The 57,671-nt window shown below is 44.2% G+C and carries 58 protein-coding genes and 1 riboswitch (1 of these 59 running past the window's edge); of the genes, 25 read left to right on the forward strand and 33 right to left on the reverse strand.

Annotated features, from left to right (window positions below; translation table 11 throughout):
* From JJQ94_RS21475 to JJQ94_RS21490, 4 genes are all read left to right on the forward strand, one after another.
* A protein-coding gene (locus JJQ94_RS21475; protein WP_099030394.1) for a LysM peptidoglycan-binding domain-containing protein crosses the window boundary here: on the forward strand, nt 1–216 show its final stretch. The gene continues 1,200 nt to the left of window position 1, outside the view; 216 of the gene's 1,416 nt are visible here — the last part of the coding sequence; the start codon falls outside the window, past its left edge; it ends in the stop codon at nt 214–216.
* 101 nt (nt 217–317) lie between these two features.
* On the forward strand, nt 318–806 hold the full coding sequence (locus JJQ94_RS21480; RefSeq protein ID WP_099030395.1) for an FKBP-type peptidyl-prolyl cis-trans isomerase: 489 nt from the start codon (nt 318–320) through the stop codon (nt 804–806).
* Nucleotides 807–808: 2 nt separating this feature from the next.
* Nucleotides 809–1,537, forward strand: a complete 729-nt coding sequence (locus tag JJQ94_RS21485) for an SDR family NAD(P)-dependent oxidoreductase (RefSeq protein WP_099030436.1) — start codon at nt 809–811, stop codon at nt 1,535–1,537.
* Between the two features lie 13 nt (nt 1,538–1,550).
* Entirely contained in the window at nt 1,551–2,384 is an 834-nt protein-coding gene (locus JJQ94_RS21490) for an amidohydrolase family protein (protein WP_099030396.1), read from the forward strand.
* Here the strand turns inward: JJQ94_RS21490 and JJQ94_RS21495 are convergent.
* From JJQ94_RS21495 to JJQ94_RS21515, 5 genes are all read right to left on the reverse strand, one after another.
* A complete protein-coding gene (locus tag JJQ94_RS21495; RefSeq protein ID WP_099030397.1) occupies nt 2,379–3,149 on the reverse strand; it encodes a YggN family protein in 771 nt (256 codons plus the stop codon). The two genes, JJQ94_RS21490 and JJQ94_RS21495, sit on opposite strands and share 6 nt — an antisense overlap.
* 177 nt (nt 3,150–3,326) lie before the next feature.
* Nucleotides 3,327–3,830 (reverse strand): Lcl C-terminal domain-containing protein, encoded by a 504-nt coding sequence (locus JJQ94_RS21500; protein ID WP_099030398.1) that lies wholly within the window; start codon nt 3,828–3,830, stop codon nt 3,327–3,329.
* 10 nt (nt 3,831–3,840) lie between these two features.
* Nucleotides 3,841–5,526 carry an Lcl C-terminal domain-containing protein gene (locus JJQ94_RS21505; protein WP_099030399.1) on the reverse strand — a complete coding sequence of 562 codons (1,686 nt, stop codon included), beginning with the start codon at nt 5,524–5,526 and terminating at the stop codon, nt 3,841–3,843.
* Nucleotides 5,527–5,541: 15 nt separating this feature from the next.
* Nucleotides 5,542–5,874 (reverse strand): hypothetical protein, encoded by a 333-nt coding sequence (locus JJQ94_RS21510; protein ID WP_095728041.1) that lies wholly within the window; start codon nt 5,872–5,874, stop codon nt 5,542–5,544.
* 22 nt (nt 5,875–5,896) lie between these two features.
* Nucleotides 5,897–6,616, reverse strand: coding sequence for a DUF2982 domain-containing protein (locus JJQ94_RS21515; RefSeq protein ID WP_442960332.1), 720 nt, complete (start codon nt 6,614–6,616; stop codon nt 5,897–5,899).
* Nucleotides 6,617–6,829: 213 nt separating this feature from the next.
* Between JJQ94_RS21515 and JJQ94_RS21520 the strand changes: the two genes are divergently transcribed.
* Genes JJQ94_RS21520 through msrA form a run of 3 tightly spaced genes read left to right on the forward strand, consistent with a single transcriptional unit; the run spans nt 6,830 to nt 11,520 of the window.
* Complete coding sequence (locus tag JJQ94_RS21520; RefSeq protein WP_099030401.1) at nt 6,830–7,882, forward strand: efflux RND transporter periplasmic adaptor subunit; 1,053 nt, start codon at nt 6,830–6,832, stop codon at nt 7,880–7,882.
* Nucleotides 7,883–7,888: 6 nt separating this feature from the next.
* The gene (locus tag JJQ94_RS21525) at nt 7,889–10,987 is read left to right on the forward strand and encodes an efflux RND transporter permease subunit (protein ID WP_099030402.1); all 3,099 of its coding nucleotides are present in this window, start codon (nt 7,889–7,891) and stop codon (nt 10,985–10,987) included.
* Entirely contained in the window at nt 10,987–11,520 is a 534-nt protein-coding gene (gene msrA / locus JJQ94_RS21530) for a peptide-methionine (S)-S-oxide reductase MsrA (RefSeq protein WP_099030403.1), read from the forward strand. Before JJQ94_RS21525 ends, msrA begins: the two co-directional genes overlap by 1 nt.
* 41 nt (nt 11,521–11,561) lie before the next feature.
* Here msrA and JJQ94_RS21535 read toward each other — a convergent pair whose 3' ends face one another.
* The 3 genes from JJQ94_RS21535 to JJQ94_RS21545 all read right to left on the reverse strand — a co-directional run bounded on the left by JJQ94_RS21535 (nt 11,562) and on the right by JJQ94_RS21545 (nt 15,415).
* Nucleotides 11,562–12,539 carry a hypothetical protein gene (locus JJQ94_RS21535; RefSeq protein WP_099030404.1) on the reverse strand — a complete coding sequence of 326 codons (978 nt, stop codon included), beginning with the start codon at nt 12,537–12,539 and terminating at the stop codon, nt 11,562–11,564.
* Nucleotides 12,540–12,699: 160 nt separating this feature from the next.
* Entirely contained in the window at nt 12,700–14,562 is a 1,863-nt protein-coding gene (locus tag JJQ94_RS21540; RefSeq protein WP_099030405.1) for a TonB-dependent receptor domain-containing protein, read from the reverse strand.
* Nucleotides 14,563–14,597: 35 nt separating this feature from the next.
* Nucleotides 14,598–14,846: riboswitch (cobalamin riboswitch) on the reverse strand.
* Nucleotides 14,847–14,932: 86 nt separating this feature from the next.
* The gene (locus tag JJQ94_RS21545) at nt 14,933–15,415 is read right to left on the reverse strand and encodes a YajQ family cyclic di-GMP-binding protein (RefSeq protein ID WP_010374237.1); all 483 of its coding nucleotides are present in this window, start codon (nt 15,413–15,415) and stop codon (nt 14,933–14,935) included.
* Between the two features lie 230 nt (nt 15,416–15,645).
* Here JJQ94_RS21545 and JJQ94_RS21550 point away from each other — a divergent pair, with 230 nt between their 5' ends.
* Complete coding sequence (locus JJQ94_RS21550) at nt 15,646–15,918, forward strand: VanZ family protein (protein WP_039492978.1); 273 nt, start codon at nt 15,646–15,648, stop codon at nt 15,916–15,918.
* On the forward strand, nt 15,911–16,813 hold the full coding sequence (locus JJQ94_RS21555) for a ketopantoate reductase family protein (RefSeq protein ID WP_099030406.1): 903 nt from the start codon (nt 15,911–15,913) through the stop codon (nt 16,811–16,813). The genes JJQ94_RS21550 and JJQ94_RS21555 overlap by 8 nt, the downstream gene beginning before the upstream one ends.
* Nucleotides 16,814–17,269: 456 nt before the next feature.
* Here JJQ94_RS21555 and thiI read toward each other — a convergent pair whose 3' ends face one another.
* Nucleotides 17,270–18,727: a tRNA uracil 4-sulfurtransferase ThiI gene (thiI, locus tag JJQ94_RS21560; protein WP_010374240.1), complete on the reverse strand. Its 1,458-nt coding sequence runs from the start codon at nt 18,725–18,727 to the stop codon at nt 17,270–17,272.
* Nucleotides 18,728–18,945: 218 nt separating this feature from the next.
* Complete coding sequence (locus JJQ94_RS21565; protein WP_099030407.1) at nt 18,946–19,602, reverse strand: TetR/AcrR family transcriptional regulator; 657 nt, start codon at nt 19,600–19,602, stop codon at nt 18,946–18,948.
* Nucleotides 19,603–19,787: 185 nt separating this feature from the next.
* Between JJQ94_RS21565 and coaD the strand changes: the two genes are divergently transcribed.
* Both coaD and JJQ94_RS21575 read left to right on the forward strand, forming a co-directional pair.
* Nucleotides 19,788–20,270, forward strand: a complete 483-nt coding sequence (gene coaD, locus JJQ94_RS21570) for a pantetheine-phosphate adenylyltransferase (RefSeq protein WP_010374242.1) — start codon at nt 19,788–19,790, stop codon at nt 20,268–20,270.
* The gene (locus tag JJQ94_RS21575) at nt 20,267–21,625 is read left to right on the forward strand and encodes a capsule assembly Wzi family protein (RefSeq protein WP_099030408.1); all 1,359 of its coding nucleotides are present in this window, start codon (nt 20,267–20,269) and stop codon (nt 21,623–21,625) included. The genes coaD and JJQ94_RS21575 overlap by 4 nt, the downstream gene beginning before the upstream one ends.
* Before the next feature lie 100 nt (nt 21,626–21,725).
* Here JJQ94_RS21575 and JJQ94_RS21580 read toward each other — a convergent pair whose 3' ends face one another.
* The 7 genes from JJQ94_RS21580 to argC form a co-directional block, all read right to left on the reverse strand.
* Nucleotides 21,726–22,253 (reverse strand): hypothetical protein, encoded by a 528-nt coding sequence (locus tag JJQ94_RS21580; protein WP_099030409.1) that lies wholly within the window; start codon nt 22,251–22,253, stop codon nt 21,726–21,728.
* A gap of 35 nt (nt 22,254–22,288) precedes the next feature.
* Nucleotides 22,289–22,447, reverse strand: coding sequence for a hypothetical protein (locus tag JJQ94_RS21585; RefSeq protein ID WP_172439937.1), 159 nt, complete (start codon nt 22,445–22,447; stop codon nt 22,289–22,291).
* 177 nt (nt 22,448–22,624) lie between these two features.
* Nucleotides 22,625–24,490: an argininosuccinate lyase gene (argH, locus tag JJQ94_RS21590; RefSeq protein ID WP_099030410.1), complete on the reverse strand. Its 1,866-nt coding sequence runs from the start codon at nt 24,488–24,490 to the stop codon at nt 22,625–22,627.
* 14 nt (nt 24,491–24,504) lie between these two features.
* The gene (locus tag JJQ94_RS21595) at nt 24,505–25,716 is read right to left on the reverse strand and encodes an argininosuccinate synthase (protein ID WP_099030411.1); all 1,212 of its coding nucleotides are present in this window, start codon (nt 25,714–25,716) and stop codon (nt 24,505–24,507) included.
* An 11-nt stretch (nt 25,717–25,727) separates the two neighbouring features.
* Nucleotides 25,728–26,648, reverse strand: a complete 921-nt coding sequence (locus JJQ94_RS21600; RefSeq protein ID WP_099030412.1) for an ornithine carbamoyltransferase — start codon at nt 26,646–26,648, stop codon at nt 25,728–25,730.
* Nucleotides 26,649–26,657: 9 nt separating this feature from the next.
* Nucleotides 26,658–27,437: an acetylglutamate kinase gene (gene argB / locus JJQ94_RS21605; protein ID WP_099030413.1), complete on the reverse strand. Its 780-nt coding sequence runs from the start codon at nt 27,435–27,437 to the stop codon at nt 26,658–26,660.
* Nucleotides 27,434–28,444 carry an N-acetyl-gamma-glutamyl-phosphate reductase gene (gene argC, locus JJQ94_RS21610; RefSeq protein ID WP_172439941.1) on the reverse strand — a complete coding sequence of 337 codons (1,011 nt, stop codon included), beginning with the start codon at nt 28,442–28,444 and terminating at the stop codon, nt 27,434–27,436. Before argC ends, argB begins: the two co-directional genes overlap by 4 nt.
* Nucleotides 28,445–28,620: 176 nt before the next feature.
* Here argC and argE point away from each other — a divergent pair, with 176 nt between their 5' ends.
* Nucleotides 28,621–29,769 carry an acetylornithine deacetylase gene (gene argE, locus JJQ94_RS21615; protein ID WP_099030415.1) on the forward strand — a complete coding sequence of 383 codons (1,149 nt, stop codon included), beginning with the start codon at nt 28,621–28,623 and terminating at the stop codon, nt 29,767–29,769.
* 276 nt (nt 29,770–30,045) lie between these two features.
* Nucleotides 30,046–31,023: a heme-binding protein gene (locus tag JJQ94_RS21620; RefSeq protein WP_099030437.1), complete on the forward strand. Its 978-nt coding sequence runs from the start codon at nt 30,046–30,048 to the stop codon at nt 31,021–31,023.
* A gap of 45 nt (nt 31,024–31,068) precedes the next feature.
* Here the strand turns inward: JJQ94_RS21620 and JJQ94_RS21625 are convergent, their stop codons facing one another.
* The gene (locus tag JJQ94_RS21625; protein ID WP_099030416.1) at nt 31,069–33,492 is read right to left on the reverse strand and encodes a zinc-dependent metalloprotease; all 2,424 of its coding nucleotides are present in this window, start codon (nt 33,490–33,492) and stop codon (nt 31,069–31,071) included.
* A 154-nt stretch (nt 33,493–33,646) separates the two neighbouring features.
* Between JJQ94_RS21625 and JJQ94_RS21630 the strand changes: the two genes are divergently transcribed.
* Complete coding sequence (locus JJQ94_RS21630) at nt 33,647–34,615, forward strand: class 1 fructose-bisphosphatase (protein ID WP_010374260.1); 969 nt, start codon at nt 33,647–33,649, stop codon at nt 34,613–34,615.
* A 79-nt stretch (nt 34,616–34,694) separates the two neighbouring features.
* On the opposite strand, the gene JJQ94_RS21635 is transcribed toward JJQ94_RS21630, so the two are convergent.
* From JJQ94_RS21635 to JJQ94_RS21665, 7 genes are all read right to left on the reverse strand, one after another.
* Complete coding sequence (locus JJQ94_RS21635) at nt 34,695–35,522, reverse strand: sulfurtransferase (RefSeq protein WP_099030417.1); 828 nt, start codon at nt 35,520–35,522, stop codon at nt 34,695–34,697.
* Nucleotides 35,523–35,526: 4 nt separating this feature from the next.
* Complete coding sequence (locus JJQ94_RS21640; protein WP_099030418.1) at nt 35,527–35,928, reverse strand: adenylyltransferase/cytidyltransferase family protein; 402 nt, start codon at nt 35,926–35,928, stop codon at nt 35,527–35,529.
* A gap of 249 nt (nt 35,929–36,177) precedes the next feature.
* Nucleotides 36,178–36,597 (reverse strand): group I truncated hemoglobin, encoded by a 420-nt coding sequence (locus JJQ94_RS21645; protein ID WP_099030419.1) that lies wholly within the window; start codon nt 36,595–36,597, stop codon nt 36,178–36,180.
* Nucleotides 36,598–37,425 (reverse strand): DUF3034 family protein, encoded by an 828-nt coding sequence (locus JJQ94_RS21650; protein WP_099030420.1) that lies wholly within the window; start codon nt 37,423–37,425, stop codon nt 36,598–36,600. It lies immediately after the preceding gene.
* The gene (locus tag JJQ94_RS21655) at nt 37,412–39,748 is read right to left on the reverse strand and encodes a putative bifunctional diguanylate cyclase/phosphodiesterase (protein ID WP_099030421.1); all 2,337 of its coding nucleotides are present in this window, start codon (nt 39,746–39,748) and stop codon (nt 37,412–37,414) included. Before JJQ94_RS21655 ends, JJQ94_RS21650 begins: the two co-directional genes overlap by 14 nt.
* Nucleotides 39,745–40,377: a methylamine utilization protein gene (locus JJQ94_RS21660; protein WP_099030422.1), complete on the reverse strand. Its 633-nt coding sequence runs from the start codon at nt 40,375–40,377 to the stop codon at nt 39,745–39,747. Before JJQ94_RS21660 ends, JJQ94_RS21655 begins: the two co-directional genes overlap by 4 nt.
* 116 nt (nt 40,378–40,493) lie before the next feature.
* Nucleotides 40,494–41,594, reverse strand: coding sequence for a phosphoribosylaminoimidazolesuccinocarboxamide synthase (locus JJQ94_RS21665; RefSeq protein ID WP_099030423.1), 1,101 nt, complete (start codon nt 41,592–41,594; stop codon nt 40,494–40,496).
* 188 nt (nt 41,595–41,782) lie between these two features.
* On the opposite strand from JJQ94_RS21665, the gene JJQ94_RS21670 reads away from it, so the two are divergent.
* The 3 genes from JJQ94_RS21670 (at nt 41,783) to JJQ94_RS21680 (ending at nt 44,341) form a co-directional block, all read left to right on the forward strand.
* Nucleotides 41,783–42,475, forward strand: coding sequence for an ABC transporter ATP-binding protein (locus JJQ94_RS21670; protein ID WP_099030424.1), 693 nt, complete (start codon nt 41,783–41,785; stop codon nt 42,473–42,475).
* Nucleotides 42,469–43,824, forward strand: coding sequence for an ABC transporter permease (locus tag JJQ94_RS21675; RefSeq protein ID WP_099030425.1), 1,356 nt, complete (start codon nt 42,469–42,471; stop codon nt 43,822–43,824). The genes JJQ94_RS21670 and JJQ94_RS21675 overlap by 7 nt, the downstream gene beginning before the upstream one ends.
* A 64-nt stretch (nt 43,825–43,888) precedes the next feature.
* Nucleotides 43,889–44,341, forward strand: a complete 453-nt coding sequence (locus JJQ94_RS21680) for a DUF3299 domain-containing protein (protein ID WP_370599249.1) — start codon at nt 43,889–43,891, stop codon at nt 44,339–44,341.
* A 99-nt stretch (nt 44,342–44,440) separates the two neighbouring features.
* Here the strand turns inward: JJQ94_RS21680 and JJQ94_RS21685 are convergent, their stop codons facing one another.
* Nucleotides 44,441–44,674, reverse strand: coding sequence for a hypothetical protein (locus tag JJQ94_RS21685; protein ID WP_069020569.1), 234 nt, complete (start codon nt 44,672–44,674; stop codon nt 44,441–44,443).
* A 254-nt stretch (nt 44,675–44,928) separates the two neighbouring features.
* On the opposite strand from JJQ94_RS21685, the gene JJQ94_RS21690 reads away from it, so the two are divergent.
* From JJQ94_RS21690 to JJQ94_RS21710, 5 genes are all read left to right on the forward strand, one after another.
* The gene (locus JJQ94_RS21690; protein ID WP_099030426.1) at nt 44,929–45,246 is read left to right on the forward strand and encodes a helix-turn-helix domain-containing protein; all 318 of its coding nucleotides are present in this window, start codon (nt 44,929–44,931) and stop codon (nt 45,244–45,246) included.
* Between the two features lie 35 nt (nt 45,247–45,281).
* Nucleotides 45,282–45,455, forward strand: a complete 174-nt coding sequence (locus tag JJQ94_RS21695; RefSeq protein ID WP_172439938.1) for a hypothetical protein — start codon at nt 45,282–45,284, stop codon at nt 45,453–45,455.
* Nucleotides 45,456–45,549: 94 nt separating this feature from the next.
* Nucleotides 45,550–45,696, forward strand: a complete 147-nt coding sequence (locus JJQ94_RS21700) for a hypothetical protein (protein WP_158299095.1) — start codon at nt 45,550–45,552, stop codon at nt 45,694–45,696.
* A gap of 32 nt (nt 45,697–45,728) precedes the next feature.
* Nucleotides 45,729–46,409, forward strand: coding sequence for a hypothetical protein (locus tag JJQ94_RS21705; protein ID WP_099030427.1), 681 nt, complete (start codon nt 45,729–45,731; stop codon nt 46,407–46,409).
* 44 nt (nt 46,410–46,453) lie between these two features.
* Nucleotides 46,454–46,678: a hypothetical protein gene (locus tag JJQ94_RS21710; RefSeq protein ID WP_099030428.1), complete on the forward strand. Its 225-nt coding sequence runs from the start codon at nt 46,454–46,456 to the stop codon at nt 46,676–46,678.
* Nucleotides 46,679–46,749: 71 nt separating this feature from the next.
* Here JJQ94_RS21710 and JJQ94_RS21715 read toward each other — a convergent pair whose 3' ends face one another.
* The 7 genes from JJQ94_RS21715 to asnA form a co-directional block, all read right to left on the reverse strand.
* Nucleotides 46,750–47,340 carry a biliverdin-producing heme oxygenase gene (locus tag JJQ94_RS21715; RefSeq protein WP_099030429.1) on the reverse strand — a complete coding sequence of 197 codons (591 nt, stop codon included), beginning with the start codon at nt 47,338–47,340 and terminating at the stop codon, nt 46,750–46,752.
* Nucleotides 47,341–47,445: 105 nt separating this feature from the next.
* Nucleotides 47,446–47,838, reverse strand: a complete 393-nt coding sequence (locus tag JJQ94_RS21720) for a RidA family protein (RefSeq protein ID WP_010374286.1) — start codon at nt 47,836–47,838, stop codon at nt 47,446–47,448.
* A gap of 10 nt (nt 47,839–47,848) precedes the next feature.
* Nucleotides 47,849–49,951, reverse strand: coding sequence for a bifunctional GTP diphosphokinase/guanosine-3',5'-bis pyrophosphate 3'-pyrophosphohydrolase (spoT, locus tag JJQ94_RS21725; RefSeq protein WP_099030430.1), 2,103 nt, complete (start codon nt 49,949–49,951; stop codon nt 47,849–47,851).
* Between the two features lie 263 nt (nt 49,952–50,214).
* Nucleotides 50,215–50,490, reverse strand: coding sequence for a DNA-directed RNA polymerase subunit omega (gene rpoZ, locus JJQ94_RS21730; protein ID WP_010374289.1), 276 nt, complete (start codon nt 50,488–50,490; stop codon nt 50,215–50,217).
* Nucleotides 50,491–50,577: 87 nt separating this feature from the next.
* A complete protein-coding gene (gmk, locus tag JJQ94_RS21735; protein WP_099030438.1) occupies nt 50,578–51,201 on the reverse strand; it encodes a guanylate kinase in 624 nt (207 codons plus the stop codon).
* 672 nt (nt 51,202–51,873) lie between these two features.
* Nucleotides 51,874–52,740, reverse strand: coding sequence for a transposase (locus tag JJQ94_RS21740; protein WP_201435438.1), 867 nt, complete (start codon nt 52,738–52,740; stop codon nt 51,874–51,876).
* Between the two features lie 201 nt (nt 52,741–52,941).
* On the reverse strand, nt 52,942–53,937 hold the full coding sequence (gene asnA / locus JJQ94_RS21745) for an aspartate--ammonia ligase (protein ID WP_010374293.1): 996 nt from the start codon (nt 53,935–53,937) through the stop codon (nt 52,942–52,944).
* Nucleotides 53,938–54,098: 161 nt separating this feature from the next.
* On the opposite strand from asnA, the gene asnC reads away from it, so the two are divergent.
* The 3 genes from asnC to recG are packed head-to-tail and all read left to right on the forward strand — an operon-like array spanning nt 54,099 to nt 57,422.
* Nucleotides 54,099–54,557, forward strand: coding sequence for a transcriptional regulator AsnC (asnC, locus tag JJQ94_RS21750; RefSeq protein WP_010374296.1), 459 nt, complete (start codon nt 54,099–54,101; stop codon nt 54,555–54,557).
* A gap of 50 nt (nt 54,558–54,607) precedes the next feature.
* The gene (gene trmH, locus JJQ94_RS21755; protein ID WP_099031730.1) at nt 54,608–55,306 is read left to right on the forward strand and encodes a tRNA (guanosine(18)-2'-O)-methyltransferase TrmH; all 699 of its coding nucleotides are present in this window, start codon (nt 54,608–54,610) and stop codon (nt 55,304–55,306) included.
* Between the two features lie 28 nt (nt 55,307–55,334).
* Complete coding sequence (recG, locus tag JJQ94_RS21760; RefSeq protein WP_099031729.1) at nt 55,335–57,422, forward strand: ATP-dependent DNA helicase RecG; 2,088 nt, start codon at nt 55,335–55,337, stop codon at nt 57,420–57,422.
* The last annotated feature ends 249 nt before the right edge of the window (nt 57,423–57,671 follow it).

Genomic DNA, 57,671 nt, shown 5'->3' on the forward strand with positions numbered 1-57,671 from the left:
CACTACAAGGTCGCGGTAAAAGATTTATTAAATTGGAATTCACTCACGGCACAGAGTCTATTAAAACCTGGCAAAGTGTTAATGGTGTTTTTACCAGCTCCTGCTGCGCCAAAAAGCAATAAGACTCAACCAGCTAGCTCCTCAATCTCTAGCATTGAAGCGCTCCAATCAATACTGCGCCATGGCAAGCCAAAGCAAGGTGAGAGCCCAAATTAAAGGGATATACTTGCGTCTAAGAAGCGCACTCACGTAAACTACACGCTTTACAGGTGGATGCTAAATGGCGTCACCGAATACTATTTATTTAAGGTTTACTTATGCAAATTGCAAAGAACACAGTGGTAGAGTTTCACTACACACTTCACGAAGGTGACACCCAAATCGAATCAAGCAAAGAAGGCGAGCCACTAAACTACCTGCACGGTACTGAAGGCATGCTACCTGGTCTTGAAAGTGAACTTGAAGGTAAAACCGGTGGTGATAGCTTTACGGTAACCTTAACGCCAGAGCAAGCTTATGGCGAATATCAAGAAGGTCTAGTACAGCGCATTCCTATTAAGCACCTTCAAGGTCTTGGTGACAGCAAAGTTTGGAAGCCAGGCATGACTGCTATTGTCGATTCAAACCAAGGTCGTCATCAGGTTAAGGTAGTAAAAGTAGGACGCTTCAATGCGGATTGCGATTTAAACCACCCATTTGCAGGAAAAACACTGACATTTGATGTTGAGATCCTTTCTGTACGCGAAGCAACTGCAGAAGAAATTTCACATGGTCACGTACACGCTGCTGGCGGCTGCGGACACTAATGATGAACCAAGTTGCCATCGTTACCGGTGGCAGCTTTGGCATTGGCGCCGCCATTGTCAACAAGCTGCTATCGCAACAATACACCGTTTATAACCTCGATATTCAGCCCAGTGAACAAGGGATTTTTCGCCATTGTGACGTCAGTAAAGTCGCCGATGTAAAAGCAACAATTGCAGATATAGCCGCAGAAACAGGGAAAATAGATGCGCTCGTTTCAAACGCGGGGAAACATCTGAGTGCAACAATCGAAGATACCGACGAAGCCACATTTGACGCCCTTTTTGCATTGAATGTGAAAGGCGCTTACGCTGCCATTCAAGCCGTATTACCAAACATGAAGTCACAAGGTAGCGGTAGCATCGTATTGATGTCTTCGGATCAGGCGGTTATTGGTAAACCTAACTCCTTCGCTTATAACCTGTCTAAATGTGCGCTTGCTTCGATGGCGAAAACCACAGCATTGGATTACGCCAAATTTAACATTCGCGCGAATGCAGTGTGCCCAGGTACAATTGAAACTCCGTTATTCCATCATGCCATTGATAGTTACTGCGCGCGTAGCGGCGCTGATAAAGCTGAAATCGTTGCAGAAGAAGCCCAGTTGCAGCCATTGGGTAGATTAGGGCAACCGCAAGAGGTTGCAGCGCTGGTCGCTTTCTTGCTAAGTGAGGATGCGAGTTTTATCACAGGTAGCCTACAAAGCATTGATGGCGGTTATACTGCACAGTAAAAAGGAATGCGTGATGAGTCTGAGAATTATTGATAGCCACCTACACTTTTTCGATTTAGCGTTAGGACAATATTCTTGGCTCAAGCATAACCCGCCCGCTTGGTCTAATCTGGAAAAAATAAGACAGAATCATACTCTTACTAGTCTACCCCAACATTCACAGTTTACACTCGAAGCCTTAGTGCATGTGGAAGCCGGTTTTGATAATCAAAATCCCATCAACGAATTACATTGGTTAAATCAGGAACTAGGCAGCTTTCCCTTTAAAGCCGTCGGTTACGCACCTATTAACGCGACTCCTGAGCAATTTAGCACAGCCATAGCGCATTTAGCACATCCTCACCTTGTGGCGATAAGAGACATCACCGAAGGCAGTGACAGCCAACGTTTATCCGTGCCTTTCGTGCTCGAAAATCTCAACTGTCTTGCCGAGCATGGACTACATTTTGAGGCGCAATTAGAATTTAAGCAAAGTGAAAAAGTCGACCTTTTGTTGCAGCTTGCAGAACAAGAAACTGATTTAAAAATCGTATTTAACCATGCGGGGTTTGTTGATGCTACTAGCCCTTGTACAGATATATTAAGGCGCATTGGAGCGCTTAACAATGTCATGATCAAGTGCTCTGGCCACGAAATGTTAGCAAACCCACTAACACTCTCTGAATGGCTTACTCACTTAATCACACATGCGGGAGAAGAGAGCCTAATGCTAGGTTCGAATTATCCGGTTTCTCTCATGCAAAAAAGCTATTGGCAAATATGGCAGGACTATCTAGACGTGATAGGGATATCGTCAACTTGGCATAAACTCAGCCGAGACAATGCCAAAAGTTGCTATGGATTATGAGCGGATCTGGACGAGATCGTAAGCAACCAGCTCAGGTACTATGCGCTGTAGTTTTTCTTCCGTTTGATCTAAGGTGTTTAAGCACTCGCAATATTCTGCCGCTTTTTCTTCTAATTGATGGGCTTTTTTCTGCAGCGATTTATCTATCTCTTTCGAAATAATCTCCATGCGTTGTCCCATATCGTTAATGCGATCTTCGATATTCCCTTCGCGAGATTTAAACGCATCCCCCAACGAGACTAAAATAGAGCCCAACGAACCATGAACAGCAGAGTGAATTTTTTGGCTGATCTCTTTAGTAAAGAAATCATCAATTTTAGAAAGTGATTGTGGTGCGATAAAAAAGAAATCATCTCCACGCTTAAACTTATCCATCAGCGCACGTTCAACGTATTGCAACTGCGTTTTGAGCACTTCAGGTTCTTTGTCAGACATCCCCTCAACCACTTGCTCAATCGCACTCAATCCGAGGTTGACGCCATCGGTCGCCAGGTTAACCAGCTCAGGAACAGTGTCCCGTATTCCTAAAGAATACTCGCGCACAACTCTCTCCCCTTCCTGATCTAACTCAATCCAGCGGCCTAAAATAAAAAGCTGACTATCATTGTTGATTTGGATTCGGGTCTGACCATCATCAACGATACGAATTTCGTTGTCAGTGATGATAAGACCATGCCCAAGTTCAACATCGCACTTATTGTTAGCATGAGCAGAAGACGTCAATACGGCACAAGACAAGACTATCGCGCTGAGTAATCGATTCATATGGCCTCCTGTGTGTAGAACGTAAGACGGGAAAGGGGTGCTTCAGGAGAGTACCAAAAGATCAAACAATCCCAAAGCCATTTTAGACGGATGAAAGTAACAAGCTATGTCTGACTGGCAATATTAGAGATCCATATCCGTTAGCATCAAAGGCAGTAGCAATACCACTAATAAGGGCTATTGATAGTATCTTACTAACCTGACAAAGGCATCCGCAGTTTTAATGGTTGGATTATTTTTACCATCAGCAAACTGATACACCCAAGCAAACTGAGGTTGGTTAGTTTGGGTCGTTGCCGACCAATAATTATTACTTTTGGTCGTTGGAAATACCGTTATGTTTATTGCTGGAGTCACACACTCGTGATACACAATACTGGCTAGTTCTTTAACGTTAGGCACTTGCCAATCTGTAAACCCTGCAAATTGGTCTTCGTCGGCAACCACCAATGCTTGCTGCCAAGTAAGTTGCTGAGCATTGTCTTCACAGCTTTGAGCAGTTGCGTTGTAGCTTTGCCCAAAGTTGCAGCGCTGCCACATTAATCCCGTTTGGCTATCCAGCACAGTACCATTGCTGTTTATCGTATAGCGGCTGGTATTGGAGCCAGTACCAACGCAAGTTTGCGCTTGGCAAACAGCCGTGAATGACAAAGTAAATAGTATAGTTGCAATAATTTTCATACCACGCTCCCTAAGGATTCCTTACTAATCTAACAAATGCGCTGCTAGACTTTTCTACTGCAAAATCATTGCCCGTATCCATGTCGATAACATAAGCTCTTCTCAGCGTGCCACCGGTACCATCTAAACTCGACTGCAAGGTCCAGTAATAGCGATGACCAAGCGTGGTTGTGCTAGGTAAGTTAGGGAAAAGCGCTTCATCTATCACCGCAGTACTTGCACTGCCGTAATCTAGTAGTCCAAGTAGTTCCATATAAGTTGGTAAGCGCCAATTGTTACCACCACAGTAACTTTGCTCTCCAACGGCAGGATTATTCACTTCATCAATCAAAGCTTGAATACCACAATGACTATCCTGCGGGCAGGTTGTATTCGCTGCGGCCTGAACACTCCCCTCGGCAATCGCTCCGTCTACCTCAACATACCAGGTATAACTATTTTGTGCGTTGCGAGAAGAAGTATTTGGTAATGTACCCGAACTTGCTTCTTTTACTTCCCAAATAAGTCCTGTGACGTTATCACGAACGCAAGCAAAGTCCGTAGCGTCATCAGGCAGCTCATCCGCAAAGCGATTTAGTTTGGTGAAGTCAAAACCTGCTCGACCACTGCCCTCTTTCGCCACTTGAGTGGCGAAATTATCACGCCCACGCTGCGCATCTTGAGCCGTAAACTGCGTCATACTACAGGTGATCGCACCCGTATTGTTAAAACAAGCGGTTTGGCCACTATCGTTTAGCTTACCTAATGGCTTTTTCTCGATATCAATGCGCACGGTGTCAGTAGCGGAGCGGTTTTGCGAGTCAGTAACGGTCAGCTCAAATTCCACTTGCGACAAAATATTTTGATCTGGTGCGTTAAAAGTTGTTGAACACCCGGTAACAGAACTTAACGCTATCTGAGTGCCAGACGTCACCTGCCGCCATAAACACTGTTTCTGACCAGATACAGTATCACTGTTTGAACCATCAAGCGTGACCTCATCAAACTCTTGCACTTGCTGGTCGCTCCCAGCATCTGCCACTACCACATCCGAATTCGCAAGTAGCCCGAGGGTAAACTGGGTACTGGCTTGTCCGCCTTCATCATCGGTAACCGTCAACTGCCAGATTGACGCCTGAGAGCTAGCCAATAATGGATGGACAAAAGATAAAGTAGCTGTATTCAATCCCGTTGGCTGCACTGTTGTGGGACCACTTACTTGCTGCCACTGATAAGCAACCACTTGGCCATTTTCGTCTGGATCGGAAGAGCCTGCGCCACTGAGGACAATAGTATCTTTATATTTGGCTGGTAGTGCTTCCGGTGCCGTTTGGCTGATACTTGGTATGGGTAATTGATTGTTAGATTTGATAGCAACCGTCACTTGGTCGCTTGCAAGACTGCCATCAGGCGCAACATAATCAACCTGAATAAGTAAATTAACATCGGCTTTGATATCCGGCGCAACAAAAGCGGCTTGTTGCTCAGTGATTGGAAATTCACTGATGTTTGCACCAGAGATAACTTGCCAGTTAAAGGTGCCGCCAGCAGGTGATGCTTGTGCATTCAAGGTGACTTCTGTTTTTTCAGTTACTTGGACATCAGCACCCGCGTTAACCGATGCGCTGACTTGGCTCGGCTCATCACTTCCAGAGCCTCCGCCACAACCCGCTAATATTAACGCAAGTACAACCCAACTTCCCTTGAATGCATTCATATTATTCCTTATGAATTATAGATAACTCTCTTGATGTATTCGCACGAACAACTTAGTGCCAACTTTACTGTAATCTATTTTGTATTCTCGGCCGTCTAAAGCCTGAATAAACAACAACCGCTTTACTTCACCAAATACATCAATACTCGAAACGTGGACGACCTCTAAATAACGCTCTTTAGCTTCTCTTCGATTTCTCGGCAGCTCTTCCTTAAAAGGCACCAAACCGTTTGCAGTCACCTTGATTTTTGGGTGTGCTTCACCATTTACAATCACAAGATCTAATTTCTTCTCTTTGTGAATGATGGTATTACGCCCGCTTTTAATATAGGCCGTTTCTAAGCTCATATTGGTGTATCCTGTTACATCTTCAGTAGGTGGTTTGTTCTTCTAACAATGCTTTTACCACCTCTTTAGGGTTAAGTTTCCAGCGGTTTAACATGACTGAAAATTGCCAAATATCCCTGTCTAAGGCAGTCGCGGGGATCAATAAATCATATCCCGTCACTGTCTTTAAATTATCCATCCGGTTTGCAAACATTGCCATTAAACCAGTATATTCTTTTCCCGCCTTGGAGCGAAAAACGGTTTCTTCTATCAACCATTCAGATGGGCAGTTGCCATTTTCGCAATGCATTTTAACAGCTTGTAAAAAAATATGCCGCTGCTCGATCAATAATTTACCCGCAAGTCGAGGTGTTAAATTTAATAAAAACGCATCAATATCATTAAGTTTAATACCAACTGCATTTAACTCAAGTGTTTCAACACCTTGTTGAACTTTGGGAATGCCGCTGGAGTGGAAGTTTACAATGGATAGCAGCCAAGCTCCATATTTATGCACATACCTAACCTCTTGTTCTGTAAAGTATAAACTAAAATATGGTTGCTGACTTTTAAGAAAGCCAACAAAAATAGCCACTAACATGGCGCTGGCAAGAAATATTTCTACAATAGTAATAGCTGTACCACGCAAGTTGACAAAAAGCATGATAACAACCAATCCAATTGCACCAACCAGCATAAATTCAACGCCATTTCGGTCAGCGGTTGCACGTAGTTTTGCTTCAAGCATGGGTATACCAGACATAAAAGATGTACATGATGATCGCCCATGCGACTAATTTACGTATTGTGATGCATCGTTTACATGAATGACTGTGTTTCATAATATTTAATTTAGGTACAAACACTTAAATTGAATTACATTTTCGTTTAATGCACAAATTTACAGGATATGCCGTAGACTTTGTTAGCCTTTAATTTTGTAAACTAGAGACAAATTATAATCTGGGTCACTTTTATGCGTCATCAATCAGGAAAAGCACTGTTTCCTTTTATCATTGTAGTGCTAGTCGTCATCAGCGGCTATTTATATTTACCAGCCTCGGAAGGTAAAATGAGTGGCAACTCGGCACCCGTAACCTCCGTTCAAGCTCATACTGTAGCCAAAGAGGAACGTATTATTGCTGTTCACTCTATTGGTTCCGCCAGAGCAAATCAAGCAATCAACGTGAGTAGCGCCCAAAGCGACTATGTGGCAGCCCTATATTTCGATGACGGAGACGTAGTAAAAAAAGGCGATAAGCTAGTCCAGTTGCGTGATGCCGAAGAGAAACTCGATATCGAAGCGCTGAAAGTGACGCTAAAAGAAGAAATTAGACAACTAAACCGCCTTAAAGACCTCGCAAAAACTCAATCTGCGGCTCGCTCTCAACTAGAAGCGCAATCAGCAAAGGTAGACACCTTAACTGCACAATTGGAAGCCACCAAAACAAAACTCGCCGAGATGACCATTTATGCTCCATTCGATGGATTATTGGGTACTCGAAATATCTCCATAGGTAGCTTCGTAAACAACAATACTGTGATCACCACACTCGATGACATTAGTATCATCAAAGTGGATTTTCAGGTACCAGAAAAATACCTAGCACAACTACAGCTTGGTATGCAAGTGAATGCACAAAGTGAAGCTTACCCAGAGCAACTATTTACCGGTAAGGTCTCCCATATTGACCCGCGTATTAATGAACAAACGCGCTCGGTACGAGTGACAGCGAGCTTCATCAATCTAGACCATAAACTTCGCCCAGGTATGCTACTACACATGGGGCTTGAACTGGCTCGATTACAAGCCCTTGTGGTGCCAGAAAAAAGCATCATTCCAAGACAAGATAAGCATTTTGTATTTGTCATTGACGACCAAGGTAAAGCGCAACAACGTGAAGTACACCTGCAAACTCGCTTTAGCGGCTGGGTGGCTATCGACGAAGGGCTTACAGAGGGACAACAAGTGATCACGGAAGGCACCCTGAAGATCCGCTCAGGCTCAAAAGTTGAAGTAAAGGGGTAAGGCGACGTGAGAATCACTGATACGGCGGTAAAGCGCCCGATCTTCGCGATCGTCATTAACTTACTGCTGCTGACCTTTGGCTTAGTGGCATTTACTATGCTGCCGCTGCGCGAATACCCAGATATTGAAACTCCAATAGTCAGTGTAAGCACTAACTACACAGGCGCGTCAGCGGAGGTGGTAGAAACCAAGATCACCCAAGTACTAGAAAACCGGATTTCGGGGATCGAAGGCATTAAAAGCATAAATTCCAGTAGCCGCAACGGTAGCTCCAATATCACTATCGAATTTAATATCGATCGCGACATCGACGCTGCCGCAAATGATGTGCGAGAGCGCGTTTCTCGTGCGCTAGATAGACTACCAGAGCAAGTGAGGCCGCCTGAAGTATCGAAATCAAACAGCGACGAAAGCCCTATCGCTTGGTTTGTACTCAATAGCGAAACCATGGATACCTTGCAGCTTTCAGACTACGCCCAGCGCTTTATCGTTGACCGTCTGGCGGTTGTTGATGGCGTATCGAATGTACGTATTGGTGGTGAACGTCAATACGCCATGAAGATTTGGCTAGACCGAAAAGCGATGGCCGCTCGTGGGATCACTAGCAGTGATATTGAACAAGTGCTACGCAGAGAAAACGTAGAATTACCCGCTGGCGAAATAGAATCCGTTGACCGTGATTTTTCTGTTCGTATTGCCAGAAGCTATAAGACTCAAGAAGACTTTGACAACCTAGTGATTAAGCGGGGCGAACAAGGCTATTTGGTACGACTTGGTGAAGTCGCGCAGGTGGTACTTGAAGCCGCTGACGACGAAAGTACCTTCCGTGGTAATGGTAAAAATATGATTGGCCTTGGCGTTGTAAAGCAAGCCAAAGCCAATACGCTAGAAGTGGTCGACAACGCCCGTAAAGAGCTTGAAAAAATAAAACGCAACCTACCTCAAGGCACGACCATAGAAGACAGCTACGATTCTTCTATTTTTATCCGCGAGTCCATTGCTGAAGTATATAGCACACTTGCGATTGCTATGGCGTTGGTGGTACTCGTTATCTACATCTTCCTTGGCAATATCCGCGCTACGCTGATCCCTGCTGTTACCGTGCCGGTAGCCTTAGTTGCAACCTTTATGTTCTTGCTGGCCATGGGGTATTCTATCAACTTGCTGACGCTTCTTGCACTCGTGCTTGCCATCGGCCTTGTGGTCGATGACGCCATTGTAATGCTAGAAAATATCTACCGCCGCATCGAGCTTGGCGAACCCAAGTTACTGGCGGCATACCGTGGCGCGCGTGAAGTAGGCTTTGCTATCATTGCAACAACGCTGGTTTTGGTTTCCGTGTTTATTCCCTTGGTCTTTATGGATGGTCGTATTGGTGCTCTATTTACCGAGTTTGCCTTTGCAGTAAGTGCTGCGGTACTGTTCTCCAGTATTACCGCGTTGACGTTGTCTCCTGCCCTTTGCTCCAAAGTATTAAAGCCTAGCAATAAGGAAAACCGCTTTAGTCAATGGATGGACCGTCAATTTACTCGACTAGAACAAGGGTATCGCCGAGTTTTACAAGACAACTTATCGCGTAAATATAGCCTGATTGTGATGTTGGCGCTGGCGGGTTTTACCAGCTACAGCCTGTTTAAACAGATTCCGTCTGAACTGACACCAAAAGAAGACCGCGGTACTTTCTTCGTTATGATGAATGGCCCAGAAGGGGCAAGCTACGAAAACAACTCGCAAAATATGGCAAAAATTGAAGAGCGACTGCTTCCTTATGTAGACTCAGAGGAACTTAGCCGCGTGCTTATTCGGGTGCCTGGTTGGGGTGGTCAAGGCGGTGTTGCTATTATCGGCATGCCAGACTGGGATGAGCGAAAACGCTCTACTTGGGAAGTCATGGATGAGATCAGCGGTAAAATGCAAGATGTTACAGATATTCGCGCCTTTGCTATTATGCGCCGTGGTATTGGCGGCGGCGGTAACTCACGCCCCATTGAGTTTGTACTGCAAGGCAACGACTATGACGAGTTGGCCGCATGGCGCGATCGCATTCTAGAACGCGCACGTGAAAATAAAGGACTGGTTCGTCTTGATCACGATTACAAAGAAACCTTCCCACAGTTTTTGATAAGCATTGATAAAACCAAAGCTGCAGACTTAGGCGTGTCGGTAAGTGCCATCGGCCAAACGCTAGAAACCATGCTGGGACAACGTCGTGTTACCACCTTTATTGACCGCGGTGAAGAATACGATGTGATCTTAAAAGGCACCAAAGCTGACTTCTCTGCTCCAGATAATATTTCTGATATTTATGTGAAATCTCGTAGCGATGAGCTCGTGCCGTTAGACAGTTTGATCACCATAAAAGAAGAAGCCACAGCTTCTCGATTAAACCGCTACAACCGTATGCGCGCAATCACTATCACAGCAAACCTCGCAGGCGACTACACACTAGAACAAGCGCTCGACTTTTTAAATAAAGTAGCCGCCGAAGAAAATGATATCGACGGTGCCATCGACTACAAAGGCGAGTCACAGCTGTTTTATGAAGGCGCATCGGCGATGACCTATGTGTTTATTCTGGCGCTCACCGTTACTTTCTTGGTATTAGCCGCACAGTTTGAAAGCTTTGTCCATCCACTGGTTATCATGCTCACCGTACCGCTGGGTTTAGTTGGTGCGATGTATGGATTGTTTATCACCGACAGCACGCTAAACATTTATAGCCAAATTGGTATTGTCATGTTGATTGGCCTTAGTGCCAAAAACGGTATCTTAATCGTGGAATTTGCTAACCAATTGCGTGACAAAGGCATTGCCTTCGAACAAGCCATTGTTGATGCTGCAGCGCAGCGATTAAGACCTATTATCATGACCTCGCTAACAACCGTGATGAGCTCTATCCCGCTTGTGTTTGCAACAGGCCCCGGGTTCGAAAGCCGCATGGTGATCGGTGTCGTGATTTTTGCCGGTGTCAGTGTTGCCACCATTTTGACCTTGTTTGTTATCCCAACCGCCTATACTTTACTAGCTAAGAAGACGCAATCTCCAGAAGAGACAACAAAACGTCTTGAGGAGCAGTCGAAACAACATCCTGAGCAGGAGGTATAATGGCAAATTTACAAATCGCAACTTTTGGTGGTGGTTGCTTTTGGTGTATTGATGCGGCATTTCGCCGCGTCAATGGCGTTGAGTCAGTGCAATCAGGTTACGCAGGTGGCCACACAGATAATCCCACCTATCAAATGATATGTCGGGGAGACAGTGGCCATGCAGAGGTAGTCCAACTGCAATTTGATGCCGATATTGTCAGCTTTGATACTTTGCTTAATATGTTTTTTACCCTGCATGACCCAACACAGTTGAATCGCCAAGGCAACGACATTGGTACTCAGTACCGCAGTGTGGTGTTTTATCATGACCAGCAGCAACAGCAGCAAACTCAAGATTGTATTGCACAGCTTCAAAGCCAGTTGAGTGAAAAAATAGTGACTGAGGTTAGCCCAGCGCCTGAATTTTATCCTGCTGAGCAGTATCACCAAGATTATTACACTGAAAACCCAAATCAAGGCTATTGCAGTGTGATGATTGCCCCTAAAATTGCAAAGTTTGAAAGCCATTTTGCGACAAATTTAAAGCACTAAACTTGTTTGCCGAACGCAATAAATTGCGTTCGGCAAACAGCTTACGGCAACATAGGTATAGCAAATACATAAAAGCTAGTGCGGCCATCTTTAATTCGCAAATGCCCACGCATTACTTCCATTTCTAAATTCGCAGTATCACCAGGTCTTAAGGTATCTAAGCCTTTAAGCGGAATTACGCCTGAATTGATTAACTGGGCGTTGTGTTTAATGACCTGCGGAATATCTTCGCTCATATCCACCCCTAAGAATTCAAACACATCAATCACAATACGGCTAAATTCAGTATAAAGCTTGTCAAAAATCCCCGGAGTCAAGGTATCTATCAAATCGAGGATCCACGGCAGCTCTACTTTTGTCGTCACCACAGGCTTAAAGCTAGAAATTAAAGGATCTAACTCAAGCTGCTGGGTACGTACATTATACTTACCTTTGATGGTGACATTTTCGTTGTTAATATAGACATGGATATAAATATTCATCCCAAGCTGCTTCTTACGAAACTTAGCGTAAGACTTCAAATCGAAGCCATCGATCAACACCGGTACTTTATTTTGCGCATCGACTCTACCTGCGATTTTCATATGCATAGTGCCGTAGAGACTAGTCGTGTGGCTCACTTTATTTGAACTAGATTGCGCGGCAATATTGTTAACGATATCGGTCGTCAACTCTTTGTAGTTATGTTCCACATTCGAAAATTGCTGATGAATGATATCTGAAACCTGCGTATACATTTCCTTTGGACCTTGGCTAGATGTTGTCCTGCCAGTAGACCAACACTCTCCACCAGTATAAATCACAGGCACAGATATAGGCGTTAGGTGATCGTTGCCAGGGTGGCGATAGTACATCATGCTTCGGATCCGATTACAGGTTTGCGATGGCGCGTTAAACCAAGCGAAATCGCCCGTCATTGATTGTGTTGAAAATTGAGGTTCAAGCTGGTTTTCGGGTAGTGAGGCTTGCGCTGATGTGACAATCCCAAGCGTGAGTAACCCAAATAATAGTGACTTCATGTTCTTTTCCTTAAGGTAGTAATAATACAAATCAAATCTATTATCAACCACACGCAAGGCAGAACACCAGTTACAAATGTAATGCAACTAAATGATAAATAAGAAAAGTGATCCATTACTCATGATGGATCACTCTGGATATTGAAAAGCAGTTAACGCATTAGAAGCTGTAGCTCACACCAACGTAGGCTTGTCTACCCAGTGGCTTATAGCCCAGTAAAGAACCATCTTTTGCTTCGCCCGCTGTGGCATTGAAATAACGCTTATCGGTTAAGTTTTCAATTCGGCCATTTAACTTGAGTCCATCGAAAAACGTATAGTTAGCAGCTAAGTTAAACAGCGTATATGACGGTAAAGTCACTGTATATGCACCTTCAGCTCCCCATACTTTATCGTCGCGATTACCTCTATGGACTAAAGTCAGTGTTGCGTCGACATTTTCCCACTCTTTACTGACTGAATAAGTTAAGGTACGTCTCGCTCTGCGCTGTAATTGCTTGTCGGTATCAGCGTCTTTAGCACTCACATAGCTCGCATTTACCGTATGCTCGATACCAAAGTTGTCTTCAATTTCAATAGAAAGATCAGCACCTTCAAAGTCAGCGCGCTGAACATTGTAAGGAATGTATTTCCATTTATCATTTTGCTGATAAACGATTTTATCGGTAATACGGTTATCGTATACCGCAGCTTCCACACGGAAGTTCTCGCCGCTCCATGTAACAATAATTTCGTTATTAGTAGCTTCTTCCGGCTTAATATTTGGGTTAGGTAAATAGTAAGGACTATCAATCACAAACGCCTGTGATAAAGAAGGTGCTCTAAAGGCAGTACCATGATTCAACTTAACACTCAGGCCATCCATGAGTTGCTTGCCTACAGCAACCGTGTACGTGTTTGCACGACCATGAAAATCATAATCATCCGTTCTCAGTACAACCTCTGCCAGCCAATTTTCATCGTTGTAAAACCCACCGAGTGCTAAAGATACGTTATCACGCTCAGGCTCTGAAAAAGAGGCGGTAGAATCACCAACATCTTCATTTAGAAAGGTAAAGTTACCCGTGAAGATCAAAGCTTCAGTTAAACTATATTGCGACTGATATTCAAATTGGCTGCGTTTGGTGACATAAGCATTATCGTCAGTACTATTACCTATTTGAACATTTTGTTCCTTGCCTAAGCTGTATGACGCACTTTGGCTAAACTTATCAGTACGTCTTTTCCACGCCAGTTTATTGGTGTAGTTATGGAAACGGTAAGCATCACTACCAAAAGAGTCATACTCCCCCTCTCCTTCACTGTACTGTGAACGTAAGCTAAAAATACCACTTTCTTCATCACCATACTGCACATTTAAACCGGCATTACCGTTATAATATCCATCACGGTCATGGTTTTTTGTGATTGCAGCTTCAGGGTCTTTCTCAATCACATCATAGCCATCGGTATGAGTGTAACCCGCATTAGCTGCAATGCTAAACTTGTCTTTTTTGTAATTTACCGTTGCTTCGGTCTTGGAGTAATTGTTACTCCCAGTCGTAAGCGCGATGGTATTATTATTCCCTTCGCGACTAATAATATTAATCACGCCAGCAATGGCATCTGAGCCATAAATCGCAGCTTTGGCACCACGAATGATCTCAATTCTTTCGATGCTATTAAGTGGTAAATTAGTGAGCGAATTGTCACCGGAGTTTGCATCCGTCACTCGAACCCCATCGATTAACACTAGCGTATGCTTAGCGTCATTACCGCGTAGAAATAAACTCACGCTTTGACCGAAGCCACCGTTTCTAACCGCTTGAATACCAGCGACATTATCGAGTAGCGATACGACATCTTGAACATTGCTTTTTTCAATTTCAGCACGACCTATAACCGTAATGGCAGACAATGCGCTTTCTAGAGATTGTTCAAATTTATTGGCAGTAACAGTGATATGTTCAACATTTTGATCAGCAAATGCTGAAAAAGAGAGCGCCGTCGCTATCGCCGCGCTTAGAGCAGTTTTATTTAACATGGTTTCCCCTAACTTGTACCCACCGTACAAGAACACAAAGTGACTGTTTCAAGGCCGGTCTCCGGGCTCAGTAAACCTGCAGATTAGCAGTTCACTCTACCGTTGCGGGGGCAGCGCTGGCATAGAACCGATCCAAGCTAATCACGTGTAATAAACTGTCTTACTCAATTTATTATTGATTAACGCAATTAGATGTTCCCTTGTGTTCGCACCAGTTTCCCGATTATCTATACACTTAGCAACCACACTAGGTTGTGTACAGCACCTTGAAAATGCGAGGCTATTGTCTTGGGTTTCGGAATGATTGTCAATGGACGTCTAGAAATCCAAAAGTGCAATCTATGCACTTTTGGAATGAAGTAAAGCGTAATTAGTCGCGGAAGTTTTTGAATTGAAATGGCTGGCCAAGCTCGCCGGTACGAACCAGTTGCATCGTTTCTTGCAAATCGTCACGCTTTTTACCCGTTACACGCACCGTATCGCCTTGAATTGAAGCTTGAACTTTAACTTTTGAGTCTTTAATAAGCTTAACCAATTTTTTCGCCATCTCTTTGTCGATGCCTTGCTTTAACGCCACCTTACGCGATACGTATTTGCCAGAGCGCTCAATGTCTTTTAACTCGAAGCTTGCCACATCAAGGCCACGCTTTGCCGCTTTACCCACTAACATATCGAACAACTGCATAACTTGCTGTTCTGCTTCCGCTTTGAGGTTGATCATTTCACCGCTTAGCTCGATTGATGCATCTACGCCACGAAAATCAAAGCGCGTATCAAGCTCACGAACCGCGTTGTCTACGGTATTTTTTGCTTCTGTCATATCAATTTCAGATACAATATCAAATGAAGGCATGCTTCTCTCCTAAAGTCATTTTGGCTCGATTATAGCAGTTTATGCTTAATTTGAGTTACTTTAAGTTTTTAAACAGCGTATTAGGATGTTCACCCAATGGACAGTTTTCGATGGTATACTGCTCGCTTAGTCATACAGAAGTAGGATGTATTGTGACACGGCGCGTTTATAAAGCTCTTTTGATTATCTCTTTAATTATATGTACGGTGCTATTCGCAAAGGAAATTAGCTTGTCTCCAAAGCTGTTCCCAAATATCGATAAAGTGGCGCATTTTGGTGTATTTTTTGTGCTTGCGTTTATCTCTCACCATGCTTTTAAAGTGAAAGTATGGACACACATAGTGCTACTGTCCTTGTATGGTGCAGGAATTGAGTGGATGCAGCATTCATTACCGTACCGCCAAGCATCTACCGCTGATTTTTTAGCTGATTTAGCCGGTGCGGTCAGTTATTTTGTTCTATTTTATATTTGGGCAAGTTGGCGCAATAGAAAACATGGCTAACATACATATTTTAGGTGAAGGGGCGATAGGATTACTGCTCGCCCAGCACCTTAGTCAATCTCATCAAATTACGCTGATCACTCGAAATAAACGCGCGGCGACTTATCGCTATCAAACAGCAAGTATTCAACAAACCATCCCGTGCAGCACCAAAACACTTGCAGAACTCCCAGCCAGCAGTATAGATACGCTAATCATTCCCGTTAAAGCATATCAGGTAATCGAAGCACTCCGAGCGCTTCGCCCTGCACTTTCAAAAAATGGCACGCTAATCCTTAGTCATAATGGCATGGTGGATTGGTCTTGTGAGTTAGCAATGCTTGATAAAACACAATCCGCCTACTTCTTAAGTACATCCATCGCAGGCTATAAAGTCGCAGACACTGTGCATCATACAGGACAAGGTGCAACTTGGTTTGGGCCGTTAAATTCACTAGCCAACTGCCACTACCAGCGCGTATTCTCGCAACTGTTTAGCACATTTGAAAATGCCCAAACCACGTTTGACATCATGCCAACACTTTGGAAAAAGCTGGCGGTTAATATTGCCATTAACCCGTTAAGTGCATTGGAACAAGTCGTAAATGGTCAGCTAAGACAGCCCAAATACGCAGCCCAAATTCTTAATTTAATGAATGAAGTACAGCTTGTGGCCGCAAGTAAAGGCGTAACCTTAGCGCTTAGCGAGCTAGCCACGCTTGCTTACACCGTAATGGCACAAACCGCAAACAATCGCTCTTCGATGAATCAGGATATCGCGAATAACAGGCGCACAGAAATTGACGCCATGTGCGGATATATTTGCGAGCTAGCAGCAAAACAAAATATTGATGTGCCGTTTAATCAACAGTTATTTGATGAAGTGAATAAGCGCTGGCAGCTAGCGCGGCAATAGGCTTAACTTCTCGACGGGTAAACCGCCTCCCACAAAACTATTTACACTGTGAATTAGGAGGCACACTACGCAGATTGTTTTTGCAATACTTGCAAGCAGTTTAACTGCTAAAACCGTAGAAGGTTTCATAAGCAACTAATTCCCCTTTCATCACACCTGAGAAGCATAAGCCGATATGCAATGCGCCGGCGGGATGTCGGTTGCTTTCCTATCAGTTTTTTTGGTTTTAGGATTCAGTATGATGTCGGGGCGACGTTTTCTTGATTCGCTCGATTGCGTCGTTTCAAAAGAATGAACGAGGAGCGCATGGATGCGCTTTGATACTAACTGTGGAGGGCAGCTACAAAATACCTAGTAAATAAACGGGGATAAACAAGCAACCTATAACCTCCCCACAAAAAACGCACGTTGGGTAAATCCTAAAGTCTCACCCAACGCTTGTTAACACACCTTCTTTTAAGGACGGTACACCTTGACGTTAGCATAGCCATTTTCATGCAGAATAAGTGCTTGTAACTGGCTCATTACGCCTTTCGAACAGTACAAGTAGTATTCTTTATCCTGTGGTAAGTCGCCAAACTTAGTGGCTAATCTAAAGAAAGGTAAGTGGATCACTTGTGCACCATCTAGCTCTAGAGGGTTTGCATCTTCCTCTTCTGGAGAACGAATATCTAGTACCACCGCGTTGTCAGGTAATTCACTTACCGATTCCGCTTCTTTCACTTCTTCTTTTGCTTCAGCTTCAATGTCACGAATATCTTTTACCGTCGCGTTAGCCACAACTGTATTCAATACATCAAAGTCAAACTTTTCTTCTTCGGCTAATATCTTGTGAAGCTGTGCTTTTACCGTTGGTTTTTGAGAGATCACACCACAATATTCAGGCATTGCTTCTGCCATTTCATTGGTGCCAATCGCTCTGGCAATACGAATAATCTCTTCTTTATCGTGTTGAATAAGCGGGCGTAATATCAGCATCTCTGTAACACGGTCAATCACGTTAAGGTTAGCCAAGGTTTGGCTCGATACCTGGCCAATACTTTCACCAGTTACCAGCGCTGGGATCCCCAAACGCTCTGCGACCACAGCACCTGCACGCATCATCATGCGTTTTAGTACCACGCCCATTTGCCCGCTTTCGATATTCTCAAGAATTTCAGCGACAACTGGCTCAAAGTCAATCGTAATAAATTTAACTTTGTGGGTAGAGCTAAATTGTTTCCACAAGTAGTGGCTCACTTGCTTAACGCCAATTTCGTGGGCTGCACCACCTAAGTTAAAGAACAAAAAGTGCGTACGCGCGCCTTTTCGCATCATTTGATAAGTCGCAACACCGGAGTCGAATCCGCCAGAAACCAAAGACAGCACGTCTTCTTGCGTTGGTAGTGGGAAGCCACCTAGACCAAAGTGCTGGTGACGAACGATGTAGGCTTTATTGTCTTTGACTTCGATTTTAACCGTCACATCAGGTTTTTTCAGTCTTACACTGGCACCCTCTACATTTTGGTTTAAACCGCCACCAACATAACGCTCCACGTCGCTTGAAGTAAACTCATGCTTACCTTGGCGCTTTACACGCACGCAAAACGTTTTGCCTTTGATCAATGGCTCAACCAAAGCAATCGTTTGTTGGTAGATATCATCAAGCGTATCGAACTGTGTTTCTTGCACCTCAATAAACTGCACAATACCTGGCGTGCGTTTAAGGTGGTCGATTAGACCAAGGCGGGTTTTCTCGTCACTTAGCTCGCTCGTCACTGAGATATTGTCCCAGTTATTTTTAACTTTTACGTTTTCGTCAACGCGAACCAACAGCATTTTGATGTTCTTCTCTAATACTTTGGTAAAACGCTTACGGACGGATTTGCTCTTAATAGCAATTTCGGGATGTAATTTGACGATAAATTTAAGCATAAAAGTCACTCTACTACAGATCGATTATCGGTTGCGATGACGCGCTGATTTGACCTAAGTGGACTTTATCGTGGCGCACACTGACCGAGGACAGTTCGGGCGCGCGAGTATATCAAACTAAGAGCCGATTAGGAAATAAACAGACCTTTTCCTGTTGTGCTCTACAAAGCCTTTTGCCCGTACTCACTAAGGCAAAAGGCCCGCTTAATTATTTAAGGCTAAGCAATACTCGGTAAGCTCGCCTCTGCTAGTGCTTGATAATGCTGCTGAAGTTGTGCCACTTTCGGTGCACTCATGGGCGTCGCGTAAGGTTTAAAAATCATCAGTACTTTAACAATGCCATTGTATATATCTTGTTGCTCAAGGACGCCTGTCATTCTTCTGGCTTTAACATAGGGAGTCCAGAAACTAACAGTCATTTTCAACATATGCGCGAGCTCTTTAGCATCGTCATCATCTATGGCGATCACGCCCGTATCTCTTAGGCCTATTACCACAGCTTTTACTTGCTCGAGTAAGCGTGACTGAAAAGCAATATAGTTTTTTTTCAATTCATCATCACGAGCCAAGATGTCTGTCAGGTTGTCGTAGAAAAAGTGATAACGCCACATCAGGTCGAACAAGGAGTCTAAATATTGAGTTAGCTGCTCAAGTGGCTCGTTGTGCTGCTCCAGTGGCTTAAAGTGCGTATTTAAATGTTCGCTGTAAAGCGCGAATATTTGCCGAATGATGTCTTCTTTATTTTTAAAATGATAGTACAAATTGCCAGGGCTAATCCCCAAACTGGACGCTATATGGTTTGTCGTAATCGCGCGCTCTCCATGCAAATTAAATAACGCGATGCTGGTACGTATTATTTTTTCCTTGGTATTCATTACGATTCTCTATCTTTGTTGATAACGTGGTCGCGCTATTGCTAGGGTTACTAGGCTATTTCGCGCTCCATGTGAAAAAATAGCACTAATTTTACCTCTAGATAAGCTTAGATCCGACAAAGCTGACCAGTGTTTTTTCAAAAAAACCTTGTTACCATACAAAAAAATTCAACATAGTTACGCTTATGAAAGTCATCGCCCTCTACCCTGGCACATTTGATCCCCTCACTAATGGACATGAAGACTTAATCAAACGTGCAGCAAAAATGTTTGATACCGTGATCTTGGCAATTGCCCATAACCCAAATAAACAGCCTTGTTTCTCACTAGAGCAACGTGTTGCTTTGGCTGAAGAAATTTTAAAGTCACATAAAAATGTAAAGGTGATTGGGTTTTCAGGATTACTCGTTGATTTAGCAAAAGAGCAAAAAGCCAACGTGCTGATCCGCGGCATTCGCGCAGTGTCTGACTTTGACTATGAGTTCCAGCTGGCTAATATGAATCGCCGTTTACATCCTGATTTGGAAAGCGTATTTTTAACGCCATCTGAAAAGAATTCATTTATCTCGTCAACTTTAGTAAAAGAAGTTGCACTTCATAAAGGCAATGTCAGTGAATTTGTTCACCCGCTGGTTGCCAAAGCTTTAGAGGAAAAACTACACGGATGAAAAAGTGCCTATTATCCCTAGCCGTATTGGTTGGAACATATGCGCACGCTTCACCTTGGATAGAGGTGTCGCAAAGTGAGCTTAAACACAGCATAGATTTACTGGTTGCAGAAGGCGTGATAAATCGCCCGGTTAATCAATATCCTCTGCTGTGGAGCGGCATTGTTAATGACCTTGCTGCTATTGATGACGGAAATCTCTCTGAAACCGCAAGCTTTGCATTGGCACATTTACGCCATGCACTAAAACAAGCAAAAAGAGAAAGATACAGTAGTATAAAAGCACATTTTAACGGTGCTGAAGAGCGCTCAACAGGCTTTGGCGAACGTCAAAATGAACGTTCTGGCTTGCGTACTTATGGCATTATTACCGGCGGTGCTGTTAGCGCTAAAATTGCGGTTAACTACGCAGATGAAGGCCAAGATGGAAAATACGTTAATCACCACGGCAGCCACCTCGCAGTGCTGTTTGGTAATTGGTCTCTCAGCGCTGAGCGACTAAGCTACTGGTGGGGACCGAGCAACGAAAATGCGCTGATGCTTTCAAACAACGCAGCCCCCATGAAGGCGGTTCGTTTAAGTCGTGCCAATAACAACTACATTGGACCGAGCTTTCTCTCTTTCGTTGGTCCTTGGCAAGTGACGGCCATTATGGCAAAACAACGCCCAAGTATAGCCAGTAAAAAGGATGGCGATTTTTGGGGGTTTAGAGCGGCAGCTTTTCCAATTCAGGGGTTAGAGCTTGGCTTTAGTACAACATCCAGCGACTTTGTTTATCAACAACAAAACCTTGAAAGCGAAAAGCAAACGCAACGCCTCACCAGCGTTGACTTCAAATATTCCACTAGGCTAGCTAATCAACCGCTCGCTTTATACGGTGAGTTTGCAGGCAATAACGACAGTGGTGCGTTACCAAGCAATCCAATGTACACCCTAGGTATTGAAAGTTATTGGGGTGGTAAAGACTATCGTCTCAAAAGCTTTATTGAATACTCAGATACAAGTATTGATTGTAAAGACGAGCTAAAGCTCGCGCTTTGCCCAAGAGACAATACAGTAGATTCAGCGAACTATCGTGAACGCGACCTTTGGCTTGGAGCAAGCTCGGGATTGGACGCTAAAAACCTCACTTTCGCGTTAGATTACTTCAGCACAGATGGCATTGGTGCTTATGCCAAGCTAAAACGAGTTGAATTTGACACATTAGACGTTGAGCGAAACCAGGTCGAGCTCGGTTACCAACAAGGTGTGTTTGGCGCGCTTGCTAAAATTGGTGTAAAGGCATGGCAAGATAAGTCTCAGGAAGAAGACGAAAGCCACGCAGCACTTACATTGAGCGTGGAATATCAGTTTTAACGAGCGGCCATCGCCGCTCTTTTCATTAAGTAAGAGTTGCTAAACCTCAAAAGCCATCGCTATGCGTTTCCTCAAGTCAAATTGGTTCACACATCAACTATCAATTGTTATTGGCACGCTCAACTTTAAAACCCGCTTTTCGCAACAGCTTTATTAGACTGAGCCAATCTTTATCAATGATCAGGCTTATCACAATCATAGAATCGCAAATAAGTACCGCAGCAGAATATACACTCCAGAACCACCACTCTTCACGAGTTTCAAATATCGCTAAATCTATGTAAAGCCCTAAATAAAGCAGAGAATTTATCGTTAAGAATAAAAACACATAATGTAACGCATTACACCAAGGTCCTTTGAGTTTGTAGTTTATGCCTATCAATAGCGCAATCGTCAGTAAGTCATAAAAAAACCACATCAGATACAAGGTGTAATCCGCTTGGACTAAATCTAGATATACATTACTAATCAAATAGGACAAGGCAACCACACCACTGGTCACGACGAGAGATAAATTGCTTTTTATTTTTAATACATAGAAGAGGAGATTGAGAAGGAAGCCGGTCACCAGACCGACCACCACTATCGAGTCAAAAAATATACCAATTTTTGTAAGATCAAAATACATAGATGACTTGATCGGAACTCGCTAGTTTGAATTTACTAGTTGATTTGCGGGTCTTTAATAAGAATGCCACCGCCACCTCGAGCACCTGATACTTTACCTAATACAGACTCAGTTAGAATTACCTTATCAGAAAGCGACTTTGTTTGACCAGTTGTTTTAGCTTGATTTTTTCTCGCTAGGATTGTTTTTATCATGAAATTTCCCTCAATATTTACAAATTAGTCTTAACTCTAAAAGTGAGTCATCTAAAAATTATCGGAGTTTACTAAGCACAGGGTATGCCAATATTTATTAAGATAAATTCAATCGGTTGATTTACATACAAAAAGAGCGCTTGTTAGCACTCTTTTTGATTTTATAAAAGCTGGATGTTAAGCCACGAATTTACACGGAATACTTAAGCTAGATGTTTGTTTTATAATGAAATCCATCGCAATTTCATCACAGTTATCTTTGCGCAAACACAACTCGCAGTCTTTCATTACTTTTTCAGGCAAGCTATCTTTGGTACAGTTGTTAAAACCTTGTTTCATAAAGAAGCCCGGCACTCTAGTTAGCACAATTATACGATTGAGTGCCAATTTTTTGGCTTTCACTAGCAAATGCTCGACTAAAAGTTGCCCTTGTCCCTTTATTTCGCTTTCGGGGTTTACGCCCAAAGAGCGGATTTCAGCAAGCCCAGTGTCGTAAATATACAAAGATGCACACCCGGTCACTTTGCCATCGACCTCTGTCACCGCAAACTCATTGATACTATGGATCATGTCACTTTTCGCTCGCGGTAGGTTCTCACCTACTTTAGCCCAGTATTGAATCAATCCTGCAATCGCTTCAACATCATCTAAATTGGCATCACGTACTAGGATTTTTTGCTTTTTTTTTGCCGTTTTAATGGCACTGGTTACTTGTGGCAATGAGGTGCCGCCTAATGCTTTACGAGCGGCAATACAAGCGTCAATTTCGAGTACAGGGTAGACATCCTCTGCAATTACTGCGCTGACTTGCTGGAATTCTTCTAAGCTCAGATCCTCGAGGTTTTGCCCCTTACTAATTGCCAACTGCACTAATTCACCGACGACGTGGTGACCTTCCCTAAACGGGATCCCCTTAGCAACGAGATAATCAGCAAGCTCTGTCGCATTGGCGTGACCACCTTTTGCCGCCGCTAACGTTTTATCACCATTAACCTTAATTCCTTTAACACATGCTTCAGCCATATGAATACACGCAAGCCAAGTTGGCATGGCATCAAATAGGCCTTCTTTGTCTTCCTGCATGTCTTTGTTGTAGGCCAAAGGCAAAGCTTTAAGCGTCATCATCATGCCGCTAAAGGCGCCAAAAACTCGGCCTGTTTTGCCACGGATCAACTCTAAGGCGTCAGGATTCTTTTTCTGTGGCATCAAGGATGAGCCGGACGTCACGCTATCGGCCAAATCAATAAAGCCAGATTCACCAGAATTGTAAAAGATCAAATCTTCAGCAAAACGAGATAAATGCATCATGGAAATAGACGCGCAACTGAGTAGCTCAACCACAAAGTCACGATCAGAGACCGCATCTAAACTATTACGAGAAGCTTCTCTAAAGCCAAGGTTAACGGCCAACACTTCACGGTCGATAGGATAAGCAGTCCCCGCAAGTGCACCTGAGCCAAGCGGACACACGTTTAACCTTTCAAGCGCATTATTTAAGCGCGACTCATCACGTTCAATCATCTCAACGTAGGCCATGCACCAATGACTAAAGAGTACTGGCTGAGCACGCTGTAAATGGGTGTACCCTGGCAAAATAGTACCAAGTTCCTGCTCTGCGAGTGTTACTAGAGCTTGCTTTAGTGAACTCAGTGCCACAAGCAGTTGCTGCGCCGTTTTACGACTCCACAGTCTAAAGTCAGTGGCTACTTGGTCGTTACGGCTTCGACCTGTGTGCAGCTTTTTACCTAAATCACCCACTTTGTCGATAAGTTTAGCTTCAACATAAGAATGAATATCCTCATGTCCCGCAGTTGCTACACTACGCGGATCAGCAATCACTTCATCCAAAAGCAGTTTCAGCGCTGAAATGATCTGCTGATGTTCGCTTTCAGTTAATACATCTACTTGCTTTAGCGCACCCGCCCACGCGATAGAGCCAACAATATCTTGCTCTGCCAATTGATAATCAAATGGCAGAGAATCATTAAATTGCTTAAATGCCTCATCAGGACCTGATGAAAAACGGCCGCCCCATAATGCCATCTCGCTCTCCTACCTTAAGACTGCTTTTGCTTGTTTAATGCCGCTATCCGGCTAGATAATGAGAATAGACGAATGAATCCCTCCGCATGAGATTGGTCATATACGTCATCTTCACCAAATGTGGCAAAATCTTCGCTGTATAAGCTATTGATTGATTGCTTTTGCACTGCATGTACATGGCCTTTATAAAGCTTAAGTACCACCTCGCCAGTTGCCTGCTGTGCGAAAGACTCTGCGGCAGCTAGAATTGAATCTTTCAGTGGGGTAAACCAGCGACCGTCATAGACTAAGTGTGCAAACTCTTCGCTAAGCGCGGTTTTCCATTTACGACAAGATTTGTCTAAGATCAGCTCATCTATCGCTTGTAACGCAGCCATCATCACAGTGCCCCCCGGTGTTTCATAACAGCCACGAGATTTCATGCCGACGAGGCGGTTTTCAACGATATCCACACGACCAACACCGTGCGGTGCTGCAATCTCGTTTAACTTAACTAGACACTGATAAGGACTGTAACGCTCACCGTTAACACCGATGATTTCACCCTTTTCGATTAATACCGACACATATTCAGGCTGATCCGGTGCGGCTTCTGGAGAATTAGTCATGGTCCAAACCTGATCGCTTGGCTCATTCCATGGATCTTCCAATTCACCACCTTCGTGAGAAATATGCCAAGCATTGGCATCACGACTGTAAATTTTGGTGGCAGAGGCTGCACAAGGGATATTACGCTCAGCCAGATAGTCAAGCAGCGATTCACGACTTGATAACGACCACTCACGCCATGGAGCTATCACTTTAAGGTCAGGCGCAAGCGCTGAGAAGCAAGATTCAAAACGCACCTGATCATTCCCCTTGCCTGTACAACCATGAGAAAGTGCATCCGCGCCAACTTTACGAGCGATTTCAACTTGTGCTTTGGCGATAATAGGACGCGCCATCGAAGTACCCAGTAAATATGTCCCTTCATAGATAGCGCCAGTTTTTAGGGTTGGATAAATATAGTCGCTAACCATTTCTTCTTTTAAGTCGACGATATAGCACTCAGAGGCACCCGATGCGATTGCCTTTTCTTCAACCCCAACCAGTTCTTCTTCACCCTGACCTACATCGGCAACAAAGGCGACAACTTCACAACCGTAGTTCTCTTTTAACCATGGCACAATCGCTGATGTGTCTAATCCACCAGAGTAAGCCAGTACCACTTTTTTAATCTTGCTCATGTTCTTTAACCTCAAACGTAATCTTTGTTTAACAGCGATACCAGCAATGCGTTTTGGGCATGCATGCGGTTTTCAGCTTGTTGAATAATTTTTGACTTTGGCCCGTCCATCACTTCGGAAGTAATTTCAAACTCACGATGTGCTGGCTGGCAATGCAAAATGGTTTGTGCGCCACACGCTTCAACCAATTGTTGGTTGATTTGATATGGCATAAAGGTGTCTTTCACTTGTTCAAGTGGCGTTTTATTCCCCATCGAAACCCAAGTATCAGCGTAGAGCACATTGGCGCCAGCCGCCGCTTCTACCCGATCACTGACCAAAACCGAGGCACCATTTACCGCTGCAATTTGTTCAGCTTGCTTTACAATTTGTGCATCTGGAGAATGGCCTTTAGGACAAACCGCCACAAAATCAGTACCTAATGTTGCCGCAAGCAACATTAATGAATGTGTTACGTTGTTGCCTTCACCGAGATAAGCGATTTTGATCTGACTGACATCATCATAAGTTTCAAATAAGGTGAGAAAATCAGCCAACGCTTGGCAAGGGTGATATAAATCACATAGGCTATTCACAACAGGCACAGACGAAAACTCAGCGAGCGTCTCAAGCGTACTATGGTGATTTACACGAGCCACAAGGCCATCGGCCCAAGTCGAAATATTAAGCGCAAAATCTTTTACGGATTCACGCGCACCCATTGCACCATTTTGCTGATCTAAATACACAGCATGGCCGCCTAATTTATGAATACCGATATCGAACGACAGCCGCGTTCTTAAGCTCGGCTTTTCAAATAGCGTGACTATCGACTTGCCAGCTAAGGCTTGGTTATATTCTTGCGGTTGATTTTTAATATTTTTTGCAAGCTTTAATAAGTTCAAAACTTTAGTTTGGTCTAATTCCAAACCAGTTAAAAAATGCTTAGTCATGATGTTTTCCTACGGCAGAATTTGTGTACCTACGTGCTCACCATTGAGCAACGCAATTAAATTTTCTGGCTTTTGCCAGCTAGAGATGTACACCCCTCGTCGTAAGTGTTGGGCAGCGTGAAGACTGGTCTTAACTTTGACCTCCATCCCGCCCACAATGACCTTTTGCGCGATTAACGTTGAAATCTGTTCCGCGTTAAGTTGATTTAATGGCTGTTTATCGCCATCAAGTACCGCCTCAACGTCAGTCATAAAAATAAGTTCTGCACCAAGTTTACTGGCGATAGCAGCTGCTGCTTCATCCGCGTTCACGTTGTATAAATGGCCGTCAGCGCCAATACCAACTGAACTAACAACAGGCAACCTATCAAACTCCAACACTGCTTCAAGCATGCCACCTTCACTCGCTTCACAGCTACCCACACGGCCAAGCGCTTTAAGCTTTTGAGTTGTGGAAAACCCTGCATCATATAAGCACAATCCAACAGGCTTGAGCGCAGCGGTAATGGCATCCGCCATCAGTTGCTTATTAGCACAGCCTGCAAGTGCACCAACAATATAGGGCATTTGCTCCTGCGGACTGATCCGCAGTCCTTGATGTTTTGCAGTAGCAAAACCGGCATCGGTCAGCCACTTATCAACCAGCGCACCGCCACCATGAACAATCACAAACTGCTTGTGTGGTGCATCCTGTTGAATTTGCTTGATAGCTGAAAACAATGCTTGCGCTGCACCCTCTTGATTCAACACCGCACCACCTAGTTTTATCACCCAAGTTTGTTTGCTCATGCAGATACTCCTAAACCTTGATAATGCTCAAGTCCCGCCGCCAAGTTCATACACTGTAAAGCTTGGCCTGCAGCACCTTTAAGCAAGTTATCAATCGCGACCACTACAATCAGTTGATTGCCCTTTTGCTGCCAACCGATATCAACAAAAGGTTGATTTTCAACAGCTTTGATTGATGGAAGTTGACTCCCCTTTAATCTGATCAACGGCTCATCGGCAAGCACTTGATAAGCTGCATCGACTTGATTTGAGGTGACATTTTCTTTCAGAGTGACGTAGATCGTTTCCAAGATACCACGCTTAAAATTCCCTAAATGCGGCGTAAACAACACTGGGTGTTCAAGGTATTTTTCTATTTCTGGACTATGTCTGTGCGTAAACAAACCGTATGGTGCAAGAGATACTTCGCAAAAGTGTGTGGCGACATTCGCTTTTCTACCCGCGCCGGTAACACCAGAAACAGCATTGATGATAACTGGTTGCTCTGTTATCAGATCAGCTTGTTGTAATGGCTTGAGTGCATTGAGTGCCGCCGTCGGATAGCAGCCCGCGACCGCTACTAACTTTGCCGTTTTAATAGCATCGCCATACCATTCAGCTAACCCGTATTGCGCTTGCGCTAACCAGTCTTGATGTGGGTGAGAAAAACCGTAGTAAGTTTCGTAGTCTTCATTGCTAGATAAACGGTAACCTCCAGATAGGTCAAAAACCCGTTTGCCCATCTGTAAAAATACCGGTGCAAGTTCTACGCTAACCTTGTGATCCGTGCATAAACACACATAATCCGATGATTGCTCTATCAACGAAAAAGCTTGCTCATTTAAGGGTTGCAGCTCAATATCTAGTAAGCCCGAATATTCTGGATATAAATCGCTGATGAATTTGTGTTTGTCTAAGCTTTGCTCAGATACAAAGCAATGCGCAAGTGTGAAGGCAGGATGCTTGGCAACCAGCTTAGCAAGCTCAGCGCCACTGTAGCCGCTCGCTCCGATTATAGATACTTTCAACATAGTGTTCTCAAGATTAAAAAAGTTTGATTAGGATTGGTTCTGCTAATTGTTGAAGTCAAATCGTCGCATTGCTGTTCCAAAATATATTTATGCTAAAAAAGTGAATTGATATTCACTCTAAACATCTTTATATTTTTATGCAAGAACTTTGAATAAGTATTTTAGGAATTTTTATGAAATTGCCCGCTTTTATGGAAATGTATCAGCAACTGATCGCCGCGCCATCTATCAGTGCATTAGAAGAAAGTCTCAACATGAGCAATCAGAATGTGATCCAGCTACTCGCACAGTGGTGCGAAACGTTAGGGTTTACCGTCGAAGTAACAGAGCTTGAACATGCAAAAGGAAAATATAATCTAATTGCAAGACGAGGTAATGGCGATGGTGGATTAATGTTGGCCGGCCACACGGATACCGTGCCGTTCGACGATAGCCGCTGGCAATTTGATCCTTTTAAATTAAGCGAGCAAGATAATAAATTATATGGTCTTGGAAGTATTGATATGAAAGGTTTTTTTGCTTTCGTATTGAATGCAATCTCAGAGCTTGATGAATTACAGCAAAATGCACCTATCATGATTTTAGCCACCGCCGATGAAGAAACCACTATGGCTGGTGCTCAGGAAATCGCAAAACATCCAAGCTTGAAGCCGGCGCGCTGTATTATTGGTGAACCCACCGATATGGTGCCAGTATTTACCCACAAGGGCCATATGACGACCGCTATCCGCATCGTTGGTCGCTCAGGCCATAGCTCAGATCCAGAGCGCGGCTTAAATGCCATTGAAATCATGCATCAGGTGATTGCAAATTTATTAAAGTTAAGAGAAGAATTAAAGAATAAATATTCAACTCCACATTTTGCTATTCCTTACCCAACTTTAAACCTTGGACACATTCATGGCGGCGACAATGCCAACCGTATTTGTGGCTGTTGTGAACTACATATTGATATGCGCCCTTTGCCTGGTCTGAGCATCAAAGAGCTACAAGCCATGCTCACGGCAGCTGTAGCACCAATCAATACACATTATCCGAATAGTGTCTCGGTTATAGATATGCACGAACCCATTCCGGCTTTTACTGGCTCGACGGATTCTGCTTTAGTGAAAATGGCCGAGCGCCTGTCAGGACAACAAGCAATTGCTGTAAACTACTGTACCGAAGCACCATTTCTACAGCAGCTAGGCTGCGAAACTATCGTTATGGGACCGGGGTCAATTAATCAAGCACACCAACCCAACGAGTTTTTAGCAATGGAAAAAATCCAGCCAAGTCAGGATATTATTAAGCAGCTAATAAGAGAAAGTTGCTTTGCTTAGCGGATTGGCGAGTTCATCACTTCACACTCAGGCAATGATATTGCTGTAATGATATGTAATTGCCATATTCACAGTCTGCACTATACCTAACTGCATTGCAGTGATGGTTGAAGATCCCGTCATCGCTGAGCGGTCATGACAGGGATCATAGTGCGGGCGCCAAATCAAAAGTATCTAGGGCCGGTCGATCTTTCAAGTTTGTTTTTGCAGCAGAAAAGGTCAACAGGCCCTAGAATTAGTCGAGGTGCTCGCAAGCAATTTAGCGAGGATATAACCGTGACTGAAACAACACCACCAGACCTATCGCAACCATTACTTATTGATCCAGTCCAGAGCAACCCAGCAGCTCCAACCACCAGCTTAGGTCCACTGCAACACTTGGTCGGCACTTGGACCAACCAACCCTTGGCCAACTCAGGATTGGGTGGCCCCGACAAACCATTTTCTTACTGCTTAATGCCACTACCTCAAGAAGCCAGCTATATTCTTAAAAATTTCTCCTATTATGAAGAGCTTACTTTCTCAGCCATCCATGGCACCGCACCAAATCGAGGAGGATTTGGTACACAGGTCGCTAATACCTTATTTTACGAACAAAGAGTTTATTTTGCAGAAGGTCCAGCGAAAGATCAGCTAGTCCATGCGGAAAATGGTTCGTTGTTGTATTTATCGGACGCAAAGCAATTACTTGGCCCGTATGGCAATGGTGAAAATCCAGGGCTTGGCAATGAAACCGTACCAAACAGTGTGGCGCCAACTCAAACTTATGACTTTATAAAACAAATGTCAGTTCCCCACGGGAATTCCATTTTAGCCAGTGGGCATTTTCAATCAGGTACTGGTGTCCCGACGATCCCAATGCTGAGCCAAAATGATATTTTACCTATGGGATTACCCCATGGGATCAGTACAGCTCAATACACCACCAAAAGTGTTGGTAACTTAAATCCTGACTTTACACTCAACCCAAACCAGCCTTTAAATAATGCCTTAGAAGTTTCTCCTCCCAAGAAATTTATTCTACTTGAGGTCGATACCGCGCATTCAGGGATCCCAGTCACGAATATTGGCTTTGAACAACAACATGCAAAAGTTAGTCGCTACGCGATTAGCTATTGGCTTGAGTCACTTGACGGTAGTGATAACTTCACGCAGCTGCAGTATTCGCAAAATATCACAATGGAAATTCCGATCGCTGGTCAACTCGTAACTTTCCCTCACATTACGACCAATACTATGGTCAAGAAGGCATAAAAATAGGGGCGCTGCTGAGCCCCTATTTCCGAAGTGCACGTTTGATTAAATTGGTGAGCCTGGCGGCATTTCAAGCGCCTTAAAACTTTCGGGCCACTCTCCTGAATCTAGGTAGTGATTGATTTGCTGTGCGAGCATATGTTTAAACGCTTGCTCAAAAGCAACATCGCTAAATACCGACGACTGATTAAAGTCTTTCGCAACTTTTGCTAAATAAAACTTTAACTGCGCCTGCACTTCAGGTGCGACTTTATCGTTGTTACTCAGTTTTACAAGCTTAGTAGCACTTAGGTATTGCACTCGTTGCTGTAGCTTTTGAGCCATACCTTTGCTGCCTGATTGAGCAAATACTTGCTGATATAAAGCATCTAAAAGCGCCTGTGTACCAAAATATTGAGTATCACGTGCGTGCTGCTGTGCAAGACGGTTTAATCGCTGTGGATTAAGCAGCAAGTCAAGACTATGTTGTGCGGCGACTTCTGGTAATGCCATCGCATCTAGGGTTAGCCCTGTTCTCCCTTTAATACTTTCGCGAGTTTTGTACTCACCGTAAGCCTTAGGAGGTATTAACGCCAAAATAGAGTCAGGAATAGTCAACGCCGCAGGCGACAGCGTACTCAAAAGCGCATTGGCCGCATTTTGCTGCGCCTCTTTAGCCACGACTTTCGCCCCTTTTATCACCTCGTCACCGCGAACTTCGTAGTCGTAATCCACGCCGCCAATCAATTTTACTGCGGCTTCAACCTGATAACGATGGAAAAGATACAGTGGTACCAGTTTCTCCTCTAGCTGCGACAGAGCAACTCCTTTTTGAATGCTGTGAATACCAAAGGTATTCAACGCCTGCTTGCGGACATCCAGCACGCGTAGTAATTCGGCAGCAGGATCTGCACCGTTATCCCAAAGGTGCGCAGTTGGGTGCGCTCCGCCCTGTGCTCTGGCGTCAGAGTCAGAGATAAATTCAAGCCCTTGCGCCTTATTCTCAGCAAGAATAGCTGCAAGCTCAGTGGCTTCATCAGCACCACCGAAATCACTATAACCATATTTAATCACTTGCGTATCCCACGCGCCCATGCCTTTTGCATAGCCCTTAGTGATATCCAGTTGGCCATTTTCAAATCCTACCAGCGGATGAGGATAGTCCATGACTGACGCGCGAGCCTTCACCGACGCTGAGAAGTTGTGCGCAATGCCCAACGTGTGGCCAATTTCATGTGCACTCAACTGACGAATACGGTCTAGCGCCATAGCATGAAGTCGCTCAGTCACCTCATTACCCTCAACAAATGGTGCAGAAAGTGCTTCGGCGATAAGAATATCTTGACGGACACGCAACGAACCTAGCGTCACGTGACCTTTTAAAATTTCACCGGTACGTGGGTCTATCACCGACGCGCCGTATGACCACCCTCGAGTAGCGCGATGCACCCATTGGATCACGTTATAGCGAATATCCATGGGATCGGCATTTTCAGGAAGTACTTTGACTTGAAACGCATTTTTGTAGCCGGCAGCTTCAAATGCTTGATCCCACCATTTAGCGCCATCAAGTAATGCAGTTTTGACAGGCTCAGGTACACCAGGATCAAGATAGTAAACAATTGGCTCTACGGCCTCTGAGATTTGTGCTGTTGGGTCTTTTTTCTGTAAACGGTGGCGTGGGATATAACGCACAAACATTGACTGTCCAAGCGGTGCAGAGTAATCCTTGTGCTCGATACTCCAATAACCCGATTGCGGATGAAACGCACGTGGCTGGTAGTTATCGTCAGGCAGCTCAATTAAAGAATGGTGCTGATGTACTGTAAGCGCATAAGGATCTGCACTCACCTGGCGTACATATTCACCAGGCTTTGTACCTTTGAATGTCAACACGGCTTCAAGTTCTGTGTTTTTAACAAATGCCTTTGAGCGCGACATAAACACAGCGCTGCGGCTTGAGTCTAAGCTAAAACTACCTTGATTACGATCTGCCAACGTGCGAGAAACACCATGCACATCGCTGAGTAGATAAGGCGTGTAGTCAATCAAAACACTGTCTTTATCTTCTGCAACCACGTTGAACCCGTGTAGAATGCTTGAGGCAAAAGCCTCTTTAACGCTTTGCTTTTCGGCCATATTATTCGCACTTGCGCGATAATAAGTGTTGATAGCACGCAGCATGACCTTATCACCAAAACGTTCAAACTGAACTAAGTGCGTACCGCCTAGCTGACCGCGGTCTAAACCGATATCATTCGAACCTACACCATAAGGTAAACTATGCTGTAACAAGAAAGGGGCGTCTAGTTTGTCGATGTCTAAGTACAGTTTGCCGCTCGAATCATCGCTATAGAAAGCGTAAAAACCGGGATGATGATTAAAACTGGCAGTAAATTCATCAATAGACTTAATTGCTGCGTGTGCTTGGGTTATCATACACAGTAGCAAAGCGGATACAGTTTGAGTGAAGCACGTTATTTTTCTCATGGCTGCTCTTTGTTATTTATGGTTTTGAGGCTTAACCCCAGTTGTATATGAAATCGTATACAATTTACAGCCTTTCAAGACGAATTACAGCGCTGTTTATGGCACCTCTCACACTATTTATTGCCATAAACACAAGGTGATCAGGATTTAAAAAATGCGTAGACTCCCTCCGGTGTTAATTGAAGATGGTTGTTCTCGTGAGTTGGTTTCTCTAATCCGAACCATTCTCGCGGCATGTAAAGAAATATCGTTCCGTGTTGGCCAAGGTGCACTTTCAGGTGTATTAGGTTCAACCTTAGATGAGAACATTCAAGGTGAAACGCAAAAGAAGCTCGATGTACTTTCAAATCAACTATTGAAAGATATTTTGCTTGAATCTGGCTATGTCAAAGCCATCGCTTCTGAAGAAGAAGATTACACCGTCGCCGGCAATCCAAAAGCGAACTATATTGTCGCTTTCGATCCGTTGGATGGTTCATCAAATACCGACATTAATTCATTAGTCGGTACTATTTTCTCTATTATGGAAGCACCTGAAGGTTCAGACCCTAGCGATCCTGCGATCTTTATGCAGCCAGGTCATAAACAAGTTGCAGCGGGCTATGTGTTATATGGCCCATCAACCATGTTAGCGCTATCAACAGGCAAGGGGACTCGCTTGTTTACGCTGGACAAAACACACGGTAGCTTCCTACTCACGCAAGACTTTGCTGCCATTCCTGAAGATACCAAAGAGTTTGCCATCAACGCGTCAAACCAGCGCCACTGGACCCCAGCAATGCAAAACTACATTGCCGATCTACTTGAAGGTGAAACCGGACCACGTGGTAAAAACTTCAATATGCGCTGGATAGCGGCAATGGTTGGCGATGTTCACCGCGTATTATGCCGTGGCGGACTATTCACTTACCCTGAAGATCGTAAAGATCCAAACAAGCCGTTTAAACTTCGCCTACTTTACGAAGCCAATCCAATGGCGATGCTTATCGAGCAAGCTGGCGGTATTGCCCACACTGGTCGTGAACGCATTTTGGATATTCAACCTGAAGAAATACATCAACGCGTTGGTGTTATCTTAGGTTCAAAGCACGAAGTTGAAGCTTGCCTTGCTTATCATAAGTGATCTATTTTGAAGCGAGGAAACAGCTCGTTTCGCAAATGAAAAAGGTGCCATTGGCACCTTTTTCACATTAAATAGTGGATTAACTCTTCTCAACGGGCATATCGGGATCAGCGCCCCATTCACTCCACGAGCCGTCATATACCGTTAAATGTTTATAACCTAGCTCGTCAGCCACCAGCGCTAAAATACAAGCTGTAACACCTGAGCCACAAGAGAATATCAGAGGCTTAGTTTTATCCTTTGATAAGTCGCTATATAACACTTCAAGCTCAGTGAGTGGTTTAAAGCAGCCATCGGCATTTAACAAACTCGTGTATGGCAGGTTTTTACTTTTAGGCACATGACCGCTGCGCATATCTGCACGAGGCTCTAGCTCTTCACCAGTAAAGCGCTTTGCACCTCTAGCATCGAATAGGTAGCTCAGTTCAGCGTCAATATTACTAAGCACGGCAGTTTTATCAACAAATGCAGTTTCATCATATACAGCGACAAAGTTTCCTGCTTGTTGGACTTGCGTGTATGCTTGACTCAAAGGGTATTGTTTTTCACACCAAGCAGGTAATCCGCCATCCAGTACATACACTTGTTTATGACCCATCATTTTGAGCATATACCAAGCTCTGGCAGCGCTAAACATACCCTTATCATCGTAAGCGACTAACACATCATTTTGGTTGATACCTAGCTGTCGCATTTCTGCTTGAAATTGAGCTGGACTGCAGCACATATTGGGTGATTTAGCATGAGGATTAGCCAGAGCGCCACTAATATCAAAACGCAGCGCGCCTTGAATGATTGCAGGGGCGCTATAAGGGCCTGACTGACCCGGTTTAACAATGCCAGCATCCAATACTTTCACTTTGCAGAGGTTTGCAAAGAGCCATTCCCTATCTACCACATGCTTCATGCCATTATTTTCCTTCGGGTCTGCGTACGACCTCTATTATTTCCGTTGTTGAAATTGATGGGGTGCGCTCTAAATAAACCACATCACAGATATCGTTATATATATCGAACTTGTCTTTCCAATCATCACCCATCACCAGAACATCCGCATCAAAGTCTTTGATATATTGCGCTTTTAGCTCCAGAGATTCCTCCACAAACACCTCATCTACAAATCGCAATGAGCTAATGATTTTTAGGCGATCTGCTATTGAGTATATTGGATTTCTACCTTTTTTCGAAAAGTTAAGTTCATCCGACGAGATCCCCACAATGAGATAATCACCCAGTGCTTTCGCACGTTCTAAGATATTGACATGACCAACGTGGAATACATCAAAGGTTCCAAATGTGATAACTTTTTTCAACTTGGCTCTCTTTCTAATCAACACGGTTTGAGTTGTAACCCACTACGACATTTGTTTGTTGCTAAAACCGTGACGAAGTTTACGACAATTTGGCTATTAGATTACAGAATTAAGCATCAAAATTCAGCTTATACTTTACTCTTTTGGATTAAGAATCCGTAATTCCAAAAAACAATACAATTTATCGTCAAGGACAGGTTTACTAACAAAATACAAACAAACCTCTTTACAAGCTTTTTGCTATCGATCCTACAGCTTGATAACTTCACTTCGCATCGGTGCTAGGCGGGCCAGAACTTGATTTTGCAGAGAGTGAGCAATCCCAACCTCATTCATTGCGTTGATCAAGAGATCAACTACCCGATTAAAGTCAGACTCACTAATAGCCATGCCAGTGTGGATCTGCACCATGCTATCACCTTCATAATCACAAGGGCCATCTAAGGTATCGCACAAGTGAGTGATAAACCCTTCACGAAAGTGCCTAACATTGGACTCTCTAAAATACGGTAAAATAACGTCATCATTGCCAATCTGTTTAATAAACGCGTCTACTAGCTTTTCTGCGCCGGCGTTGCCCCCAATTTGTTCATACAGGGAGGTCTGCGAAGTTGAAGCACTACAAGCCGCGAGGAGAAGCAAAATTGCGGTTAGTGATAGCCATTTCATTTAAAAGTACCCCGTAACAGATAGATACCAACCCGTTTGAGAAGGTTGCCCTGCGATTTTTCCAAGGTCTAGCCATGCCGCCGTAACACTCACTGACTTATTCGGGATCCAAGCGACAAATACATCTTTCCAATCTGATTCACCAAGCCCAAGGTTGTTGGATTTTTGGCGGTATTCTGCACCGACTGCCCAATGCCTAGATAAAAACACTGCGCTGCTGACTTCTAGTTGCCAAGGCGCACTGTCGTTAGCTCCACCATAACCTAGTATGCCAAGTTGATTAGCCCGAGAATGTCTCATCGTAATATTCCAGAACCAGTTATAACCGCCTACAGCACCCAAATGCAGTTTGCTTGCAGCTAAGTAATAATCCGTTCCTGAGTCGTCTTCAGCGCCGAGCAAATTGGCAACCGTAGCATCATCCAAAGACTTATGTTGAATACCAAAGCTCAATTGTGGATATTTACTGTAGACGATATCGCCATATAGCCGCACCTTGGCACCGACAATATCTTGCTCAATATCAAGACTAAGCGCATCCACATCGAAGTTTTGTCGAGCGAAACTTAACTCTACGCGATTGAATAAGTTGGCTTGAACGCCACACACATCGAGCTGGTAGTCTTTCAGGCTAGCTCGGCTACAAAACCCGCTGGCCGACCATTCATCTTCCGAAGCATATCCGGCAAGCTGCGCCCACGGCACAATGCCACCACCTGCACTCCCCTCAACCTGTGACACCCCGGGAGTCGCTAGTAACTTTCCTGTTGCGGCGTAAGTTGGTCCGCATACTAATAAGCACACGGCAAAAACATTAGCCCACTTCATTATACCTCCCGAGCCACAGGTTAAAGTCTGCGGCTTTGAGCGGCTTACTTAGATAGTAACCTTGTGCATAATCACACTGCATTGACTCAAGTAGCTCAAGCGATGCTTTGTCTTCAACGCCTTCGGCAACCACGCTAAAACCAAGTTGGTGACCAAGCGTGATCGTGGAGCGCACAATAAACTGGTCTTTTTCCGATTGTGCGAGCTTTAAAATAAATACCTTATCGAGTTTCAGCTCATCAATAGGTAACATTTTCAATCGACCAAGGGAGGTTTGACCCACACCATAATCATCAAGCGAGACCTGCACGCCAAGCTGTTTGAGCGCTTGGAGAACTGCAATACCTTTTTCCTCATTCTCAATCATATCTCGCTCAGTAAGCTCTATGGTGATCAACTCAGGTTTGACGTTATATGTGTCTAGTAGCGTCTTAAGATGAGACAAGAAGTTTTTATCTGCGATGTCTTGTGCCGACACGTTAATAGCTGCCTTAATGCGCTGACCTTGACGTACCCAGTTAGCAACTTGAGACACCACGGTCTTTACTACCCACTGAGTTAATTCAACAATCAGACCTGATTGCTCGGCAAGATCGATAAATAGCTCGGGCGACACCCATTCGCCATTTTTACGTTGCCAACGAATGAGAGACTCAGCTTTATCAATACGATTAGTTTTCATATTTAGCTTAGGCTGATAGGTCATAAAGAGCTGACCATCGTCATTGGCGATAGCGTGTTTTAGTTCATCAATAATTTGCAGACGCTCTAGATGGGCTTCATCTTCACCTGATTGATAGTAGTAAACATCATGACCATCGTGCGCCGCAGTATCAACTGCGATCAAAGCCCGGCGAACAACATCCTCGGGAGTATGCGCTTGTTTGGGGTAATGCACTACGCCGATACTAAAGTGAAGCGAAATATCTAACCCCTGCACGGTATAAGGTTTACTCAAACCTTGATTTAGCATCTCTGCGCATTCAACAATACCGAGCACAGCACTTTGCGGATCGGCACACGTACTCGCTTGATGTGCAACTAAAAACTCATCGCCGCCAAGCCTAACATTCAATCCGCCTTCTGCTGTATTAATCTCCGCTATCCGTTTCGCCACGGCTTTAATGCAATCATCTCCTACTCGAGGGCCGAGCTTGTCATTGATATGGCGTAATCCCTTTATGTCTATAGCAATGAAGTAATACTCAGCACCACTGCTGAGCATACTATGTAGTTTATCCAAAGCCGCATTACGATTAAAAAATCCAGTTAAATGGTCATGACTGGCTTGAAAGCGGATCTGCTCTTCACGCTCTTGAATGTCTTCGCCCATATCATTAAAAGCATCAACGAGTTGGCAAATTTCTTGAGTCGGTCGAGCCTCTTCAAGCTTGGCTGAGTAATCCCCTTTAGCAAAGCGTTTTGCCAACTCAGTAAGCTTACTAAGCGGTGCCGTAAGGTTTTTGGCAACAATACCACTGGTGATAAAACCAATAAGGATAGTACCGAGAGACAGTAAAATAATGGTCAACACCATTTTATCGAATTCTTGATACTGAGTAGTTAAATCCGCACTGAGTACGAAGCTCACAGGGTTACTATCAAGAGAAGGTAAGCTCACCTCTGCACTTTCATATACCGGATATTGGCTAAGCCAACGTGTCGTTTTTTGTGCCGCTAAGAAAGTAAATAAATCACTACCAAGCGCAAGAGCTGGCAGCGAGCTTGCTTTTAGGTTGTCCGCAGCACCAACAAAGCTCGTCTCCATTCCTGTAAGCTCTTTGAGCTCTAACGCCACAGCGGACCCAACCTCAAAGCCAATAATTGAGTATGCAATCGTTCTAGGCGCTCGCACAGGTAAAATAATCACTTGATACAACTGCTCACTAAGCACCACAAAAGCTGAGTGGTCGGTGTGGCTTTGCAACGCTTGCATCCAGGTTCTGGTATCGCTAGGAAAGTCAAGTCCTTCCCTATTTGCGGAGATCAGGTCGCCTTTCACATCCAAAAGCAGCATTAAGTCGGCATCAATACGGCGGGAGTGATTAAGCAGTACACTACTGATGGTTTGTGCATCTCTCGTCGCGACCGCCTGTTTAAAGCCAAAATCAGCGGTCAGTACAGTCGCTGCGGTAACCAATAGCTGCTCTCGCGCTTTTAAATATTGTTGATAAACATTTTGCGCCACTTGAATTTTTCTTTGTACTTGCGCTTCATTGAATTTACTTGTGGACCACCAAAAACTTGCCAAGCTCATCCCTGCTGTTACTAAGATGAGTAAAATACAGAGACTAATTATTTTATTTTTAAAGCTGTTATTCATTCATGTTGTCCAAAGCGCTCGCCAAAGGTATTACGCGGCGCTGGATAAGTTGTTTTTATTGTTACGGACATTGGCGCCGTAGTGCTCACTATTTGCACTGTTTGCCGACTATCTATGTCATTATCTTGATAAGGGTGCCATACCGTTACTTGTTTCGCAGAGTCTGGCAAAGTTACTAATCCATTCGCATCAGATACCAATACTTGCTTGTCATCTGCAATGTAAATATAGCCCACCATAGAGTCGTGAATGTTACAACCTAACACCACTACACCAGCGTTTTCAAACTTAAGCGGTTTATTTGGCGTGCCAGCATATAGCTTTAGCTCAAAAGGTTTTACCGCAGAAAACGAATAAACGTGATGACGGATATCATCGCTATTGGGAAAATTAACCAATTGTCCTTTTTGGATGGTAAGGATGAAAGGAACAAACTGTTTATTGATTTGATCCATAACCGCCACTGCTTTTGCTGCTGACTCAACAGGCTCGTCCGTCAATTCAACAACGGCGTGCTGCAAGGGCTTGCCGCTGCCATCTAGCACTGTTAATTGCCCAGCATTTGCGCAGCTTGAATCTAAAAGGAATAAAAAACAAAAACTTAGTAGGAGTAGAACAGACGTTCGCATATCTGACTCTATTTTTTGCAACAATTAGGTTAAGTAAAAGAGACCTTGCAATGAAAAGCAAGTGAATTGAGGAAATTGCCCTAATAAACTTGTCTATCAGGGCAATTGAAAAAGAATTAATCTATTAAACCGTACTGCTTATCAAGAATATCAATAACTTCTTGGCGAGGATCAGCAGGGATCGTTAGCTCACGGCCAACGATTTTACTTGCGATCCCAACGTAAGTTTCGCTTACCGACATCATCACCGCTTCTGGCAAAAGATAATCGCGAGCAAGCGCTTCTCGCTCAGGCATGCGATCTTTATTCAGCAGCACATCGCTATCTGGTACGTTGTTTATCAATAGCTGACGAAAGCCTTCTTTTGAGTTTTCAACGATCTTACCATCGCGATAAGCAGGGCCATCCCAAATACGTGACGAGTCAGGCGTACCCACTTCATCAATGTAAATTAGGCGCTCTTGGCCGTCTTTATCTTCAACGTAACCAAACTCAAATTTAGTATCAACAAAGATCTGATCAAGCTTCTCAAGCTCTTTACTGATCAGGGCAAAGCCCTCGGTTAGCAACTGCTCGTACTTATCCACATCTGCCGCAGATTTAAAGTTGAACGCTGCAAGGTTATCTTCGATGTTTTTACGAGAGATGTTTACGTCATCCACTTCTGGTACGTCAGCTAAACCTTTGATGATCCCTTTGGTTGATGGCGTGATTAAGACATCATCTAGCTTTTGATTGGCTTCTAAACCTGCTGGTAATTGCAAGCCACAAAACTCCCTTACGCCCTTTGCGTAATCGCGCCACATGCTACCAGTAATATATTGACGCGCAATCGCTTCAACTCTTACCGTACTTGCTTTACGCACAATCCAAACATAAGGATGTGGAATATCAACAATGTGATTACCTGCAAGGCCAGCTTTATCAAAAAGCGAAAACCAATGTGCAGCAACGCTGTTAAGCGCAATGCCCTTACCCGGTACACCGTTAAGACCATTTTCACCTTGCCAGATGCAATCAAACGCTGAAATACGATCTGAAATGACCATAATTGCCAGCTCTGTACCAACCGGGACTTGATAGCCTTTTTCTTCAATTAAACGCGCACTGTCGGCGTCGGTTAACCAATAAACTGAACGTACTTTACCACTGTGAACCGCACCTTTAGTGCGAATTGGAAGATCGTCATTAACGTCTAAAACTTTGTAGCTACTCATTGTTACTCCAATGACAGGATGCGCCTTGCTAAAGGGCACAAAATAATGAGGGGGTTAGGGTCGCTATAATAGTCGAGCTGAACAAAAATCACAATTTAACTTACACGCTTGTTGTTGAGCTTAACTTGGTTTTGCTTTAGTCATTCTTGTTATACCATCACAACATTATTTGTCAGCGTTGAGGCGTTATGCTTACGATATCTCAATTACAGTTTACATGGCCTAAGTCGAGCACCCCGGTGCTAACCATACCTAAGCTACATATCGCCCGAGGTGAACACGTGTTTTTACATGGTCCAAGCGGCAGCGGTAAATCGACTTTGCTTGGACTTATTGCAGGCACCTTGGATTGCCAGCAGGGAGAAATTGAAATTGCAGGTACAAACGCGAGCGAACTGAGCCGTGGCCAACGAGATAAGTTTAGAGCCGACCATATAGGTACTATTTTTCAGAACTTTAATTTGTTGCCCTATTTATCGCCTATTGAAAACGTTACCCTTGGCTGCGAATTTTCCAAAAAACGCAGGCAAAACATTTCCTCACAGAATAGATCGCTTGAGCAGGAAGCCAAACTTCTGCTCTCTGATCTTGGTATAGACGAGCACACTCAGCACCGCAGTGTCGCGGAGTTAAGTATTGGCCAACAGCAGCGCGTAGCCGCCGCTCGCGCATTTATCGGCAGGCCCGAAATCATTATTGCCGACGAGCCAACCTCAGCTCTCGATGCCGACAGCCGTGATGGATTTATTAAATTACTCTTTAGCCAAGCCGCGGTTTACAGTGCATCTATTCTCTTTGTCAGTCACGATAAAAGCTTAGCGCCGTTATTTGATAGGCAAGTAAGCTTGCCTGATTTACAACAAGGAGCACCGCTATGCTAATCAAACTTGCGTGGAAAAGTACGCTAAACCGAAAAGCCAGTGTCGCCCTAACTCTAGTGACCATTGCAATTAGTGTCATGTTACTGCTGTCGGTTGAGCGTGTACGCCAAGACGCAAAATCCAGCTTTGCGAACACTATTTCTGGCACAGACCTGATTGTCGGCGCACGTACTGGTGATATTCAGCTATTGCTTTCAAGCGTATTTAGAATTGGTCATGCCAATAATGCCGTACAATGGCAAAGTTACGAGTACATCAAGGCACAACGCGGCGTTGCTTGGAGCATTCCCATTAGTTTAGGCGATAGCCACCAAGGCTTTGCTGTGCTGGGCACAGATGCAAGTTACTTCAGCCATTATCAATACGCTAAAAAGCAGCACCTCACCTTTGCCGCTGGTCGACCATTTCACAATGGCCAAGAAGTGGTGCTTGGGGCTATGGTCGCAAAAAAGCTAGGTTATCAGCTAGGACAAAAAATCGTCATTTCTCATGGCATGGGCAATACCAGTTTCCATCATCATGATGATAATCCGCTGGTTATTTCTGGCATTTTGGCAGCCACGGGAACGCCTGTAGATAAAACACTACATGTGCCGTTAAGTGCCATAGAGAGTATGCATAGCAAAGGCCACAGCAAGCCATCTCGAATGGTTGCACGAAAACAAGATGCAACGCAGCATGAGCATGAGCATGAGCATGAGCATGAGCATGAGCATGAGCATGAGCATGACAGTAAAAACAATAGCGCTCTACTTCACAACCTCGACTCTAAGCCCGGTGATTTAATCGGTTCAACAAAGCAAATCACTGCATTTTTACTTGGTTTTGAGTCACCACTTTATACCCTACAAGTGCGCAGAAATATTAATCAGTATAAAGGTGAACCTTTACTGGCAATTATGCCGGGGGTGACATTGAGGGAATTGTGGGAAATGCTAGATATTGTCGAAAAAATCTTACTTCTCATTACCCTTGCTGTGGTGTTGATAAGCTTACTTGGCATGTTAACTTCGTTGCTCGCCACGTTGAATCAGAGGCGTCGAGAACTTGCTATTCTACGCTCCGTTGGTGCGCGGCCTTGGCATATTTTTACACTTCTCATTAGCGAAGCAATTTTTATCACCGTGTTAGGATGTGCTTTCGGTGTAGCGCTTTTTTATGCCTTGCTCATTGCTGCCCAATCCAGCCTACAAAGTCAATTTGGCGTAGTCCTAAGTATCTCAACGCTCTCAACCTATGAACTCACGCTACTAAGCGTTATTATAGGTGCAGGTACTTTGATCGGTGCCATTCCTGCCGCCCGTGCTTATTTTTACTCGCTTGCCGATGGCATGCAAATTAAAACCTAAGAGGATCAAGATGCAGTTAACCGCACGAACTCATGTTTTTTACTTCATTGCATTCATCACTGCGATGGTATTCAGTGGTATCGCAAACGCGGCACCACCTAAAGAGATATTCTGGGAAGATTTAATTCCAAAAGGGCATGTCCAGATTAGCAATCAAGACGCAGCAAGCCATGATGGCGCAGAGCAAAATTGGGTGCAACCTGATTTAGATGCCCCAGTCGTCAAAGAGTTAGATGGTCAACTAGTCAGCTTACCCGGCTTTGTTGTACCACTTGAAGGTGACAGTGAAGTGATCACCGAATTTTTGTTGGTTCCCTACTTTGGCGCTTGTATTCACGTGCCGCCGCCGCCACCAAATCAAATCGTTCATGTCAAAATCAAAGGCGGTGTTCCGATTGAGAGCCTGTATGATGCAATCACAGTCAGTGGCACGATTAAGGTTTCTACTTGGAAAGGCGACATCGCGCAAACAGGTTATATGATGGAAGCCAAGGGCGTCGCGCCATTTGAGCTCTAAAAGTCATATAAATCACTAAAAAAGAGTGCCAATACTTAATTGAGCTTGATTGGCACTCTTACCACTGCAAAACATACAATTTTATTTCTCCTATTTACCCTACTCAGTAGTAGGAACACTGGCATACACCAGTTCGATGAGATTATTCATGGTCCGCGACTTTTGCATATACGCCTTTTCCATATACGCCAGCTCCTGGAGCTCAAATAAGGTACTCTCTACAAGAGAAAACCACTTAGTGGTCGTCTCAGCTATCTCAACCTCTCCGCGACTCGATTTTTTAAGTGCTTCATAGAGAATATTTAAGTCGTTATATTGACGTAGATAATCCATATCACCCTCAGTCAGTTGTTACCCTTGTTTAATTTCACACTACAGTAACAAAAGCCTCGCTAAAAAATCTTGTCGAACCCATTTTTCTATTAAAATGATGAAAATAAAGTGAAAAGTACACGTAGGTTCTGAAGCGATATATCCATAATTGACTAATTAAATTTCCTCTTGCAGAAACATTTTTATTGATTACAATTACAAATTAACAAAGATTACACATAAAAATAACTTGGGTGACACTGAGCAGACTCCCCATGCAAGAAAGGACTAAATTGGTGGGCAATCCCTATTTTAAATATAACGGTGACGACCTTAGAAGAATGCGCCTTGCTGCCCAAAAAACCACGCAGCAAATGGCTGATCTTGTGGGTATTAGCCGCCAAACCTACGAAAACTATGAAAATGGTGTAAGCCGTATACCTTGGGATCACTTTCAGGTCTGGTGTAACTACTGTGATATTGACCTTTCTCCCATTATAAAACAGTTTCAAGCGCTACGGAGCTTAATTAGTGATACCCAATTAAGGCGTAAAAGCCCAACCTCTCCTGATGCAAAGAAAGTGGAAGAGTAATATCAGTTGATTTAAGCTGCAAAAGGAATAAAAGAATGAAATTTGTAATGCAAAAAAAATTTCGTAAGGTAATGAAAATCAAAAAGTTACCAATGTACAGTGTAGAGTCCATTAAAGGTGGCAGCCTAGGAGTGGTTAAACATGACCCTCGAACTTCCTCTATAGCTTCTCATGGTGGAACAGTAGTAGATCCAAAACTAGGCACATAAGCTACTTTAGCTTTACAAAATATTCTCAATAGGTGAGTTTCAGAGTACAGTATTAATGACTTTAACCACTGCAAAAACCTATAAGGAATAGAAGATGAGATATTCAAATAAAGTCAAAAGTACTAAAAGAGTCCGTTTTGTTGTGCTAAATAGCCATTTCCTAGAGCATATAACGGGTGGGAGTGATGGCTCAATCAAGGACGACCCTAAGTTAGAGCCTAAATCTGAAAAGCCAGGCTAAGCCTCAACTAGTACCTTTATTAAGGTTAAGAAATGAACAAATCACTAGTTTTTTTATTTATCATGTTTCTCGTTGCAACGGGATTTATACATACACTTATTATTCTGGAGCAAACTACGTACCTTCCTATGTTAGCTTTAGTTTTTATTTTAGCGATATTTTCCAAAGAGCAGCTTAATATTACGCACCTATCTACTGTATTGATAGCAATTATAATTTTAGAGTTTTCGCTTGTATCTTTCGTAGAAAATCTTTTCGCTAATGCTCCTCCATATAAACAAAACATGTTTATTGTAGGCATTCATTTCATCTGCGACTTACTAACCTATCTAACTATCAAGAATAGAGTAAGGTTCTCTTTGAGATTTGTGAATAAATTCCAAAAAGCTAGGAAAGAATATATCTACATGACACATGCCGATATCATACTTGTTGGGATCTTCTTTTTGTTTATGCTTGTAGACTTAGCAGCTTTCGCTGAGAACATTATTCGTAATCTAGAACACTTTGGAGTAGATGAAGATTTTGCAAAACAATTTTGGAAGTGGGGTATCGTTCATTATAGCTACCCATATTTAAAATCCGTTTTATTGGCGGCTGTTATTACCACACTTCTAGCTACTATCTATGTTGAACGTTTTCGTCCTGCGCCAATTAAAGAAAGTGAAGAAGACTCAACGCTTAAAAAATCCGAGCCACAGCATTGGTCATAGTGATCTGTGCTGCTTTTACCCTAAATCAATTGAAGGAATAAACGATGGATTTAAAACTGAACAAAAAGCAATTGAAGTCATTAGCAGGTAGTAAGCTAATTTTGGATAACAACAAGACCCGTGAGATTGGTGGTGGTTGTTCCTACTATTGTAGTCGCGACTTAAACTGTGACCCCGATGGCCCAACGATGGTCTGCCCATCAAAAGCATTAGCGTGTATTCCTGAGCCAAATACATTACATTGTGATTGCCCAACCAATATGTGCTAGTCACTAACCTGTCGCGATGCTATGTCGCGACAACAACCCTGTTATTCTCCGTTCAACTTATACCAATTGTATTAAGCATAGACCTCTGCTTGATACTGCTGAAAACGCATAAAGGCCTGACGAGCGCCGGTGATCAATGCATCTTCTTGCGTACTAGTTAACTCAACCGTATCGATAAATTGAATTAAATAACGCCACGCACTGCCGCGCCCAGCACCGGGGCCTGCTAAGTAACGCGCACCATACTCACCTGTGACAGGCAAACGCGCCTGCACTTGACGCCCAAGCATTGCGGCCCCGACCTTAGAGCCTTCAACGACATAAAGCGCCCCCAAAGCAGTCGCAAACTCAGTTGAAGTTGTGATAAACGGCGACAAAGACGGCACAGGTAATGTGTGCTGTAAGTCAGCAAAGTCCTGCTCCAACAACCCAAGTCGTCGACGCGATTTGAGATCGTCAATATGCATAGAGAGTTCACGGTGCTCATATAATGCAGCGACATCTTTAAGAAACAGGTACTGAAGAGTTAAAAACTGGAGATAACGCTCAATGCTGGCAAACGGGTCTTTTGCCATAATGCTGTTATCTATCCGGTCATGAAGATCAGCAGTACTTGTTTTTAATTTCAATGCACGGCTAGTAAGTGCGCTGGCTGCGGTCATGGGACTTCCTGTAATGTAAAGCGAGGGGAAAATGAATGGACTGTGTTGGCTTTATGAAAAGCCGCTCCAGCGATTGACACTGGAGCGAAGTGATATATCTAACAATTAGTTAGTTGAAGGCAACTCCATAATGCCGTCAATCTCAACTTGTGCGCCTTTTGGTAGTTCTTTTACACCAATTGCAGCACGAGCTGGGTATGGCTTTCTAAAATACTGAGCCATGATCTCGTTTACCGTTGCAAAGTTACTCAGATCAGTTAGGAAGATATTAACCTTAACCATATCTTGTAACTCGCCACCAGCTTCTTCACATACTGCGATAAGGTTTTTGAACACTTGGTGCGTTTGCTCTGCAAAATCTTCAGAAATAAATTCCATTGTCTCTGGTACCAATGGAATTTGGCCAGATAAATAGACCGCAGTACCAACTTTTACCGCTTGGTTGTAAGTGCCAATTGCTGCTGGCGCTTTATCTGTTGAAATAATAGCTTTGTTCATTAATGTTCCTTTATTTTTTACGATACACGCGTTGTACATCTGGCATCACTCGAATTCGGCGCATAATATCAGCGACATGAATTCGGTTTTTCACGGTAATACCTAAATCAATCACGTATAAATTACTTTCTTTTTCGTCCGTTGCGATTTCGACAATATTAGCTTGGGTCGTCGCAACCACATTGGTTAATTTAGCCAATGCACCTTGGTGGTTAATAATTTCCACACGCAGCGCTGCTATATATTCTTTCTCTGGGTTGTCTTCCCACTTCACGACGAAGTACTTCGAACGCTCGTTGCGCCAACCCTTAATATTTTTACATTCTTGGCGATGAACCATTAGGCCTTTACCTTGGCTCATATATGCTGTGATAGCGTCACCCGGCACAGGACGACAACATTTAGCATAGGTTACCAACATGCCTTCTGTCCCGATTATCGCGGCTTTAGCACGTTTAGCAATATCTTCTACCGCATTATCATCTTGCAGTAAGCGCTTCGCTATCAATAGGCTCATGATATTGCCACAGCCAATCTCAACCAGCAGCTCCAACAAGGTATTGAGGTTATGCTCCTCAAGTACATTGTCGATTTGCTCTTGAGCAATATCGTCTAACTTATACTCACCCAGTGCCGAGTCGAGCAGACGACGGCCTAGTTGAATTGCCTCTTCTTCTTGTTGGCTCTTGAGGTAATTGCGGATCCCAAGACGCGCTTTACCCGTTACCACAAAGTTCAGCCAAGTAGCGTTAGGGTGTGCACCAGAGCTGGTAATAACCTCGACCGTTTGGCCAGTATCCAGTGCTTTACTCAATGGATAAGGCTTACGGTTTACACGAGCACCTACACAGGTATTACCCACATCGGTATGCACGGCATAGGCAAAGTCTACCGCCGTTGCCCCCATCGGCAACTCGACAATACGGCCATCTGGCGTAAAGACGTAAATTTCTTCTGGGAATAATTCGGTTTTAACGTTTTCCACAAATTCAAAAGACGAGCCTGCACTTTGCTGCAGTTCAAGCAAGCTTTGCATCCACTGACGCGCACGCTGCTGCGCGGTATGGCCGGCATTATCACCTGACTTTTTATACATCCAGTGCGCTGCTACCCCTTTGTCCGCCATATGATCCATATCATGAGTACGAATTTGGATTTCTACCGGAATGCCGTGCGGACCTACCAGCGACGTATGAAGCGACTGGTAACCGTTGGTTTTCGGTACAGCAATATAGTCTTTAAAGCGAGTTTCAATTGGCTTATATAAATTATGCGCAACGCCTAGCACACGGTAGCAAGTATCCAGGTTGTCGACATTGATCCTAAAGGCGTAAATGTCCATCACCTCGTTAAACATCAGCTCTTTATTCAGCATCTTGCGGTAAATACTATATAAGTGCTTTTCACGGCCTTTTACTGAGCCTTGAATACCCGCTTCTTCCAGTCTAGATTCAATTTCAGACTGAATATTGCTGATCACTTCTTTACGGTTACCACGTGCTTTTGCGACCTCTGAACGTAACGCACGATAGCGCATCGGGTATAACGCCTGAAACCCGAGATCTTCTAACTCATTTTTAATATCATGAATACCAAGGCGGTTTGCAATTGGCGCATAGATCTCTAATGTTTCGCGGGCAATTCGACGACGCTTGTCAGGACGCAAAGCGCCTAGCGTTCGCATATTGTGCGTTCTGTCTGCAAGCTTAATAAGGATGACACGAATATCCTGCGTCATCGCCATAATCATCTTACGATAGTTTTCGGCTTGGAACTCTTTTTTATCTTTGAAGCTCAGTTTATCGAGTTTTGACACCCCTTCCACCAACTCAGCGACCGTATCGCCAAAGATCTCTGCTAGGTCGTCTTGGCTAAAGTCAGTGTCTTCAATAACATCGTGCATAAGCGCAGCCATGAGGGTTTCATGGTCAAGCTTCATGCTCGCAAGGATCTGGGTTACTTCTACTGGGTGAGTGATATAGGGCTCACCGCTAGAGCGCGTCTGTCCCTCGTGTGCCTCACGGGCCACGACATAGGCTTTTTGCACCAAATCGACGTCTTCTGGTGACAAATATTCTGAGATTTTCTTTTTGAGGCCTTCAAACAGATACATTCACACTCCAATGTTTCAGAGAAGCTATACTCGGCGAGTATAAAATGGGTTACAAGCTAGTTACTTAAGAATATACGATGAAACACCAGCGATGCCAATGAACAATTTATGCTACTTGTTAGGAAGTTAAAGGCGTTACACGTTGTATAATTTGCTGGCGATTAATACCAATTTGCTTAATACCAATTTGCTTAATTTCAATTGGTATAAAACAATAATGCCAGCAAAAAAGCTGGCATTATTGAATCTAGACAGTGGTTGAATTAGCGATTGCCACCAACGATTGCAGCTACTGCAGCAAGCTCTGCAGCTTCTTGATGTTGCTGCTCTTCACGGTCGATAATATCAAGCGAGTCAGTGGTTACAAAACCTTGCTCAATTTCACGTAGCGCGATTACGGTTGGCTTGTCGTTTTCAGCATCAACCATAGGATCTTTACCGCCTACAGAAATTTGGCGAGCGCGACGCGCTGCTACTAAAATCAAGTCAAAGCGGTTACCAATTTTATCTACTGCATCTTCTACAGTTACGCGAGCCATCGAAGCACTCCAAATTCAGTTCATTATGCAAAAGGCTAGTTTACTGTATGTCTAGCCTTTCGCCAAGTATTGATGGTTAAAAAGTAATTATTTTAGTAAGTCGGCAATAAGCGCTTGATGACGGATAGACTGTGCTTTTTGCTCAAGTCTTGCGGCAATAACAATATGTTCAAGTTCACCGCGTGTTTGCTCAAAGTCATCATTGACAAGAATATAGTCAAACTCGTTATAGTGTGAGCTTTCTGATTTCGCTTCAGCCATGCGACCTGCGATTACTTCTTGAGAGTCTTGACCACGACCATTTAAGCGCTTTTCTAGCTCCGCAGTTGAAGGAGGTAGAATAAAGATAGTCTTTACTTCAGGCATCAACTCACGCACCTGACGCGCACCCTGCCAGTCGATATCTAAAAACACATCAATACCAGCGGCGAGCTGATCTTCTATCGCTTGTTTTGAAGTGCCGTAGTAATTTTCGAATACTTGCGCCCACTCAAAGAAATCGCCTTTATCGATCAGCTGCTTAAATTCATCAACCGAGACAAAATGGTAATGTACGCCGTTTTCTTCGCCTGGACGAGGAGCACGCGTAGTGTGAGACACCGACACTTTAATATCGTCGTGCTTTTCCAATAACGCTTTGATTAAACTTGATTTACCCGCACCAGAAGGCGCAGAAAGGATAAACAGATTACCGCGTGTAGGTGATGTCATAGTCATTCTCAACAATAAGTACCGGCCGAGTGGTATTGGTTTACTCAAGTCTGCCGCAGAGCTAAAAGCGGGCATTATACCGAGTAGCTTATAAGAATACACTAGGGATTAGAATAAGGAAAAATCGAGGAATAAATTCAGCGTTGTGAGTAACCCAGAAACCTATCACTGTTAAATTTATTCCTCTAAAACGGAATGTTATTTTGCCGTGTAAAGCAGCGCCTACCAAGACACTCCCCTGTGGGAACAAATTTACCCCGTGGGAGCGAGTTTACCTCGCGATCTTTCAACTGCTCGCCGCGTGAAGCATCTCCTACCACGGTGTTCACCCAGTAGGAGCGAGTTCACCTCGCGATCTTTTAACTGCTCGCAGCGTAAAGCGGCTTATATGGACTCCTCCAATTGTACAAGCCACTTTTAGCATTATTGGTGTGATTGCGTGCTTATATCCGGGCTCTTGATGAGGTGCTACCTCGGCCTCTTTGATGTATTCGCGCCCTTGTGCCTTATCTCCTACGCGGTATTTGTATACACCTGCGCTTTAACAGGCTCTCAAGGGTGGGTCTCACCGCTTAATGCTCTATCTTGGCTTGTTCAATACTGGGGGTAATCTCAGTATGCTTTTTGCTTTCTTTTTCTGTTTATCTTGATTTGTTCTTCTGTTACTCAGTGCTATGCCGCTAAGATTTTTGGCTCGTATGTTGAACCGTTTTTAAGTAAGGCATAGGCAGTTCTAACCGTTTTGTTGGTCAATGCAATGGCAACACATTTCACGCTTTTCTTGGCGAGTAGGTTTTTTATCCAGCGTTCTTTCTCTGTGGTCGCTTCTTTATGTTTTAGCCTGCTGACTACCGTTCTTGCACCGAGAAACAGGTTTTTCCTTAATGTATTGCCTCGTCTTTTGGGGATATGACCTATCTTGGCTTTTCCGCCTGATGAGTGCTGGGTCGGTGTAACACCAGCACATGCCGCAGCCCCTCTGGCATCACTAAATTGTGAAGTATTGCCTAAAAAGGATAGCAGCTCTATCGCGGTAATTGGGCCAACGCCTTCTAATGCCATTAAACGCTGGCAACTGTCATTTTGCTTGGTTATCGCTTCAACTCGTTTATGTAGCTTTGCTTTAGCGTCGCATTGTGTTTTATTTTGTTTATCTATTAAGGCTCTCGCTTGACTCAATGATTGTAACGTTTGCTCTTCAACCGTCATGATTTTACAGGGCTTCACGTTGTATGCTTGGCTTGCACTGGCAATAGCGAGGACATCGTTTGCATCGGTTTTTTGGCCTTGCCTAAACGCTTTTACGAACTTAGGGGGAAGCAACATGACGTCGTGCCCCAGTGACAGTGCTTTGCGAGCAATATGCTGGGCGCTACCACAAGCTTCCATCACGACCTTTGAACCCTCGGCTTTTGCTAGCAACTCAAGCATAGGTTCGCGTTTCATTGGCTTATTAAACTTGAGTTTATTGCCTTTCAGCTGTGCCACCTGGAAAATGTTTTTTGCCAAGTCGATAGCACTTAAATTAGACTGTGTCATGTATGGACTCCTTATTTGGTAAAAGTGTTTTGCAATATCTTTATACCGTACTCTCCCGATAAGGGGGAGGAGTCCATACATCTCCTACCACGGTGTTCACCCAGTAGGAGCGAGTTCACCTCGCGATCTTTTCTGCTCGCCCCATAAAGCGGCTCCTACCAAGGCATTCACCCAGTAGGCGCGAGTTCACCTCGCGATCTTTTAAAGCAAATCAGCTACGCTGCTACGTACTTCTTCAGGCCATACACCCACTTGTACCTGACCAATGTGCTGCTTTTGCAACAGCAACATCACTAAACGCGATTGGCCAATACCACCCCCTATGGTTTGTGGTAATTCACCCGCAACTAACTGTTGGTGCCAATCTAAACTCAAACGCGCTTCGTCATCGGTTAATTTAAGCTGTCTTGCAAGCGAATCAGGGCAAACACGAATGCCCATTGACGAGATTTCAAATGCATCTTCTAGCACTGGGTTCCACACCAAAATATCACCGTTAAGCCCTTGGTATTTGTCGCACGTTGGCGTTGACCAATCGTCATAATCCGGCGCACGAACGTCGTGAATTTTACCGTCACCAAGCTCGCCACCAATGCCAATCAAAAACACCGCGCCATATTCTTGGGCAATCGCTTTTTCACGTTGCTTGGCTGTGAAATCTGGATACATAGTGCGTAATTCTTCACTGTGCACAAACGTAATTTTCTCAGGTAGGAATGCCGCAATGCCAAACTCATCCTCAACCACTTTTTCCGTTGCTTTAATTGAGCGATAAAGGGTTTCTACCGTTTCTTTTAATTTTGCCAGCGAACGCTCACTGTTTTCGCAAATCACCTTTTCCCAGTCCCACTGATCCACATAGACAGAATGGATTGGCGATAACTTATCTTCGTCTGGACGTAGCGCTTTCATGTGCGTATAGAGGCCTTCGCCTTTAGCAAAACCATAATCGCCTAGTGTTTTACGCTTCCACTTAGCAAGTGAATGCACTACCTCAAACTGCGCGTCCGGTAGCGTTTTCACTTTAACCTGTACCGCCTGCTCATGGCCACTTAGGTTGTCTTGAATACCATCGCCCAAGCGCGCCAAAATAGGCGCTTGTACTTCAACTAAACCTAATTGCTCGGTTAGCTGTGCTGAAAATACTTGTTTTACTCGTGCTATCTGCTTTTGTGTCTCTTGATACTTGCTCAACATGGTTAGGTCCTCATTCCCGAATTTGTCGTTTTGTTGAGTCTATATTTAAAGAAACCGACACAAATATCAATAACCCGCAACAAAAACACCTTTACATAATTATTTTCATCAAAAATATGATATAAATTTTATATAAACGATAATTGTTAATGGATATTTACATGGAAAATTATGAGATCGACAATCTGGATAGATCCATCCTTCACGCTTTAAAAGAAAATGCACGGACACCCTACGCAGAATTAGCAAAAAGATTTGCTGTTAGCGCCGGTACCATCCATGTTCGGGTCGAAAAAATGAAGCAAGCGGGGATCATTGAGGGGACTCAAGTGAGCATTAATGCCAAACGACTTGGTTATGATGTCTGCTGTTTTATCGGAATAAACCTAAAACACGCTGGCGACTACCCGGGGGCCATTGCGCGTTTAAAAGAATTTGAAGAAGTTGTTGAGGCCTACTACACCACAGGCAATTACAGCATTTTTATCAAAGTGATGGCGCGCTCCATCGACCACCTTCAGGATGTGCTTATCAATAAAGTGCAAACCATTGAGTCGATCCAGTCAACCGAAACGCTGATCTCACTGCAAAACCCAATTCAGCGCACCGTTATGCCCTAGCCTCTTTTTTGTTATAATCGCGGGAATTTTTTGATTAGAGTAGTAAGTAGATGGCTGAGAATAGATTCCATCGTGTAAAAAGCGTATTAGATAGACGCCAAACCGACCTCACAGTGTGCCTAGATGAAGTACATAAGCACCATAATCTGTCAGCGATTGTGCGTACCGCAGACGCGGTTGGCTGCCACCACGTACACGCGGTATGGCCACAAGATCAAAGACGGTTAACAAACAATACCTCTGGCGGCAGCAAAAATTGGGTTGAAACCCATATGCATGAGCATATCGACCAAGCCGTTGCGACAATTCGTGAACAAAACCTAGGTGTACAGTTATTAGCTACCAATCTTAGCGATAGCGCCGTTGATTTTCGTGAAATTGATTACACCAAACCTACCGCAATTATTGTCGGTCAAGAACGTTTAGGGATCTCAGAGCGCGCACTTGAGCATGCGGATCAGCACATCGTGATCCCAATGCAAGGTATGGTGCAATCACTCAATGTGTCTGTTGCTGCAGCGCTTATTTTATACGAAGCGCAGCGCCAAAGAGATGCAGCAGGACTGTACAAACGTACAGATATGATGGATCCTGTGGTAAAACATAAGTTACTATTTGAAGGATGTCATCCAATCATTGCAACCCGCTGTCGCGAAAAAGGACTACCTTACCCGGCACTTGATGAGCACGGTGAAATCGTTGCAGACGACGCTTTTTGGGACATTCTTAAGTTTACGCAGAAGAAATAAATAACGCGGATCGCGCTAGAGGATTAGCATGTCGACACCAAATTTGGCCACTTATCCAATCACCGAATTAAAAGGCGTAGGCCCAAAAGCGGCCGAGCGTTTGGCCAAACTTGGCATTCAAACGGTGCAAGACATGTTATTTCACCTTCCGCTACGCTACGAAGATCGTGCGCGTACCTATCCTATCTGCGAGCTGCAGGCGCATAGCCATGTCAGTATTGAAGCCGAGATTGAACGCAGCGAAATCACGCAAGGCAAACGCCGCATGTTGGTGTGTTATGTTAATGATGGGACGGGGCGGATCGCGCTGCGCTTTTTCAACTTTAATGCGGCACAAAAAAATGCCATGCAAGCGGGCAAAGTGATCCGCTGTTTTGGTGAGGTTCGCCGTGGTCATTATGGCTTTGAAATGGCGCATCCAGAATACAGCATCAAAGAAACCCGCTCTGCACCGAGCGATCCGAGTCTTGCGACGCTTACGCCAGTTTACCCTACTACCGAAGGATTAAAGCAACTGAGTATTCGGGCAATTGCCGATCAAGCCGTTGAGTTACTGCGCAAATATGATGTACCAGACTATTTACCAGCTCAGTATCGGCCATCGCAGCAAAGCTTAAAAGAAGCGCTGTTATTACTGCACCGTCCACCACAGGAAGTCGATTTAGCGCAATTAGAGCTCGGGCAACACCCCGCGCAAGCACGTTTGGCGTTTGAAGAGTTATTGGCGCAAAACCTCAGCTTGCTTAAGCTTAGACAAAAAGGCCAAGCGGTGAAAGCAGTTGCATTACCGCCCACCAATCCACTTGAAGCTCAGTTTTTGTCGGCTTTGTCATTTGCCCCCACCAATGCCCAAAGTCGAGTAGTGGCAGAGATCAAAGGCGACTTACAACATCCCTATCCCATGATGCGATTGGTGCAAGGGGATGTCGGCTCAGGTAAAACGCTTGTGGCAGCGCTTAGTGCGTTAACGGCTATCGCGCAGGGTTACCAAGTAGCACTGATGGCACCCACTGAGATCCTATCCGAGCAACACGGCATCAACTTCCTTAATTGGTTTGAACCTATGGGCATAGAAACTGTATGGCTGGGTGGTAAAACCAAAGGTAAGGAACGCTCTCATGCTCTTGAGCGTATTGCTTCAGGGCAAGCACAGATGGTGGTAGGCACCCATGCGTTATTCCAAGAGCAAGTACAATTTTCTAACCTTGCGCTCATCATCATCGACGAGCAACATCGTTTTGGTGTGCACCAGCGTCTAGCGCTGAGAGAAAAGGGAAAGTTTGGCGACTGCTATCCGCATCAGTTAGTGATGACCGCAACCCCAATCCCAAGAACCTTGGCAATGACGGCCTATGCGGATCTTGAAACCTCAATTATTGATGAGTTACCACCGGGCAGAACACCAATCACGACCGTCGCCGTACCAGACACCAGACGCAATGAAGTGATCAAAAAAGTGCAAAAGGCCTGTGTTGAGGATAAACGTCAAGTTTACTGGGTATGTACGCTTATAGATGAGTCGGAGGCGCTACAATGCCAAGCCGCAGAAGACACCGCAAAAGCACTTGCTGAAGCCTTGCCAGAACTAAATATCGCGCTGGTGCATGGCCGCATGAAAGCCCAAGAAAAGCAGGCTATCATGAACGAGTTTAAACAAGGTCATACCCATGTGCTGGTAGCCACTACCGTGATTGAAGTGGGCGTGGATGTACCCAACGCTAGCCTTATCATCATAGAAAACCCTGAGCGTTTGGGGCTGGCGCAGCTTCACCAGTTGCGCGGACGTGTTGGTCGAGGGCAAATCGCTTCACATTGTTTACTGCTCTACCATGCGCCACTATCGGTCACTGCGCAAAAGCGTTTAGGGGTTCTTAGAGAAAGTAACGACGGATTTGTAATAGCTGAGCGCGACCTTGAGATCCGTGGCCCGGGTGAAGTGCTTGGTACAAAACAAACTGGTTTGGCAGAGCTAAAAATTGCCGATCTTAGCCGTGATAAACATTTATTACCGCAAGTGAGAAGCCTCGCTTTTACCGTGCTAAAAAACCACAGCGATATTGTTGACCCTATCATCTGGCGCTGGATGGGTGATAAGAGTGAACTAGCCATGGCGTAAGCCTTAAGCGGCAAATGATATAAAGATCGCGAGGTAAACTCGCTCCCACAAAATGAGCTAGCTCCCACACAGTAACCCATTCTGGTAGGAACCGCTTTATGCGGCGAGCAGTTGAAAGATCGCGAGGTGAACTCGCTCCCACAAAATGAGCCTGCTCCCACAAAGTAACCCATTCTGGTAGGAGCCGCTTTACGCGGCGAGCAGTGAAAAGATCGCGAGGTGAACTCGCTCCCACAAAATGAGCCAGCT

It is taken from the genome of Pseudoalteromonas sp. GCY (assembly GCF_016695175.1).
Lineage (GTDB): Bacteria > Pseudomonadota > Gammaproteobacteria > Enterobacterales > Alteromonadaceae > Pseudoalteromonas.

Coding starts and splice junctions, on each gene's coding strand:
- JJQ94_RS21480 (WP_099030395.1), top strand. CDS start 318: ATGCAAATTGCAAAGAACACAGTGGTAGAGTTTCACTACACACTTCAC.
- JJQ94_RS21485 (WP_099030436.1), top strand. CDS start 809: ATGAACCAAGTTGCCATCGTTACCGGTGGCAGCTTTGGCATTGGCGCC.
- JJQ94_RS21490 (WP_099030396.1), top strand. CDS start 1,551: ATGAGTCTGAGAATTATTGATAGCCACCTACACTTTTTCGATTTAGCG.
- JJQ94_RS21495 (WP_099030397.1), bottom strand. CDS start 3,149: ATGAATCGATTACTCAGCGCGATAGTCTTGTCTTGTGCCGTATTGACG.
- JJQ94_RS21500 (WP_099030398.1), bottom strand. CDS start 3,830: ATGAAAATTATTGCAACTATACTATTTACTTTGTCATTCACGGCTGTT.
- JJQ94_RS21505 (WP_099030399.1), bottom strand. CDS start 5,526: ATGAATGCATTCAAGGGAAGTTGGGTTGTACTTGCGTTAATATTAGCG.
- JJQ94_RS21510 (WP_095728041.1), bottom strand. CDS start 5,874: ATGAGCTTAGAAACGGCCTATATTAAAAGCGGGCGTAATACCATCATT.
- JJQ94_RS21515 (WP_442960332.1), bottom strand. CDS start 6,616: ATGTCTGGTATACCCATGCTTGAAGCAAAACTACGTGCAACCGCTGAC.
- JJQ94_RS21520 (WP_099030401.1), top strand. CDS start 6,830: ATGCGTCATCAATCAGGAAAAGCACTGTTTCCTTTTATCATTGTAGTG.
- msrA (WP_099030403.1), top strand. CDS start 10,987: ATGGCAAATTTACAAATCGCAACTTTTGGTGGTGGTTGCTTTTGGTGT.
- JJQ94_RS21535 (WP_099030404.1), bottom strand. CDS start 12,539: ATGAAGTCACTATTATTTGGGTTACTCACGCTTGGGATTGTCACATCA.
- JJQ94_RS21540 (WP_099030405.1), bottom strand. CDS start 14,562: ATGTTAAATAAAACTGCTCTAAGCGCGGCGATAGCGACGGCGCTCTCT.
- JJQ94_RS21545 (WP_010374237.1), bottom strand. CDS start 15,415: ATGCCTTCATTTGATATTGTATCTGAAATTGATATGACAGAAGCAAAA.
- JJQ94_RS21555 (WP_099030406.1), top strand. CDS start 15,911: ATGGCTAACATACATATTTTAGGTGAAGGGGCGATAGGATTACTGCTC.
- thiI (WP_010374240.1), bottom strand. CDS start 18,727: ATGCTTAAATTTATCGTCAAATTACATCCCGAAATTGCTATTAAGAGC.
- JJQ94_RS21565 (WP_099030407.1), bottom strand. CDS start 19,602: ATGAATACCAAGGAAAAAATAATACGTACCAGCATCGCGTTATTTAAT.
- coaD (WP_010374242.1), top strand. CDS start 19,788: ATGAAAGTCATCGCCCTCTACCCTGGCACATTTGATCCCCTCACTAAT.
- JJQ94_RS21575 (WP_099030408.1), top strand. CDS start 20,267: ATGAAAAAGTGCCTATTATCCCTAGCCGTATTGGTTGGAACATATGCG.
- JJQ94_RS21580 (WP_099030409.1), bottom strand. CDS start 22,253: ATGTATTTTGATCTTACAAAAATTGGTATATTTTTTGACTCGATAGTG.
- JJQ94_RS21585 (WP_172439937.1), bottom strand. CDS start 22,447: ATGATAAAAACAATCCTAGCGAGAAAAAATCAAGCTAAAACAACTGGT.
- argH (WP_099030410.1), bottom strand. CDS start 24,490: ATGGCATTATGGGGCGGCCGTTTTTCATCAGGTCCTGATGAGGCATTT.
- JJQ94_RS21595 (WP_099030411.1), bottom strand. CDS start 25,716: ATGAGCAAGATTAAAAAAGTGGTACTGGCTTACTCTGGTGGATTAGAC.
- JJQ94_RS21600 (WP_099030412.1), bottom strand. CDS start 26,648: ATGACTAAGCATTTTTTAACTGGTTTGGAATTAGACCAAACTAAAGTT.
- argB (WP_099030413.1), bottom strand. CDS start 27,437: ATGAGCAAACAAACTTGGGTGATAAAACTAGGTGGTGCGGTGTTGAAT.
- argE (WP_099030415.1), top strand. CDS start 28,621: ATGAAATTGCCCGCTTTTATGGAAATGTATCAGCAACTGATCGCCGCG.
- JJQ94_RS21625 (WP_099030416.1), bottom strand. CDS start 33,492: ATGAGAAAAATAACGTGCTTCACTCAAACTGTATCCGCTTTGCTACTG.
- JJQ94_RS21630 (WP_010374260.1), top strand. CDS start 33,647: ATGCGTAGACTCCCTCCGGTGTTAATTGAAGATGGTTGTTCTCGTGAG.
- JJQ94_RS21635 (WP_099030417.1), bottom strand. CDS start 35,522: ATGAAGCATGTGGTAGATAGGGAATGGCTCTTTGCAAACCTCTGCAAA.
- JJQ94_RS21645 (WP_099030419.1), bottom strand. CDS start 36,597: ATGAAATGGCTATCACTAACCGCAATTTTGCTTCTCCTCGCGGCTTGT.
- JJQ94_RS21650 (WP_099030420.1), bottom strand. CDS start 37,425: ATGAAGTGGGCTAATGTTTTTGCCGTGTGCTTATTAGTATGCGGACCA.
- JJQ94_RS21655 (WP_099030421.1), bottom strand. CDS start 39,748: ATGAATAACAGCTTTAAAAATAAAATAATTAGTCTCTGTATTTTACTC.
- JJQ94_RS21660 (WP_099030422.1), bottom strand. CDS start 40,377: ATGCGAACGTCTGTTCTACTCCTACTAAGTTTTTGTTTTTTATTCCTT.
- JJQ94_RS21665 (WP_099030423.1), bottom strand. CDS start 41,594: ATGAGTAGCTACAAAGTTTTAGACGTTAATGACGATCTTCCAATTCGC.
- JJQ94_RS21670 (WP_099030424.1), top strand. CDS start 41,783: ATGCTTACGATATCTCAATTACAGTTTACATGGCCTAAGTCGAGCACC.
- JJQ94_RS21675 (WP_099030425.1), top strand. CDS start 42,469: ATGCTAATCAAACTTGCGTGGAAAAGTACGCTAAACCGAAAAGCCAGT.
- JJQ94_RS21680 (WP_370599249.1), top strand. CDS start 43,889: ATGGTATTCAGTGGTATCGCAAACGCGGCACCACCTAAAGAGATATTC.
- JJQ94_RS21685 (WP_069020569.1), bottom strand. CDS start 44,674: ATGGATTATCTACGTCAATATAACGACTTAAATATTCTCTATGAAGCA.
- JJQ94_RS21690 (WP_099030426.1), top strand. CDS start 44,929: ATGCAAGAAAGGACTAAATTGGTGGGCAATCCCTATTTTAAATATAAC.
- JJQ94_RS21695 (WP_172439938.1), top strand. CDS start 45,282: ATGAAATTTGTAATGCAAAAAAAATTTCGTAAGGTAATGAAAATCAAA.
- JJQ94_RS21700 (WP_158299095.1), top strand. CDS start 45,550: ATGAGATATTCAAATAAAGTCAAAAGTACTAAAAGAGTCCGTTTTGTT.
- JJQ94_RS21705 (WP_099030427.1), top strand. CDS start 45,729: ATGAACAAATCACTAGTTTTTTTATTTATCATGTTTCTCGTTGCAACG.
- JJQ94_RS21710 (WP_099030428.1), top strand. CDS start 46,454: ATGGATTTAAAACTGAACAAAAAGCAATTGAAGTCATTAGCAGGTAGT.
- JJQ94_RS21715 (WP_099030429.1), bottom strand. CDS start 47,340: ATGACCGCAGCCAGCGCACTTACTAGCCGTGCATTGAAATTAAAAACA.
- JJQ94_RS21720 (WP_010374286.1), bottom strand. CDS start 47,838: ATGAACAAAGCTATTATTTCAACAGATAAAGCGCCAGCAGCAATTGGC.
- spoT (WP_099030430.1), bottom strand. CDS start 49,951: ATGTATCTGTTTGAAGGCCTCAAAAAGAAAATCTCAGAATATTTGTCA.
- rpoZ (WP_010374289.1), bottom strand. CDS start 50,490: ATGGCTCGCGTAACTGTAGAAGATGCAGTAGATAAAATTGGTAACCGC.
- gmk (WP_099030438.1), bottom strand. CDS start 51,201: ATGACATCACCTACACGCGGTAATCTGTTTATCCTTTCTGCGCCTTCT.
- JJQ94_RS21740 (WP_201435438.1), bottom strand. CDS start 52,740: ATGACACAGTCTAATTTAAGTGCTATCGACTTGGCAAAAAACATTTTC.
- asnA (WP_010374293.1), bottom strand. CDS start 53,937: ATGTTGAGCAAGTATCAAGAGACACAAAAGCAGATAGCACGAGTAAAA.
- asnC (WP_010374296.1), top strand. CDS start 54,099: ATGGAAAATTATGAGATCGACAATCTGGATAGATCCATCCTTCACGCT.
- trmH (WP_099031730.1), top strand. CDS start 54,608: ATGGCTGAGAATAGATTCCATCGTGTAAAAAGCGTATTAGATAGACGC.
- recG (WP_099031729.1), top strand. CDS start 55,335: ATGTCGACACCAAATTTGGCCACTTATCCAATCACCGAATTAAAAGGC.